Origin of the sequence: Jeotgalibacillus sp. R-1-5s-1, from assembly GCF_004405105.1 — a bacterium.
Lineage (GTDB): Bacteria > Bacillota > Bacilli > Bacillales > Jeotgalibacillaceae > Jeotgalibacillus.
In genome coordinates, this window is the sequence record NZ_SORW01000007.1 from 1 (window position 1) to 57,671 (window position 57,671).

The 57,671-nt window shown below is 44.1% G+C and carries 50 protein-coding genes and 3 riboswitches (1 of these 53 running past the window's edge); of the genes, 41 read left to right on the forward strand and 9 right to left on the reverse strand.

Annotated elements, in window-relative coordinates; genetic code table 11:
* The first annotated feature begins 364 nt into the window (after positions 1-364).
* Entirely contained in the window at positions 365-1,024 is a 660-nt protein-coding gene (locus tag E2491_RS03585) for a type 1 glutamine amidotransferase domain-containing protein (RefSeq protein WP_134372794.1), read from the forward strand.
* 42 nt (positions 1,025-1,066) lie between these two features.
* Here E2491_RS03585 and E2491_RS03590 read toward each other — a convergent pair whose 3' ends face one another.
* A complete protein-coding gene (locus E2491_RS03590) occupies positions 1,067-2,011 on the reverse strand; it encodes a Gfo/Idh/MocA family protein (RefSeq protein ID WP_134372797.1) in 945 nt (314 codons plus the stop codon).
* A 182-nt stretch (positions 2,012-2,193) separates the two neighbouring features.
* On the opposite strand from E2491_RS03590, the gene E2491_RS03595 reads away from it, so the two are divergent.
* The 15 genes from E2491_RS03595 to E2491_RS03665 all read left to right on the forward strand — a co-directional run bounded on the left by E2491_RS03595 (position 2,194) and on the right by E2491_RS03665 (position 17,281).
* Positions 2,194-2,727 (forward strand): DUF2179 domain-containing protein, encoded by a 534-nt coding sequence (locus tag E2491_RS03595; protein ID WP_371414452.1) that lies wholly within the window; start codon positions 2,194-2,196, stop codon positions 2,725-2,727.
* Positions 2,724-2,918 (forward strand): NETI motif-containing protein, encoded by a 195-nt coding sequence (locus E2491_RS03600; protein WP_134372803.1) that lies wholly within the window; start codon positions 2,724-2,726, stop codon positions 2,916-2,918. Before E2491_RS03595 ends, E2491_RS03600 begins: the two co-directional genes overlap by 4 nt.
* 70 nt (positions 2,919-2,988) lie before the next feature.
* Positions 2,989-3,089: riboswitch (purine riboswitch) on the forward strand.
* 110 nt (positions 3,090-3,199) lie between these two features.
* Entirely contained in the window at positions 3,200-3,688 is a 489-nt protein-coding gene (gene purE / locus E2491_RS03605) for a 5-(carboxyamino)imidazole ribonucleotide mutase (protein ID WP_134372806.1), read from the forward strand.
* Positions 3,685-4,833: a 5-(carboxyamino)imidazole ribonucleotide synthase gene (gene purK / locus E2491_RS03610; RefSeq protein WP_134372809.1), complete on the forward strand. Its 1,149-nt coding sequence runs from the start codon at positions 3,685-3,687 to the stop codon at positions 4,831-4,833. The genes purE and purK overlap by 4 nt, the downstream gene beginning before the upstream one ends.
* Entirely contained in the window at positions 4,830-6,125 is a 1,296-nt protein-coding gene (gene purB, locus E2491_RS03615) for an adenylosuccinate lyase (protein ID WP_134372812.1), read from the forward strand. The genes purK and purB overlap by 4 nt, the downstream gene beginning before the upstream one ends.
* Before the next feature lie 304 nt (positions 6,126-6,429).
* Positions 6,430-7,146, forward strand: coding sequence for a phosphoribosylaminoimidazolesuccinocarboxamide synthase (purC, locus tag E2491_RS03620; RefSeq protein WP_134372815.1), 717 nt, complete (start codon positions 6,430-6,432; stop codon positions 7,144-7,146).
* The gene (purS, locus tag E2491_RS03625; protein WP_134372818.1) at positions 7,143-7,397 is read left to right on the forward strand and encodes a phosphoribosylformylglycinamidine synthase subunit PurS; all 255 of its coding nucleotides are present in this window, start codon (positions 7,143-7,145) and stop codon (positions 7,395-7,397) included. The genes purC and purS overlap by 4 nt, the downstream gene beginning before the upstream one ends.
* Positions 7,394-8,080, forward strand: a complete 687-nt coding sequence (gene purQ / locus E2491_RS03630; RefSeq protein WP_134372821.1) for a phosphoribosylformylglycinamidine synthase subunit PurQ — start codon at positions 7,394-7,396, stop codon at positions 8,078-8,080. Before purS ends, purQ begins: the two co-directional genes overlap by 4 nt.
* The gene (purL, locus tag E2491_RS03635; protein ID WP_134372824.1) at positions 8,064-10,277 is read left to right on the forward strand and encodes a phosphoribosylformylglycinamidine synthase subunit PurL; all 2,214 of its coding nucleotides are present in this window, start codon (positions 8,064-8,066) and stop codon (positions 10,275-10,277) included. Before purQ ends, purL begins: the two co-directional genes overlap by 17 nt.
* Positions 10,262-11,683 (forward strand): amidophosphoribosyltransferase, encoded by a 1,422-nt coding sequence (purF, locus tag E2491_RS03640; RefSeq protein WP_134372827.1) that lies wholly within the window; start codon positions 10,262-10,264, stop codon positions 11,681-11,683. Before purL ends, purF begins: the two co-directional genes overlap by 16 nt.
* Positions 11,684-11,694: 11 nt before the next feature.
* On the forward strand, positions 11,695-12,732 hold the full coding sequence (gene purM, locus E2491_RS03645) for a phosphoribosylformylglycinamidine cyclo-ligase (RefSeq protein ID WP_134372830.1): 1,038 nt from the start codon (positions 11,695-11,697) through the stop codon (positions 12,730-12,732).
* Entirely contained in the window at positions 12,722-13,330 is a 609-nt protein-coding gene (purN, locus tag E2491_RS03650; protein ID WP_134372833.1) for a phosphoribosylglycinamide formyltransferase, read from the forward strand. The genes purM and purN overlap by 11 nt, the downstream gene beginning before the upstream one ends.
* Positions 13,312-14,847, forward strand: a complete 1,536-nt coding sequence (purH, locus tag E2491_RS03655) for a bifunctional phosphoribosylaminoimidazolecarboxamide formyltransferase/IMP cyclohydrolase (RefSeq protein WP_134372836.1) — start codon at positions 13,312-13,314, stop codon at positions 14,845-14,847. The genes purN and purH overlap by 19 nt, the downstream gene beginning before the upstream one ends.
* A gap of 222 nt (positions 14,848-15,069) precedes the next feature.
* Positions 15,070-16,329, forward strand: a complete 1,260-nt coding sequence (gene purD, locus E2491_RS03660; protein ID WP_134372839.1) for a phosphoribosylamine--glycine ligase — start codon at positions 15,070-15,072, stop codon at positions 16,327-16,329.
* Between the two features lie 673 nt (positions 16,330-17,002).
* Positions 17,003-17,099, forward strand: a riboswitch (cyclic di-GMP riboswitch).
* Positions 17,100-17,134: 35 nt separating this feature from the next.
* A complete protein-coding gene (locus E2491_RS03665) occupies positions 17,135-17,281 on the forward strand; it encodes an anti-repressor SinI family protein (protein WP_134372842.1) in 147 nt (48 codons plus the stop codon).
* A gap of 53 nt (positions 17,282-17,334) precedes the next feature.
* Here E2491_RS03665 and E2491_RS03670 read toward each other — a convergent pair whose 3' ends face one another.
* Positions 17,335-17,655 carry a helix-turn-helix domain-containing protein gene (locus E2491_RS03670; protein ID WP_134372845.1) on the reverse strand — a complete coding sequence of 107 codons (321 nt, stop codon included), beginning with the start codon at positions 17,653-17,655 and terminating at the stop codon, positions 17,335-17,337.
* Between the two features lie 366 nt (positions 17,656-18,021).
* On the opposite strand from E2491_RS03670, the gene E2491_RS03675 reads away from it, so the two are divergent.
* The 6 genes from E2491_RS03675 (at position 18,022) to E2491_RS03700 (ending at position 26,870) form a co-directional block, all read left to right on the forward strand.
* A complete protein-coding gene (locus E2491_RS03675; protein WP_134372848.1) occupies positions 18,022-19,755 on the forward strand; it encodes an adenine deaminase C-terminal domain-containing protein in 1,734 nt (577 codons plus the stop codon).
* Positions 19,756-19,817: 62 nt separating this feature from the next.
* Entirely contained in the window at positions 19,818-20,126 is a 309-nt protein-coding gene (locus tag E2491_RS03680; protein WP_134372851.1) for a YerC/YecD family TrpR-related protein, read from the forward strand.
* 453 nt (positions 20,127-20,579) lie between these two features.
* Entirely contained in the window at positions 20,580-21,257 is a 678-nt protein-coding gene (gene pcrB / locus E2491_RS03685) for a heptaprenylglyceryl phosphate synthase (protein ID WP_134372854.1), read from the forward strand.
* Positions 21,258-21,315: 58 nt separating this feature from the next.
* Complete coding sequence (gene pcrA, locus E2491_RS03690; RefSeq protein WP_134372857.1) at positions 21,316-23,544, forward strand: DNA helicase PcrA; 2,229 nt, start codon at positions 21,316-21,318, stop codon at positions 23,542-23,544.
* A gap of 92 nt (positions 23,545-23,636) precedes the next feature.
* On the forward strand, positions 23,637-25,649 hold the full coding sequence (gene ligA, locus E2491_RS03695) for an NAD-dependent DNA ligase LigA (RefSeq protein ID WP_134372860.1): 2,013 nt from the start codon (positions 23,637-23,639) through the stop codon (positions 25,647-25,649).
* A 6-nt stretch (positions 25,650-25,655) separates the two neighbouring features.
* Positions 25,656-26,870 carry a CamS family sex pheromone protein gene (locus E2491_RS03700; protein ID WP_134372863.1) on the forward strand — a complete coding sequence of 405 codons (1,215 nt, stop codon included), beginning with the start codon at positions 25,656-25,658 and terminating at the stop codon, positions 26,868-26,870.
* Positions 26,871-27,344: 474 nt separating this feature from the next.
* Here E2491_RS03700 and E2491_RS03705 read toward each other — a convergent pair whose 3' ends face one another.
* From E2491_RS03705 to putP, 6 genes are all read right to left on the reverse strand, one after another.
* Positions 27,345-29,732, reverse strand: a complete 2,388-nt coding sequence (locus E2491_RS03705) for a glycogen/starch/alpha-glucan phosphorylase (protein WP_134372866.1) — start codon at positions 29,730-29,732, stop codon at positions 27,345-27,347.
* A gap of 5 nt (positions 29,733-29,737) precedes the next feature.
* Positions 29,738-31,177, reverse strand: coding sequence for a glycogen synthase GlgA (gene glgA, locus E2491_RS03710; protein WP_134372869.1), 1,440 nt, complete (start codon positions 31,175-31,177; stop codon positions 29,738-29,740).
* The gene (locus E2491_RS03715) at positions 31,174-32,199 is read right to left on the reverse strand and encodes a GlgC family sugar phosphate nucleotidyltransferase (protein WP_134372872.1); all 1,026 of its coding nucleotides are present in this window, start codon (positions 32,197-32,199) and stop codon (positions 31,174-31,176) included. The genes glgA and E2491_RS03715 overlap by 4 nt, the downstream gene beginning before the upstream one ends.
* Positions 32,196-33,353 carry a glucose-1-phosphate adenylyltransferase gene (locus tag E2491_RS03720; protein WP_305778187.1) on the reverse strand — a complete coding sequence of 386 codons (1,158 nt, stop codon included), beginning with the start codon at positions 33,351-33,353 and terminating at the stop codon, positions 32,196-32,198. Before E2491_RS03720 ends, E2491_RS03715 begins: the two co-directional genes overlap by 4 nt.
* Before the next feature lie 22 nt (positions 33,354-33,375).
* Positions 33,376-35,244, reverse strand: coding sequence for a 1,4-alpha-glucan branching enzyme (gene glgB, locus E2491_RS03725; protein WP_371414451.1), 1,869 nt, complete (start codon positions 35,242-35,244; stop codon positions 33,376-33,378).
* 702 nt (positions 35,245-35,946) lie between these two features.
* Positions 35,947-37,431 (reverse strand): sodium/proline symporter PutP, encoded by a 1,485-nt coding sequence (gene putP, locus E2491_RS03730; protein ID WP_134373002.1) that lies wholly within the window; start codon positions 37,429-37,431, stop codon positions 35,947-35,949.
* A gap of 410 nt (positions 37,432-37,841) precedes the next feature.
* Here putP and E2491_RS03735 point away from each other — a divergent pair, with 410 nt between their 5' ends.
* The 6 genes from E2491_RS03735 (at position 37,842) to E2491_RS03760 (ending at position 43,732) form a co-directional block, all read left to right on the forward strand.
* Entirely contained in the window at positions 37,842-38,267 is a 426-nt protein-coding gene (locus tag E2491_RS03735; RefSeq protein ID WP_134372878.1) for a YueI family protein, read from the forward strand.
* A 223-nt stretch (positions 38,268-38,490) separates the two neighbouring features.
* The gene (gene gatC / locus E2491_RS03740; RefSeq protein WP_134372881.1) at positions 38,491-38,781 is read left to right on the forward strand and encodes an Asp-tRNA(Asn)/Glu-tRNA(Gln) amidotransferase subunit GatC; all 291 of its coding nucleotides are present in this window, start codon (positions 38,491-38,493) and stop codon (positions 38,779-38,781) included.
* A gap of 12 nt (positions 38,782-38,793) precedes the next feature.
* Positions 38,794-40,251, forward strand: coding sequence for an Asp-tRNA(Asn)/Glu-tRNA(Gln) amidotransferase subunit GatA (gene gatA, locus E2491_RS03745; RefSeq protein ID WP_134372884.1), 1,458 nt, complete (start codon positions 38,794-38,796; stop codon positions 40,249-40,251).
* A gap of 12 nt (positions 40,252-40,263) precedes the next feature.
* Positions 40,264-41,697 carry an Asp-tRNA(Asn)/Glu-tRNA(Gln) amidotransferase subunit GatB gene (gene gatB / locus E2491_RS03750; protein ID WP_134372887.1) on the forward strand — a complete coding sequence of 478 codons (1,434 nt, stop codon included), beginning with the start codon at positions 40,264-40,266 and terminating at the stop codon, positions 41,695-41,697.
* Positions 41,698-42,029: 332 nt separating this feature from the next.
* A complete protein-coding gene (locus tag E2491_RS03755) occupies positions 42,030-42,581 on the forward strand; it encodes a thioredoxin family protein (protein WP_134372890.1) in 552 nt (183 codons plus the stop codon).
* Between the two features lie 173 nt (positions 42,582-42,754).
* Positions 42,755-43,732 (forward strand): diacylglycerol kinase, encoded by a 978-nt coding sequence (locus E2491_RS03760; protein WP_134372893.1) that lies wholly within the window; start codon positions 42,755-42,757, stop codon positions 43,730-43,732.
* Positions 43,733-43,867: 135 nt separating this feature from the next.
* On the opposite strand, the gene E2491_RS03765 is transcribed toward E2491_RS03760, so the two are convergent.
* On the reverse strand, positions 43,868-44,311 hold the full coding sequence (locus E2491_RS03765) for an NUDIX hydrolase (protein ID WP_134372896.1): 444 nt from the start codon (positions 44,309-44,311) through the stop codon (positions 43,868-43,870).
* A gap of 196 nt (positions 44,312-44,507) precedes the next feature.
* Between E2491_RS03765 and rlmD the strand changes: the two genes are divergently transcribed.
* The 13 genes from rlmD to E2491_RS03830 form a co-directional block, all read left to right on the forward strand.
* Positions 44,508-45,887: a 23S rRNA (uracil(1939)-C(5))-methyltransferase RlmD gene (gene rlmD / locus E2491_RS03770; protein ID WP_134372899.1), complete on the forward strand. Its 1,380-nt coding sequence runs from the start codon at positions 44,508-44,510 to the stop codon at positions 45,885-45,887.
* A 412-nt stretch (positions 45,888-46,299) separates the two neighbouring features.
* Positions 46,300-46,401, forward strand: a riboswitch (purine riboswitch).
* Positions 46,402-46,590: 189 nt separating this feature from the next.
* On the forward strand, positions 46,591-47,739 hold the full coding sequence (locus E2491_RS03775; protein ID WP_244093873.1) for a NupC/NupG family nucleoside CNT transporter: 1,149 nt from the start codon (positions 46,591-46,593) through the stop codon (positions 47,737-47,739).
* A 532-nt stretch (positions 47,740-48,271) separates the two neighbouring features.
* Positions 48,272-48,472, forward strand: coding sequence for a hypothetical protein (locus E2491_RS03780; RefSeq protein WP_134372905.1), 201 nt, complete (start codon positions 48,272-48,274; stop codon positions 48,470-48,472).
* Between the two features lie 16 nt (positions 48,473-48,488).
* Positions 48,489-49,226: a tRNA pseudouridine(38-40) synthase TruA gene (truA, locus tag E2491_RS03785; RefSeq protein WP_134372908.1), complete on the forward strand. Its 738-nt coding sequence runs from the start codon at positions 48,489-48,491 to the stop codon at positions 49,224-49,226.
* A gap of 187 nt (positions 49,227-49,413) precedes the next feature.
* Positions 49,414-49,860 (forward strand): staygreen family protein, encoded by a 447-nt coding sequence (locus E2491_RS03790; protein ID WP_134372911.1) that lies wholly within the window; start codon positions 49,414-49,416, stop codon positions 49,858-49,860.
* A gap of 832 nt (positions 49,861-50,692) precedes the next feature.
* Positions 50,693-52,363: a methyl-accepting chemotaxis protein gene (locus E2491_RS03795; RefSeq protein ID WP_134372914.1), complete on the forward strand. Its 1,671-nt coding sequence runs from the start codon at positions 50,693-50,695 to the stop codon at positions 52,361-52,363.
* Positions 52,364-52,719: 356 nt separating this feature from the next.
* Complete coding sequence (locus E2491_RS03800) at positions 52,720-53,091, forward strand: Na-translocating system protein MpsC family protein (RefSeq protein ID WP_134373005.1); 372 nt, start codon at positions 52,720-52,722, stop codon at positions 53,089-53,091.
* A gap of 135 nt (positions 53,092-53,226) precedes the next feature.
* Positions 53,227-54,231, forward strand: coding sequence for a sodium-dependent bicarbonate transport family permease (locus E2491_RS03805; RefSeq protein ID WP_134372917.1), 1,005 nt, complete (start codon positions 53,227-53,229; stop codon positions 54,229-54,231).
* 13 nt (positions 54,232-54,244) lie between these two features.
* Positions 54,245-54,730 carry a carbonic anhydrase gene (locus tag E2491_RS03810; protein WP_134372920.1) on the forward strand — a complete coding sequence of 162 codons (486 nt, stop codon included), beginning with the start codon at positions 54,245-54,247 and terminating at the stop codon, positions 54,728-54,730.
* A 21-nt stretch (positions 54,731-54,751) separates the two neighbouring features.
* A complete protein-coding gene (locus E2491_RS03815) occupies positions 54,752-54,994 on the forward strand; it encodes a DUF6407 family protein (protein WP_134372923.1) in 243 nt (80 codons plus the stop codon).
* Between the two features lie 248 nt (positions 54,995-55,242).
* Positions 55,243-56,352, forward strand: a complete 1,110-nt coding sequence (locus E2491_RS03820) for a GGDEF domain-containing protein (RefSeq protein ID WP_134372926.1) — start codon at positions 55,243-55,245, stop codon at positions 56,350-56,352.
* Between the two features lie 135 nt (positions 56,353-56,487).
* Complete coding sequence (locus tag E2491_RS03825) at positions 56,488-56,997, forward strand: YehS family protein (protein WP_134372929.1); 510 nt, start codon at positions 56,488-56,490, stop codon at positions 56,995-56,997.
* Between the two features lie 103 nt (positions 56,998-57,100).
* Positions 57,101-57,671, forward strand: partial view of a transporter gene (locus E2491_RS03830; protein ID WP_244093874.1) — the 5' portion only. The gene runs 62 nt beyond the window's last position; only the first 571 of its 633 coding nucleotides appear in the window; the start codon lies at positions 57,101-57,103; its stop codon lies beyond the right edge, outside the window.

Genomic DNA, 57,671 nt, shown 5'->3' on the forward strand with positions numbered 1-57,671 from the left:
GCCGATGGTAGTTGGGGGTTTCCCCCTGTGAGAGTAGGACGTCGCTAGGCACTTAAAAAAGCCTGTAACTCAATTGATGAGTTACAGGTTTTTTTGTGTTGTTTTTGTAGAGGTATGCAGAATGAGGAATAAAGCATGTAGAATCAATGCAGAAGTATACAGAATAAGAACAAAAGTGTGATGAATAAAGAAAATAACGTGAAGAATCCGGCCCGATTTTTACAAAATGTTATGGTCCTGAATGACTAAATTTCCAGCCTACCTGATCTTTTAAAAATTGTCCGTTTACCTGCATGTCTAACGGGTAACATACTAAGGTGCAACAATTTAATCAAACCATATTAAAAAAGGTGGTATGCAGGATATGAGTAAACGAGTATTAATGGTATTAACGAATACGAGTGAGATTGATGCGGAACACCCAACTGGTTTGTGGCTTTCGGAGTTTGCTGAGCCATATGTTGAGTTTAAAAATCATGGCTACGATGTAACAGTGGTAAGTCCGAAGGGTGGAAGCATTCCTCTTGATCCGAACAGTCTGGATGATAATGAGAATCCGGCTGAGTGGAAGGAAGCTGAGGCTGAGCTTCAGAAAACTGAGAAGCTTTCGAGTGTTGTATTTGAGAACTTTGATGGCATTTTCCTGCCTGGCGGTCATGGAACGATGTTTGACCTTCCAAATGAACCCCAGCTGCAGGATGCGTTAGCTCATTTTGCTGAGAATGATAAGGTGATTGGGGCTGTTTGTCATGGTCCTGCCGGCTTTGTTGATGTTCAGCTAAAGGATGGGTCTTATCTTGTAAAAGGTAAAAAGATGACTGCTTTTACGAATGAAGAGGAAAAAGAGACGGGTCTTGATCCGTTGATGCCGTTTATGCTTCAGACAAAACTTGAAGAGCAGGGTGCTCATTTTGTGGCGAAAGGCAATTGGGCTGAGCATGTTCTGACTGATGGGAAGTTTATTACCGGACAGAATCCTCAGTCGAGCCAGAAGGCTGCTGAGGCGTTTGTGAAGGTATTATAAAATAGAAATGCGTCTGCTTCTTTTTAGGAGCAGACGCATTTTTTATAAGAGTTGTTCGAATATACGCTGTACACTGAGTCCTTCTTTAAAGGAGACGATCTTTCCATCCCCAGTGGTGACGGCCTGATAAAATTCATCTAAAATTGATTCAGATGCGGACTGAGCTCTTCTCTGAATTAAAGTCAAAGGTTGTTCAGGGGTCGCTTGTTTCAATTCTGCCCACTGATCAAGTGAAAGAACGCCTTTTGTTCCGTAGATTCTGTAAGTAAGGTTATCTTTTAATCCGATCCCGCTGTGTCCGTTCAGTAAGAATGGGATATTAGAGTCGACTGTTCCAAATGCGATGACGCTTGTTTCACTGTTTATATTATTTTCAGGGTAATCCGTTGTATAAGATTCGATGTTGATCTCCCCGAACAGTTCGTGTGTGAGCTGGATGAAGTGAGGAGTGATCTCACGGATGAATCCGCCTTGTTCGCGTTTATTGATCCATTCGTTTTGCTGCCAGAAGCGAGGCCATGTTTCAAATCGCATCGTTAATTCAATTCGGCTTATTTCACCGATTTCCTTCAGCTTTTCTGCAAGTAACGCTTTTTCCTGACTGTAGTGAAGTGGGAAATGGATGGCGTTGATCACGTTGTATGTTTCAACTGCCGCCACCATTTGTTCTGCTTCTTCTATTGAATTAGCCAGTGGCTTTTCGCATAAAAGAGCCAGGCCTTTTTCCGCTGCAGCCAGTGCATATTCAGCGTGCCACTTTGGCGGGACCGCGATATAGATAGCGTCGAGTCCTTCATGCTGAATACATTCTAAGCCGTCTGCATATTTTACAGCAGTCAGGGAATGCTGTTTTTCTGTTTGGTTCATCAGTTCAGGGTTCACATCGCTGATCGCTGTGATTTCATAATGGTCATGTTCGATAAATGCAGGAATTAAGCGCTGACCGATTGCACCGAGGCCGATAATGCCAATGGATAAAGTCTTCATGATGTCACTCCTTCAATATGTATAACCACAGTATAGCACTTCGTTAGGCGAAATAATAAATTGTTCATATTTTTAGGAATGAAAGATCTTTACAATTTGAACGGAGGCTAGTAGGATTGCATTTAGGCGTTAGAAATGCCGGTGATTGAGGAGGGTGTTCGTTGTTTGAAAGTGGCTTGATGATGGTTGCAATTATTTTTGTGATCAACATCTTTTATGTATCGTTTTTCACTGTCAGAATGATTCTGACGTTAAAAGGATACCGTTATTATGCCGCAGCGGTCAGTATGGTGGAAGTTGTGATATACGTTGTGGGACTTGGAATGGTACTTGATAATCTGAACGAAATTCAGAATCTGATTGCTTATGCAGTCGGTTACGGGATGGGCGTGATTATCGGGATGAAGATAGAAGAAAAGATGGCACTTGGTTATATTACGGTCAATGTCATTACGATGGATAATGGACTTGAGCTGCCGAATAAGCTCCGTTCTTTAGGATATGGAGTGACGGATTGGGAAGCAAATGGTCTTGAAGGCGGTCGCTGGGCGATGCAGATCCTGACGCCGCGTAAATATGAGTTAAAGCTGTATGAACGGATTAAGGAAATTGATCCGAAGGCATTTATTATATCTTACGAACCTAAAGCGATTCACGGCGGCTTCTGGGTAAAGAGTGTGAGAAGACGCATGACGCGGGAGGAACAGGCTTCATGAGTAAAAAATGGTTTGATGTAGAAGAGAATGAGACAATTTCTGACTGCCTGGACCGGATGGCAGCAGAGGGCTATACGCCGGTAAGAAGAATGGAAGAGCCGGTGTTTCAGGAAGTGAAAGAAGGTTCTTCCATCAAAAGGGAACCTGTCAGGCAGAAAATCCGGTTTCAGGGCCTTAAAAGCGAACAATGATATTTACAGAATTTTTAATGTTCGTTTATTGAGTTGACGTTCTTGTGTCAGCTTGTTATGATGAGTACGAGATTAATTGAATGAACGACCTCATATAAAGTCGGGAATATGGCCCGAAAGTTTCTACCCTGCACCGTAAATGACAGGACTATGAGGGAAAGCACCAGCAGAGGCAGCTTTTTCTGCCCGTCTATTCTGCAGGTACAGGTCAGCCACTTTCCTTCATGTAATAAAAGGAAAGTGGCTGATTTTTTTATATCAAATCCGGATGGAGTGAGACGATGTCAGCAGTGGTTAGTGTAATTATGGGCAGTACATCAGACTGGCCAACCATGAAAAAAGCATGTGAACGTCTTGAGGAACTCGAGATCCCGTTTGAAAAGCAAGTGGTTAGTGCACACCGCACGCCGGATCTGATGTTTTCATTTGCCGAGCAGGCGAGAGAGCGCGGAATTAAGGTCATTATTGCCGGGGCTGGAGGAGCCGCGCATCTTCCGGGAATGGTGGCAGCAAAAACGACCCTTCCTGTGATAGGTGTTCCAATTCAGTCTAAGGCATTGAAAGGACTCGACTCTCTGCTTTCCATTGTACAGATGCCTGCGGGTGTTCCGGTTGCAACAGTCGCGATTGGTGAAGCAGGTGCAGCGAATGCAGGACTTCTGGCTGCGCAGATCCTTTCGGCATTTGATACGGACATTGCCAATCGTCTTACAGACTTACGTAATAAAAGTGAAGAAAAAGTACTCGAAAGCAGTGGTGACCTCATATGACGATGATCAAGCCTCCAGCGGTGATTGGTATTATAGGTGGTGGACAGCTAGGGCGGATGATGGCGCTTGCTGCTAAAGAGGCAGGATTTAGCATTGCGGTTTTAGATCCTGCAGAGGACGGACCTTGTGCACAGGTGGCAGATTATCCGATTATTGCAGCATATGATGACCAGGCTGGTTTAGAGAAACTTGCTGAACTGAGTGATATCGTTACTTATGAATTTGAAAATATAGACGCTGATTCACTTGATGAACTGCAAAAGCATGTACCGGTTCCGCAGGGTTCTGAGCTGATTCGCATTACACAGAACCGCCAGCTTGAAAAGGAAAATCTCACAGCTGCAGGTGTACCGGTAGCGGACTATAAAATCATTGAACACGAACAAGCATTATATGATATCATAGGAACGTTCGGTTTTCCGTCGATTTTAAAAACGGCAACAGGAGGCTATGATGGCAAAGGACAGGTTAAGCTTATGAGCAATGATGACCTGGCAGAAGCTGCTGAGCTGATTCAAAAAAATGGGACTTGTGTGCTTGAATCATTTGTTGATTTTGACCTTGAAATCTCAGTCATTATTCAGCGCAATAAACGGGGACAGACGGTACATCAGCCTGTTGCTGAGAATGTACACGTGAATCAGATCCTTCATGCTTCGATCGTGCCGGCTCGTATTAATCCAGCTGTTCATGAAAATGCTGTAAAGCTCGCCAATCAGATTGCAGACCACCTTCAGCTTGTCGGAACGCTTGCAGTTGAAATGTTTGTCGGTAAAAACGGTGAGATTTATGTTAATGAACTGGCACCTAGACCGCATAATTCAGGTCACTATTCCATTGAAGCAAGCACATGTTCTCAGTTCCATCAGCATATCCGTACCGTGTTAAACTGGCCGCTTGCGCCAGCTGACCTCGTAAAGCCGGTTATCATGGTGAATGTTCTGGGTCAGCATATGGAAGGTACCCTTGAAGCCATGGAAAAGTATCCTCACTGGTCGTTTCATTTATACGGAAAACACGAAGCGAAAACAAACCGCAAAATGGGTCATGTCACGATCTTGACGGACGATCTTCAGAAAACACTTCAGGAGATTGATGAGTCCGGCATCTGGCAGACGCGTATAAAACAGGAGGCACAATCATGATTGAACGTTATACACGTCCTGAAATGGGCGCAATCTGGACTGAACAAAACCGCTTTGAAGCATGGCTTGAGGTAGAAATCCTCGCCTGTGAGGCTTGGGCAGAGCTTGGGGATATTCCAAAAGAAGACGTTAAAAAAATCCGTGAACATGCATCATTTGATGTAAACCGCATTTTAGAAATTGAACAGGAAACGAGACACGATGTTGTTGCCTTTACACGCGCGGTATCAGAAACACTTGGAGATGAAAAGAAGTGGGTGCACTATGGCTTAACGTCAACAGACGTTGTGGACACAGCTCTTTCCTACCTGCTGCGCCAGGCTAACGACATCCTGCTCGCAGACCTTGAGCGCTTCGTTGAGATCTTAGCTGAAAAAGCGAAAGAGCATAAGGATACGGTGATGATGGGACGTACACACGGTGTGCATGCAGAACCCACGACATTCGGTCTGAAACTTGCCCTCTGGTATGAAGAAATGAAGCGGAATCTTGAGCGTTTTAAGCAGTCTGCAGAAGGAATTGCATTCGGGAAAATGTCGGGCGCTGTTGGTACATATGCCAATATCGATCCATTTGTAGAATCGTATGTATGTGAAAAGCTTGGCCTGAAGCCTGCACCAGTTTCAACGCAGACGCTGCAGCGTGACCGTCACGCTGATTATATGGCAACACTAGCTTTAATCGCGACGTCTATTGAAAAATTCGCTGTAGAAATTCGTGGTCTGCAAAAAAGTGAAACGCGTGAAGTGGAAGAGTTTTTTGCTAAAGGTCAAAAAGGATCATCAGCGATGCCGCATAAACGCAATCCAATCGGCTCTGAAAATATGACGGGACTAGCCCGCCTGATCCGTGGTTATATGCAGACAGCCTATGAAAACGTGCCATTATGGCATGAGCGCGATATCTCACACTCATCTGCAGAGCGCGTGATCCTGCCGGATGCAACAATTGCCCTGAACTATATGCTTAACCGCTTCGGCAACATCGTTAAAAACCTGACAGTATTCCCTGAGAACATGAAGCGCAACATGGACCGCACACTCGGTCTGATCTACTCTCAGAGAGTCCTGCTTGCTCTTATTGACAAAGGACTGTCACGCGAAGAAGCGTATGACACTGTTCAGCCAAAAGCTATGGAGGCATGGGAAAAGCAGGTGCACTTCCGCGAGCTGGTGGAATCAGAAGAAAAGATCACATCCAAATTGTCACCGGCTGAAATCGAAGACTGCTTCGACTACCGCTACCACCTCCAGCACGTTGATACGATTTTTAAACGTATTGGACTACTTTAAGAACGAAAAAAGCCTTGATAAACTTCAAGAAACATATGGGACATTTTGAGTTGATTGGAGTGGAAGGCGGCGACTCCAGCGGGATAAAGCGGGACAGGTGAGACCGGCGGCGAAGCCGGGGGATCACCGGAGCAAAACCCGCTCTCCCCGCGGAAAGCGTCCGCCTGCAACGGAAATCAACGGTTACTGGGATTAATTATTGAATCGTCCGCGGAAAGCGAAGACATTCATTTTAATCGTTCTATAAACACACTTTAACCTGAATAGACCCAATATTCCGACATTCGAAAGAGGAGTGAACCTTGTGAACAAAGCGCAGCTGCTTTATGAAGGAAAAGCCAAAAAACTGTATCAGACCGATCAGGAGGATGTCCTGTGGATTGAGTATAAGGATTCTGCCACCGCCTTTAATGGGGAGAAGAAGCAAGAGATCGCCGGTAAAGGGGTGCTCAATAACCTGATCACGAGCCTGCTTTTTGACAAGCTGAGAGCAGAAGGGATCGAATCGCATTTCATTAAGAAGCTGTCTGATCATGAGCAGCTGGTAAAAGCAGTTGAGATCATTCCGATTGAAGTGGTGGTCAGAAGTACGGCAGCCGGTTCGCTTTCAAAGCGGCTTGGTCTTGCTGAAGGGGAAAAGCTCCCGAAAACGATTGTGGAATGGTATTACAAGGATGATGATCTGGGTGATCCGCTCATGAATGAAGATCACATTGACATACTCGGCCTTGCCACTCACAAAGAGCTTGCGCTTTTAAAGGAAAAAGCGCTTCAGGTCAATAAAGTGTTAACTGGATTTTTTGAAGAGATCGGACTTAATCTGATTGATTTTAAGCTGGAGTTTGGCCGTGACGGAAATGGAGATATTCTGTTAGCGGATGAAATTTCACCGGATACGTGCAGGCTTTGGGACAGTAAAACAGGTGAGAAAATGGATAAGGATGTATTCAGAAGAAATCTTGGCAGTCTGACAGAAGCATATGAAAAGGTATTAAACCGACTGGGAGGCGTTCAATCATGATGAAGGTAAAAGTGCATGTAACATTAAGGGAAAGTGTATTAGATCCACAGGGGACAGCGGTGAAGAATTCACTGCATGCGATGAATTATCAGGAAGTGCAGGATGTACGGATCGGTAAATATCTGGAGCTGTTGATTGAGCCTTCTGACCGTCCGGTTGAAGACGTTGTAAAAGAAATGTGCGAGAAGCTGCTCGCTAATACAGTTATTGAGAACTATGAGTTTGAAGTGGAGGAGGCCGTTACACAATGAAGTTTGCGGTCATTGTTTTTCCGGGATCAAACTGTGATATCGACATGTACCATGCGATTAAAGATGAGTTAAAGGAAGAAGTGGAGTACGTCTGGCATGATGCAGAGAATCTGGATCAGTTTGACGGGATCCTGCTGCCAGGTGGATTCTCGTATGGAGATTACCTGCGTTCAGGCTCGATTGCCCGTTTTTCGAAAGTGATGAATGAGGTTGTGAAGGCTGCTGAAGCAGGCAAGCCGGTGCTGGGAGTATGTAATGGATTCCAGATTCTTTTAGAGTCGGGCCTTTTACCAGGTGCGATGCTCAGAAACCAGGGGCTTAAATTTATCTGCCGTCCGGTCGAACTTGAAGTTGTCAATAACGAAACGATGTTTACAAAAGCCTATCAGCCAAACGAGCGGATTACCGTTCCAGTGGCACATGGTGAAGGCAATTATTTCTGCGATGAAAAGACACTGCAGCAGCTTGAGACAAATGGACAGATCGTGTTCCGCTATGCGGGTGAAAATCCAAATGGCAGTCTGTCAGACATTGCAGGTATTACAAATGAACGCGGCAACGTGCTCGGTATGATGCCACATCCAGAGCGTGCAGTGGATGAGCTGCTTGGAAGTGCAGATGGACTTAAATTATTTCAATCAATCGTAAAACACTGGAGGGACTCTCATGTCGTTACTGCTTGAACCGGCTGAACAGCAAATCAAGGATGAGAAAATCTACCGCGAAATGGGGCTGACAGATGATGAGTTTGCCCTGGTTGAGAAGATTTTAGGCAGATTGCCAAACTATACAGAGCTTGGATTGTTTTCAGTTATGTGGTCTGAGCACTGCAGCTATAAAAATTCAAAGCCTCTTTTAAAGAAATTTCCTGTGACTGGTGAGCAGGTGTTACAGGGACCGGGAGAAGGAGCTGGAATTGTTGATATTGGAGACGGCCAGGCAGTGGCATTTAAAATCGAGAGCCATAACCACCCATCTGCGATCGAGCCTTACCAGGGAGCGGCAACGGGCGTGGGCGGCATTATCCGTGATGTATTTTCAATGGGAGCTAGACCCATCGCGATCCTCAACTCCCTACGCTTTGGAGAACTGGATTCTCCTCGTGTTCGGTACTTATTTGAGCAGGTCGTAGCCGGGATTGCAGGCTACGGAAACTGTATCGGTATCCCGACAGTCGGCGGAGAGGTGCAGTTTGACCGTTCATATGATGGCAATCCGCTTGTCAACGCGATGTGTGTCGGGCTGATTAACCATGATGAGATTCAAAAAGGTCAGGCAAAGGGAGTCGGCAACACGGTAATGTACGTTGGGGCCAAAACGGGGCGTGACGGGATCCACGGCGCAACGTTTGCTTCTGAGGAATTAACAGAGGACTCGGATGAAAAACGTCCTGCGGTTCAGGTAGGCGATCCATTTATGGAGAAGCTGCTGCTTGAAGCGTGTCTGGAGCTGATTAAAAGTGACGCACTGATCGGGATTCAGGATATGGGTGCAGCAGGATTGACAAGCTCTTCAGCTGAGATGGCAAGTAAGGCGGGCTCAGGTATTGAGATGAACCTTGATTTAGTACCACAGCGTGAAACAGGCATGTCCGCTTACGAAATGATGCTCTCAGAATCTCAGGAGCGTATGCTGATTGTCATTGAAAAAGGCAGAGAAGAAGAAATCCAGGCTTTGTTCCATAAATATGATTTAGATGCAGTAGCTGTTGGTAAAGTAACCGATGATAAGCGTCTGCGCCTGCTTCATCAGGGAGAGGTTGTGGCAGACGTGCCGGTTGATGCCCTTGCTGAGGATGCGCCGGTTTATCATAAGCCATCACAGGAGCCTGCTTACTTCCGTGAGTTCCAGGCACTTGAGAACACAGAGCCAAAGGTTGAAAACCTGGAGGAAACACTGCACGCATTGTTAAAGCAACCTACGATTGCGAGTAAAGAGTGGGTGTATGACCAGTACGATTATCAGGTACGCACGAATACAGTTGTCACACCTGGATCTGATGCAGCGGTACTGCGTATTCGCGGCACGGAAAAAGCGCTGGCGATGAAGACGGATTGTAACTCACGCTATTTGTATCTTGATCCTGAAACAGGCGGAAAGATTGCTGTAGCAGAAGCAGCGCGTAACATTGTCTGCTCAGGTGGACAGCCGCTTGCGATTACAGACTGCCTGAACTTTGGCAGCCCGGACAAGCCGGAGATTTTCTGGCAGATGGAAAAAGCGGTGGACGGTATGAGTGAAGCCTGTCGCACACTGAATGCACCTGTTATCGGCGGAAACGTCTCTTTATACAATGAAACGAACGGAACAGCTGTCTATCCGACACCGGTTGTCGGCATGGTCGGACTGATTGAAAAGCTTGACTATATCACGACGCAGTCATTTAAACAGGCAGGGGATTTTGTTTATCTCATTGGTGAAACGAAAACAGAATTTGGCGGCAGTGAGCTTCAGAAGCTGACAGAAGGAAAAATCTCGGGCAAAGCGCCTGAGCTTGATTTAGCAGTAGAGCAGGAACGCCAGCAGGGATTACTGAAATCGATCCGTGAGGGGCTTGTACAGTCTGCACACGATCTTGCAGAAGGCGGCCTTGCGGTTGCACTCGCTGAATCTGCTTTTAAAACAAGTCTTGGTGTTACCGCTGAAACAACAGGCTCTGCTGTAACAGAACTGTTCAGTGAAACACAGTCCAGGTTCCTTATATCTGTAAAACCTGAACATGCTGAAGCGTTTGAACAATTAACAGGCGGCCGAAAAATCGGTGAAGTCACGGCACAACCGATCTTCCGCATTGTACACAACGGAGAAAAAGTCATCGACCAGCCAGTGGACAAATTCGAAGAGAGCTGGAGAGGAGCGATCCCATGCTTGCTGAGCTAAAGGGATTAAACGAAGAATGCGGTGTTTTTGGCATCTGGGGGCATGAACAGGCAGCACAGCTGACGTATTATGCCCTGCAGAGTCTGCAGCACCGTGGCCAGGAAGGAGCAGGAATCGCTGCTTCAGATGGTAAGGCCGTTACCTTCCATAAAGGAGAAGGTCTTGTAACGGAAGTATTTACCCAGGAAATGCTTGGTGAACTAACGGGTCACGGCGCGATTGGTCATGTCCGTTATGCAACGGCAGGAGGCGGCGGTTATGAAAATGTTCAGCCGCTCGTCTTCCGCTCACAGACAGGCACGCTGTCACTTGCTCATAATGGAAATCTGGTCAATGCAAATTCTTTGAAGCATCAGCTTGAGCGTCAGGGCAGTATTCTGCAGACGACTTCTGATACAGAGGTTCTGGCTCATTTAATTAAACGCAGTGGCTACGCAACGCTTGAAGAGCGGGTGAAAAATGCACTGACCATGCTGAAGGGTGCGTATGCATTTGTCATGATGACAGAAACTGAATTGATGGTGGCACTCGACCCACATGGTCTGCGTCCGCTGACACTGGCAAAAATCGGTGATGCGTATGCTGTTGCCTCTGAAACATGCGCCTTTGATATTATCGGGGCAGAAGTGATCCGGTCAGTTGAACCGGGTGAGCTGCTTATCATTAATGATGAAGGTATTCGTGCAGAGCGCTTTTCTTATTCAACAAACCGGGCGATCTGTGCGATGGAATATATTTATTTTTCAAGACCGGACAGTGATATTGACGGCATCAACATTCATTCTGCCAGAAAACGTCTCGGCAAACAGCTTGCACTTGAATTTCCGATTGAAGCAGACGTAGTAACGGGTGTACCTGACTCAAGTATTTCCGCTGCGATTGGTTATGCGGAGGAAGCCGGTATTCCGTATGAAATGGGTCTTATTAAAAACCGCTATATTGGCCGTACCTTTATCCAGCCGTCACAGGAATTGAGGGAGCAGGGTGTCAAAATGAAGCTTTCCCCTGTTCGCGGTGTGGTAGAAGGCAAGCGGGTTGTGATGGTTGATGACTCCATTGTCCGGGGAACAACGAGCCGTCGCATTGTGACGATGCTGAAGGAAGCGGGAGCGAAGGAAGTGCATGTTGTCATCAGCTCACCTCCGATTAAAAACCCGTGCTTCTACGGAATTGATACGAGTACACATGAAGAATTAATCGCATCCAGACTGTCAGTTGAAGAGATTCGAAAGCAGATTGGTGCGGATACTTTATCTTTCCTGAGTGTTGAAGGACTCGTTCATGCAATTGGACGTCAGGATGAAGGTGAAAACAAAGGACACTGTCTTGCGTGTTTCACAGGGAAATATCCGACTGAAATTTATCCGGATACGCTGCATCCATACGAAAAAGAACTGGCTCACTAGGAGGAAACAGCATGTCAGATGCATACAGGCAGGCCGGAGTGGATATTGAAGCCGGTTATGAAGCCGTTGAACGAATGAAAAAACACGTGAAGAGAACAGAACGCGCGGGGATCATGGGCGCATTTGGAAGCTTTGGTGGCATGTTTGATCTGTCTTCACTGAATTATAAAGAGCCGGTACTGATTTCCGGAACAGATGGCGTTGGCACAAAACTGAAGCTCGCTTTTGTACTTGATAAGCACGATACGATCGGCATTGACTGTGTGGCCATGTGCGTCAATGATATTGCCGCACAGGGAGCGGAGCCATTGTACTTCCTTGATTACCTGGCAGTCGGAAAAGCTGACCCTGAAAAGATCGAACAGCTCGTAAAAGGAATAGCAGATGCCTGTGTGGAATCCGGCTGTGCTTTAATCGGCGGAGAAACAGCAGAGATGCCCGGTATGTATGAGGAAGACGAATATGATATGGCCGGTTTTGCGGTTGGAGCTGCTGAAAAGTCAGCGATTATCACAGGTTCAGACATCAAGCCTGGTGATGTGCTCATTGGCCTTCCATCAAGCGGTATCCACAGTAACGGATTTTCGCTCGTTCGAAAAGTACTGCTTGAGCAGGCTGGTTATTCATTAACTGAAACAGCGGAAGGTTTTGAACAGCCGCTTGGTGAAATCCTGCTGACACCGACACGCTTGTATCCGAAAGCGGTCCTCGCTGCTTTAAAAGCAGGTGGCGTGACAGGAATGGCGCATGTGACGGGTGGCGGTTTTTACGAAAACCTGCCCCGCATGCTGCCAGATGGAACGTCAGTTGAGATTCATCTCGGGAGCTGGCCGGTGCTGCCGGTGTTTGATCTGATTCAGCGAACCGGAGGGCTGACACAGGACGAGCTGTTCCACGTCTTTAACATGGGCATCGGGTTTGTGTTTGCAGTTGACCAGGAGAAGGCTGCCGATGTTGTAAATGCTTTGCGTGAAGCCGGAGAAACGCCTTATCAGATTGGTGCAGTCACGGCTGAAGAAGGAAAGAAGGTCAGCTTTTATGAGCGCTAAGCCTGTGTTTGCGGTTTTCGCATCAGGGAGCGGTTCAAACTTTCAGGCGATTGCCGAAGCCGTGCAAAACGGGAAGCTGAATGGCAGTCTCGTTCTACTGGTGACAGATAAACCTGAAGCCTATGCAATTAAAAGGGCTGAATCGCTCGGTATTGAGGTTTGTGCACTTAAACCGAAAACATTCGATTCAAAAGCAGACTATGAATCAGCTATTCTTGAAAGACTGCATGAAAAAGAAGTAGAATGGCTAGTATTAGCAGGGTATATGAGACTCATCGGAGAGGTCCTTCTTAAAGCCTATCCAAATCGCATTGTGAACATTCATCCTTCACTGCTTCCGGCTTTTCCAGGTAAGGATGCAGTCGGTCAGGCGCTTGCCTACGGTGTGAAAGTAACGGGTGTCACGGTTCATTTCGTAGATGAAGGAATGGATACGGGACCGGTCATTTCACAGCAGGCATTTCATTTAGCAGAAGGAATGGACCGGGCGAAGGTTGAGCAGACGATTCACGACATTGAGCATCAGCTCTACCCTGAAACACTAAACCAGCTATTTGCTGAATCATTGGAGGAAATACGATGTCAAAACGCGCGTTAATCAGTGTCTCGGATAAAGCAGGCATTGTTGAATTTGCAGAAGAACTTCAAAAGCTTGGTTATGAAATTCTGTCTACTGGCGGAACCAAGAATTTACTTGCGGATAACGGTGTTAATGTAACCGGAGTAGAGGATGTAACAGGGTTTCCGGAAATTCTCGAAGGTCGTGTTAAAACGCTTCACCCATCTATTCACGGCGGTCTTCTTGCCAAGCAGGATCAGCCTGTGCATCAGCGTCAGCTTGAGGAGCAGGGGATTGAAACGATTGATCTCGTTGTGGTGAATCTGTATCCGTTCCAGCAGACGATCGCGAAACCGAATGTATCCTTTGATGATGCTGTTGAAAACATTGATATCGGCGGTCCAACGATGCTTCGTGCAGCCGCTAAAAATCATGCTTACGTTACGGTTGTCGTAGATGCGCTTGATTATGAACGTGTGATTGGTGAATTGAAGGATAATGGTCACGTATCGCAGGATCTGAGACGCCGCCTTGCTGCAAAGGTATTCCGTCACACTGCTGCCTATGATGCTTACATTTCACAATATTTAACGCAGGAATCAGGTGAAGAAAATCCTGAGCGTATCACCATTACGTATGAGCGTAAGCAGGATCTGCGCTACGGGGAAAATCCCCACCAGAAAGCAGCCTTCTACCGCAATCCGCTCGGCTCGGAATTCTCTATCGCCCATGCGCGTCAGCATCATGGTAAGGAGCTTTCCTACAACAATATCAAGGATGCGGATGCAGCACTTCAGATCGTCAAGGATTTTGATGAGGCCGCAGCAGTGGCTGTTAAGCATATGAATCCATGTGGAGTTGGAACAGGCGCAAGCCCTGAAGAAGCATTCCAAAAAGCTTATGAAGCCGATTCAACGTCTATTTTTGGCGGGATCGTTGCGTTTAACCGTGCAGTCAATAAAGCAACAGCTGAGCAGCTGGCTGAGATCTTTCTTGAAATCGTTATTGCACCTGCCTTTTCAGAGGATGCACTTGAGATTTTAACGAAGAAAAAGAACATTCGTCTGCTCACTGTACCATTTGATCGCCATGTGAAGCATGAATACCTTTATACATCTGTTGAAGGCGGTCTTCTTGTACAGGACCAGGATCGTTACACGCTTGACGATGCTGAGCTTCGCGTTGTAACGGACCGCCAGCCTACGGAAGAGGAATGGGCTGCTATGAAGACAGCCTGGAAGGTGGTGAAACACGTTAAGTCGAATGCAATTGTTGTCGCAGATGCACAGATGACACTCGGAATTGGTGCCGGACAAATGAACCGCGTCGGTGCAGCCAAAATCGCACTGGAGCAGGCAGGCGACCGCGCAAAAGGAGCAAGTCTAGCATCCGATGCCTTCTTCCCAATGGATGACACGGTGGAAGCAGCAGCCAAAGCAGGCATCACAGCGATTATTCAAACAGGCGGATCTATCCGCGATGAGGATTCCATTAAGAAAGCAAACGAACACGGCATCACTATGGTCTTGACTGGTGTCCGTCACTTCAAACACTAAGTCTTTCTTAAAAGAGCATCTTGAACATTTAACGTAGTCCATATTCAAGTTTATCATCCATGTTTACTCTCATTGTAAGAGGTCCATGTCAAAACCACTTACAGCATATTTTCATATCTTGGCTGGCTTCCGCGAAAGGAGTCAGCTCTTTTTATAGTGCAGGGACTGTAGATTTAGGGTCAGACCCTGATTCTACGCTGATCAAAAAGGAGGCGTTTTTGAATGAATGTTCTCGTTGTAGGACGCGGGGGAAGAGAGCACGCGATTTGTGATAAGTTCAGTAAGGATCCTTCTGTAGCACGTGTGTTTTGTGCGCCGGGAAATGCAGGGATTGCAGCTGTAGCCGAATGTGTGGATATTTCCGAGGGTGATCAGGAGTCACTTTTGAAGTTTGCAAAAGACAAGGGTATTCAGCTGACGGTCATTGGCCCTGAACAGCCCTTGTCTGAAGGATTGGCTGATGCATTTAGTCAGGAAGGGCTGCTCGTATTTGGTCCATCTCAGAAAGCTTCAGCAATCGAGGGAAGTAAGGCATTTGCCAAAGAGCTGATGAAAAAATACAGTATTCCAACCGCTGCTTATGAAACATTCACCGACTTCATGGAAGCGAAAAGCTACATAGAACAGCAGGGTGCCCCAATCGTCATTAAAGCAGACGGTCTGGCTGCCGGTAAAGGTGTAGTCGTGGCTATGACAGAGGAAGAAGCACTGCAAGCCGCTGAGGACATGCTGGCGGGTGCTAAATTTGGTGCCTCATCAGCTAAAATTGTAGTGGAAGAATTTCTTGAAGGAGAAGAATTCTCCTTTATGTGCCTCGTTCACCATGACCGCATCATTCCACTTGAGCTTGCCCAGGATCATAAAAGAGCCTACGATCGCGATGAAGGGCCGAATACAGGAGGAATGGGTGCATATTCACCGGTTGCCCACCTGCCGGAAGGAGTCTCAGAAACAGCGCTGGACTCTATCATTAAACCTGTCGTTCAGGCGATGATTGAGGAGGACAGAAGCTTCACAGGCGTTCTATATGCAGGACTTATTCTGACTGAAGACGGGCCTAAAGTAATCGAATTCAATGCGCGTTTCGGTGATCCGGAAACGCAGGTTGTCCTACCGAGACTGAAGTCTGATTTAGCAAAACTGCTTGTTAAACTTTTGACAGACCAGCCAGTAAATGCGGAATGGAGTGAAGAAACTGTACTCGGTGTAGTCGTAGCGGCAGACGGATACCCGGCCAGTTATCAAAAAGGGATTTCCCTTGAAAGTGTGTTAACTGCTGATGCGAATCTGTATCATGCAGGGACGAAAAAAGAAGACGGATCAATCGTATCTGACGGAGGTAGAGTCCTGCTAGCTGCAGCGTCCGGTATGACCGCGCAGCAGGCCGGGGAGAAAGTCTATGCAGCATTGGACAGCACTGACACAAAGGGTTTGTTTTATCGACGAGATATTGGCTGGAAAGCCGGATATAAAGCGAAATAGTTGTTGTATTTCGACGATAGGGGGCTCCAGGTGCAGGAGTCCTCTTTTTTGTTGCCTCAGAGAGAACGTCATGAAACTGAACGGGCTGGACCTCATTACTTCTGAAAGTTACATATATGTAAAACACACACCTTATTAAGTGATAGAAAATAGTGAGAATATGAAGAATAGTGAGTATAAGAGAGATAGAGAGAGTAAATGAATTGTTTTATACAACAGAACACCCTATTTGACTATTGTTGATTGTTCTTTATAGAGTATAATGAAAATATATTAATTCTTTATAAAGAACAAAAAAGAAAGAGGGGCTGGCTATGGTAAGAAAGGAATGCACTCGCTGTCAACGCTCATCGTTCAGTTGTATGGAAGAAGGGACGTGGCTGTGTCCTGTATGTGGTGAGGATCTGACCGACAATCCTTTCTATCGGGCTAAGTCGTTTCAGGAATTAAATCATCAGATTGTGAAAGCAGGAAGACAAGTTTATTTAAAAATCTACAAGAATAAGATTGTAACATAAATTTAATGTTGAAAAAGTCAGAATATTTAGGTCTATGGGACTATTTATCATTCTAAAGGGTAATGGTAATATAAGTTCATAAACTTTGAACTCTTGTACCATCAGAAGCATTATTGACACCTTTGGACACCAAGATGCTGTGATCATCTTTGCGATACAGAAAAAGGCAAACCTGCTGAAAAGCTGGGACGCAAAGCTAACGGGTCTAAGGCAAGTAGAGAGAGAAATTGCTACGACGGCTGAGCCGCCTGAAGTACTGTAATCAAGTATTTTAGGAGGGGAAGAGTATGGGTCAAAAACATGAGGTAGACATGGAATGGGTTGCTCTGATCAAGGAAGCAGTTGAAGCCGGAATCCCGAAGGAAGAAATCACGAAGTTTCTAAAAAGCCAGGAGTCAGTTGTATGGAGTCAGCAAAACTTATTCGCCGGCTGAATGGGAGCATTTTCTTTAAATAGCCTTAACAGATCAAAGGTGATCTGTTAAGGCTATTTTTGGTTAATGCGCCACTTATTAAATTCAATAAACTCTTTAAACTGTTCCTTCGATATGCCGGATTCCATCGCAGTTTTCGCAAGATCCACCCATTCATTATCAACAGGTGCACTATCACTATCCGGATCAAGCAATGAATTGACACTGACACCGAGTACCGGAGCAATCTTTTCAAGAAACTGAATAGAAGGGTTCTTTTGAAGATTCCGTTCAAGAGAACTGATATAGGATTTTGCAACGCCGGCCTGATCCGCAAGTTCTGTCAGCGACATTTTTTTTTCTTTTCGCAGCGCTTTTACACGATCACCTATCATTGTCCATCACTCACCTTGCTCGAAATTATTCCTTAAATTCAATAGTATCATACTATTTGAAAAAGACTACTATAACGCACGAATTTCGACAGGTTTTTTTCGGGAAATAGAGGGAATGCTTGGTATCAATGGTTTTGTCCGTTCTTCTCAATGAATTATTTGTTGAATTAATGCAGACATGGGTCAACTGAGTGTTATCTATAGTAAACTTATCCCTTTTAAATATTTTACAACTAAAATGTATTTTTTTACAATAAGGAAAGTATAATGTGTTGAAAATTTTATTTCTTTTATGCGGTGACGTGTAAAATATGGTACGATTAAACCACTATTTTTCAAATGGGAAATGATCTGGAGTGATTCATAATGGAACAGCGATTTCCGTGGAAAATCAATCATTTGCGTTCACATACATCTGTCCTTGAAGGTAAGAAAGCGCCGGCCATTCTGATCCGGGATGCGAATTATTTAAATTCTTCTTTGCATCAATGGGTGAAGGGAAACATTTGGATTGATCAGGACCGGATTATCTATACAGGCAGTGCTTTGCCTGAAAATACAGCAGGCACAGAAATGATTCATGCTGAAGGAAAATATGTGGTACCCGGCTACATTGAGCCACACGTTCATCCGTTTCAACTATATAATCCACATAGCTTTGCAGCGTATGCAGCACAAAGAGGAACGACCTCGTTTATCCAGGATAATTTGATGCTGCTTTTATTAACACGAAAAAAGAAAGCGCTTCCTTTTATGCAGCAGTTTAAAAAATCCCCTCTCTCTTTTTACTGGTGGAGCCGCCTTGATTCACAGACGGAACTGAACCGGGAAGAGGATTACTTCACTAATGGAGAAATCAGGGCATGGCTGGACGATCCAAGCGTGCTCCTTGCAGGTGAACTGACAGCATGGCCAAAGCTCGTGGAAGGGGATGACCTTCTGTTGAGCTGGGTGCAGGAGGCGAGACTTCGTTATAAGCGTGTGGAAGGTCATTTACCGGGCGCCTCAGAAAAGACCATTGCTAAAATGACGCTGCTTGGTATAACGGGTGATCATGAGGCGATGACTGGAGATGAAGCCTGGACGAGACTGGAACAGGGCCTTGCTGTTACGCTCAGACATTCCTCCATACGTCCGGATCTGCCTAAGCTGATTCGTGAACTGAAGGAAAAGGGACTGCGCTCTTTCGATTCACTCATGATGACGACCGACGGCTCAACACCTTCTTTTTATGCAGATGGCGTGATGGACAGGCTGGTTCACATCGCTATTGAAGAAGGAATAGATCCAATCGAAGCGTATCACATGGCCTCCTATTCGATTGCAAAATATTATCGTCTTGAATATATGCAGGGGATGATTGCAACGGGACGCCTTGCCACGCTGAATATATTGTCAGATCCGAGTGAGCCCAATCCGGAATCCGTACTGTCAAAAGGAAAGTGGATCAAGCGTGATGGTGTAAAGGTTGAGCAGTCGTTTACACCGGACTGGTCGGAAATCGCAGCACTGGAGCTGGACTGGACGTTAAGCGAGGATGATCTTCAGTTCTCCATGCCATGCGGAATTGATATGGTCAATAACGTGATTACAAAACCGTATTCCATCACCATGGATGCGAGCGGTGAAGAGCTGCCGAGATCAAAGGATGAGTCCTTTCTAATGCTGGTAGACCGTGATGGTAAATGGAAAATCTGTACTTTGATTAAAGGATTTGCGAAAAATCTTGGCGGACTGGCATCATCATTTTCAAGCTCAGGAGACATCCTGCTGATTGGTAAAAGTAAAAAAGATATGCTGCAAGCATTTGAAAGAATGAAGGCGTTAAAAGGCGGAATCGTTATCACAAACGGCGGGGAAGTACAGCTTGAAATCCCGTTGTCCTTAGGTGGAGTCATGTCTGAAAAGCCGATGGACGAATTGATTCCTGAGGAAAGAAAATTAAGGGAAGTGCTAAGGGACGCCGGATACCAATTCGATGATCCGGTTTATACGCTGCTATTCCTATGCTCGACCCATTTACCGTATTTAAGGATTACCCAGCGCGGGATCTATGATGTGAAAAAGAAAACGGTACTCTTTCCAACGATAATGCGTTAAAATGTAAAAGAGATCATGATATTTTGATTCTGCAATCTATAAAAAGGAGCTGTATCTGCCAGATGCAAATCGATAAATTAAGAGGAAAAGAACTGGATCAGCTTTGTGAAGCCGTTCTTTCACTAAAAGATATAGATGAAGCCTACCGTTTCTTTGATGACCTATGTACAATAAATGAAATTCAGTCATTGGCCCAGCGCCTCGAGGTAGCCCGTATGCTGCGCGAAGGCAATACGTATCATAAAATTGAAACACAGACAGGCGCAAGTACCGCAACCATCTCCCGCGTGAAACGCTGTCTTAATTATGGAAATGACACGTATGCTATGGTGCTTGAGCGTGTGCACAGCGATAAAAAAGAAGAAGAGTAAGACATGAGACCGGCTTAGAGCCGGTCTATTTTTATGGAGTTTTGGGGATTGGGGTAAACTAATTTTCCGACTCCGTTCCGGGCTAGGTCGAATGATATTGAACTTTCAAATTCTCCACGGACCTGACGAATTGTTGCCGGTAGCTGACGAACTCGTGCCATAACCTCACGAACTCTCCCCAGCTAATTTAACGTTCCACACATCATTCCGAAGTAGTTCAAATGACACAAACCTCACAAACTTTCCGCGGACCTCACGAATTGTTGTGGGCACCTGACGAACTCGTGTCATAACCTCACGAACTCTACGGCTAACCTCACAAACTCCGCCCGCAACCTCACGAACTCTCCTCCCCACATCTCTATCCCAACCACATTCCTTCCCGCACTTTAAGACATCCACATTCGGTGCTATAATAGTACGGATAATGAAGGCTCGAATGGAGGATTTGGCATGTACGATGTCCGGGAGTGGAAGCATGTATTCAAACTGGACCCTAATAAAGAAATATCAGATGAGGCATTGGAAGCGATTTGTGAATCCGGAACGGACGCTGTGATGGTGGGCGGTTCTGATGGTATCACACTCGACAATGTGCTAGATCTGATGGCAAGAGTTCGCAGATATACGGTTCCTTGTGTGCTGGAGGTTTCGACGCTTGAATCGATTACACCGGGATATGATTTATATTTTATTCCGACCGTCCTGAACACGCAGGATCCGAAGTGGATCACAGGGCTGCATCATGAGGCGATTAAGGAGCATGGTGACCTGATGAACTGGGAAGAACTTTTAGCTGAAGGATATGTGATTTTGAACCCGGATTGCAAAGCGGCAAGCCTGACAAATGCAGAGGTACCGAAATGTGACGAAGATGTCATTGCCTATGCACGTATGGCCGAGCGCTTGTTTTCGCTTCCGGTTTTTTATATGGAATACAGCGGGATGTACGGTGACCCGAAGCTTGTTGAAAAGGTCAGCCGTGAGCTTGAATCTGCAGTGTTATTTTACGGCGGGGGAATCCGTTCTGTAAAAGAGGCAAAGGAAATGGCTGAACATGCTGATGTCATTGTCGTCGGAAACATTATTTATGAGAATCTAAATGAGGCGTTAAAAACAGTTTTAAAATAAATGCCGCAAACAGACAAGTTACGATATAATAAGAACAAATGTTCGAGGTGGTGCGATTATGCAATTTTTAACTGACCGGCTTTTAAATGGAATGAACCCTGAGCAGGCGAGAGCAATTAAAGCAACGGAAGGCCCGCTTTTAATTATGGCAGGTGCCGGATCCGGGAAGACTAGAGTACTGACACACAGGATTGCGTATTTGATGATAGAAAAAGGGGTTGCTCCTTACAATATTCTGGCGATCACTTTTACCAACAAAGCCGCCCGTGAAATGAAAAACCGTGTCGGCAGCATCCTCGGAGGTGCTTCTGAGGATGTCTGGATTTCCACTTTTCACTCCATGTGTGTGAGGATTTTACGAAGAGACATTGACCGTATTGGCTATAACCGTAATTTTACGATTCTCGATTCTACGGATCAGCAGTCTGTTATTAAAGCGATTCTGAAAGATAAAAACCTGGATCCGAAAAAATTTGATCCAAGAGGTATTCTGGCAGCGATCAGTTCGGCAAAAAATGAACTGACGACGCCTGAGCAGTTTGCCAAAGATGCAGGAAGCTATTACGACCAGACAATCAGCGAGGTATTCACTGAATACCAGCGCCGTTTGAGAAAGAATTCTGCGCTTGATTTTGATGACCTGATTATGCAGACGATTCATTTATTTGAGCGTGTCCCTGAAGTGCTTGAGAATTATCAGCGAAAATTCCAGTATATTCACGTGGACGAGTATCAGGATACGAACCGCGCGCAGTATTTACTTGTAAAGTTGTTGGCGTCACGCTTTAAAAATCTATGTGTTGTAGGGGATTCTGACCAGTCGATTTATCGCTGGCGCGGGGCTGATATTACGAATATCCTGTCATTTGAAAAGGATTATCCGAACGCAACGGTTATCCTTCTGGAACAGAATTACCGCTCTACAGAAAACATTCTGGATGCTGCGAATGCTGTTATCAAAAACAATCCGAACCGGAAACCGAAAAACCTGTGGACGGATAAAAAGGGCGGTCAGAAAATCACCTATTACCGTGCCGACAGCGAGCAGGGAGAAGGTCAGTTTGTAGCGGGGAAAATCAATGAACTTGTGCGATCCGGAGCCCGCAAACCGTCTGATTTTGCGATTCTTTACCGTACAAACGCCCAGTCCCGTGTGATGGAGGAAGTACTCATGAAATCAAACATTGAGTACACGATCGTCGGCGGCACGAAGTTCTATGACAGAAAAGAAATCAAGGATTTGCTTGCCTACCTTCGCTTAATCGCGAATCCTGACGACGATATCAGTCTGACCCGTGTGATTAACGTACCGAAAAGAGGGGTAGGCTCAACGTCTGTCGATAAAATAGCGAATTATGCGCGTGATAACGATATGTCTATGTTTGAGGCGATTGGTCTGGCTGATTTCGTTGGTCTGAGCGGAAAAGCAGCAAAGGCGGTGCTTGAATTCAGGGAACTGATTCAGAATATGACGCAAATGCAGGAGTATTTGTCCGTCACTGAGCTGGTTGAGGATATTTTAGAGAAGTCAGGTTACCGCGAAGCGCTGCAGGCTGAAAAAACAATTGAAGCACAGAGCCGTCTCGAAAACATTGATGAATTTCTATCTGTTACAAAAGCGTTTGAGCAAGCCAATGATGACAAGAGTCTGATTGCTTTTCTGACGGATCTCGCGCTTGTGGCGGATATTGATCAGCTTGACAAAGATGATGCACCACTCGATGCTGTCACGCTTATGACGCTTCACTCAGCCAAGGGACTTGAGTTCCCTGTTGTCTTTTTAATGGGACTTGAGGAAGGGGTTTTCCCTCACAGCCGTTCTCTGATGGAGGAAGTGGAGATGGAAGAGGAGCGCCGCCTTGCCTATGTTGGGATTACGCGTGCTGAAGAGGAACTGTTTATTACGAATGCCCAGATGAGAACGCTGTTTGGACGCACGAATATGAACCCTGTTTCAAGGTTTATTGCTGAGATCCCATCTGAACTTCTTGAGGAACCGATGAAAAAGGAAGCCAACCCGTTTGGTCTTGGTGGATCACCGCGACCATCTGCACAACCGCGTAAAGCACCAGTGCGCCGTCCGGTTCAGCGGACAACAGGCGGCAGTGATATCGGCTGGAGCGTCGGAGATAAAGCGCAGCACGGTAAATGGGGAACAGGCACCGTAGTCAGTGTCAAAGGTGAAGGCGACTCCATGGAGCTTGATATCGCATTTCCAAGCCCGACCGGCATTAAACGTCTGCTTGCCAAGTTTGCACCGGTTACGAAGGTAAGCGGCTTTCAATAAAAACGCCCGTTTATAACGGGTGTTTTTATTGAAAGCCGGATCATCTTGTTAATACAATGTAAACCATCCAATGAAATGAGAGGAATGACAATATGGACTCATCCATTCAAAAACGCGTTCAGGAACTTCATGACAAGCTGAATCAGTTCAATTATGAATACCATGTCCTGGATCAGCCGTCGGTTCCTGATTCCGAATATGATCAGCTTTTAAACGAGCTGAAGGAGATTGAACAGAAATATCCTGAACTGATCACGGAGGACTCCCCGACCCAGCGTGTTGGTGGAGCCGTATTGGAGCAGTTCTCCAAGGTTGAACACCGCACACCAATGCTCAGTCTTGGAAATGCTTTTAACGAAGCGGATCTGCGGGACTTTGACCGTAAAGTCAGACAGGCTGTCGGTGACAAAATTGCCTACAGCTGTGAGTTGAAAATAGATGGTCTTGCGGTTTCACTACGCTATGAAAATGGTGTGTTTATGCAGGGTGCAACAAGAGGAGACGGGTCGGTTGGTGAGGATATTACGGCCAACCTGAAGACAATCAGGTCGATCCCTCTGCGCCTGAAGAACCCATTATCCATTGAAGTGCGTGGAGAAGCCTTCATGCCAAAATCCTCTTTTATTAAATTGAATGAGGAAAAAGAAAAACGTGAAGAAGCTGCCTTTGCCAATCCACGTAATGCTGCAGCAGGCTCACTGCGTCAGCTGGATCCGAGAATTGCCGCGTCCAGAAACCTGGATATTTTCCTTTACGGCATTGGTGATCCGGGCGAAACGGGGATCAATTCGCAAAGTGAAGGCATGAAGCTTTTGAATGAAAATGGCCTTAAAACGAATCCAGAACGCAAAACGTGCGGCACGATTGAAGAGGTTATTGATTACGTCAACAGTTGGGTCGAAAAGCGTGCTGAGCTTGAGTATGACATTGATGGTATCGTGATCAAGGTTGATTCCCTTTCACAGCAGGAGGAGCTCGGTTTCACAGCGAAAAGTCCACGCTGGGCCATTGCTTATAAATTCCCTGCTGAAGAAGTCATTACGATTCTTCATGATATTGAACTGAGCATAGGACGGACGGGAGTACTTACACCGACTGCCATTTTAGAGCCTGTTCGTGTAGCAGGCACAACGGTGCAAAGAGCTTCCCTTCATAACGAGGACTTAATCCGTGAAAAAGATATCCGGCTCGGTGATCATGTCATTGTGAAAAAAGCAGGCGATATTATTCCTGAGGTGGTCAGTGTGATCACGGATCGCAGAACAGGGGATGAAAAGGAATTTACGATGCCGACGCATTGTCCTGCCTGTGACAGCGAGCTTGAGCGGCTGGAAGGGGAAGTAGCACTCCGCTGCCTTAACCCGAAATGTCCGGCACAGATTCAGGAGGGTCTGACTCATTTTGTATCCCGCAATGCTATGAACATAGATGGATTAGGGGAAAAGGTCATTGCCCAGCTATTTAAGGAAAATCTGATTGAAGATGTAGCAGACCTGTATCGTTTAACGAAGGAGCAGCTCATTCAACTAGAACGAATGGGTGAGAAATCCGTGGAGAATCTACTGAATGCCATTGAGGCATCCAAGAAAAACTCTATGGAGAAGCTGCTGTTTGGACTTGGGATCCGCCATGTAGGAGCAAAAGCAGCCAAAACGATTGCAGAGCATTTCCGCTCTTTTGACAAGCTGCGTGAAGCAACTGTGGACGATTTGTTACAAATCGATGAAATAGGAAACAAAATGGCTGATGCAATCGTCACATATTTTGAGAACGAAGAAGTACAGGAATTAATAGAAGAACTCCGCGAAAATGGCGTGAACCTGACTTATACCGGTCCTAAAAAAGAGCGGATGGAATCTGTTGAGTCTGCATTCACAGGAAAAACGGTTGTATTAACTGGGAAGTTAGCTCAATTGACACGTGATGAAGCGAAAGAGAAAATAGAACTGTTAGGTGGAAAAGTGACCGGCAGTGTTAGTAAAAAGACAGATCTCCTTGTTGCAGGAGAAGATGCCGGCTCTAAACTGACGAAAGCACAGGATTTAAATATTACGATCTGGGATGAGCAGCAGCTCATTGACGAAATAACCAAACAAGAGGTGTAGCATTTCATGAAAAAGTGGATAGCCGCAGTAACGGGTGCTTCCTTGCTGCTGGGAGGGTGTATGCCATCTTTTCAGCAGGAAGATGAGGTTATCCAGGAGAACGCGCCGGAGGAATCGGAAGAACAGACTGTCATCATTCCAAACTTCCAGATATCTGACGAATATTACCGGACCTTATTACCATACGAACCATCCCCTTCACGCGGAATGGTCGTGAATAATCTGCAGACGAATTACGATATTGCAGAATTTGAAAGTGGACTGATGCGTGTTGCGCAGCAGAACTTTGATCCTGAAACGCACTTCTTTCAGGCGGGACAGTTTCTAGACAGTGATACGATTACAAGCTGGTTAAACCGTGAGTTTACCGATGCTCAGCTTCAGGAGTACGAGATGGAGCCTGAAGAAAATGTCGGGTTGAACCCGGTTGATGCCGGTGGAGAAAATCGAGAGCAGCGGGCGAAGGAAAGTCCGATCTATTTAGCGCACATTCTTGAGCATAACTACTTTGTGAAATCTGAAGAAGATGAGTCAAAGGTAAGGCTCGGTGGTGTTGTGCTTGGGCTTGCGATGAATTCTGTTTACTACTATCAGAACGATAATGATCCATTCGGTCCAACATTTGAGGAGCCGATTCCTGATGCTGAGATTGAAGAGCAGGGAAGACAAATGGCGCAGGAAGTACTTCAGCGCATCCGTCAAATGGCTGCAGATGATCCGGAAAAAGCAGCGCTGGCTGATGTACCGGTCACGATTGCATTATTTAAGCAGGAGCCGAGAACGACTGTGATTCCTGGTAACTTCATTGGTTACGCGTCAGCAGACGGTGGCAGCAATGAGCTTGGCAGCTGGAATGAAATGAATGAAAACTATGTGTTATTCCCTTCATCAGAAGCGCAGGAAAACTACCGGGATGACGAAACAGCATTCCTGAATTTCAAGCAGGATGTGGAAACGTATTTCCCTAATTTCAATAGTGTTATTGGAACAGGATTATACCGGGGAGATCAGCTGGAGAATCTGAAAATTGACATTCCAATTCAATTTTACGGAAAATCAGAGATTATCGGATTTACACAGTATGTAGCCGGACGTCTTGTTGATTTGTTCCCTGAGTATTTTGATATTGAGGTGAGCATTACGTCAATTAATGGTCCTGAGGCACTGATTATTAAGGAACCGAATGAGACAGAGCCGTTTGTTCATATTTATGAGCAGTGATGGTTAGTTGGTTTTTGCAAAACCGGGCCGGTGGACATCCTCCGCTTTCCGTGGCCGGGCGGTGAACCCCTTGTGCTTCGCACAATGGTTTCACCTGACCCTTTCCGCCACAGGAGTCTGCGGATGTCCCCCGGCCCTTTTAGTTGTTTTGAAATAAGTCAGTGTGTGAAAATGATTCTGTTGTTTGCCTTGAATTTTCTGTTGTTAGCTTAGTCACTTCTGTTGCTAGGAAGTCACATTTTGTCGCTAGGCTGTTGAAGATGACATGATATGTTGATAGCAGGGGAATTTCTGTTGAAAGGCACTTGATATTTGTCGATAGAACGATTTGTTTTGTTAATAGGGGAACAACTTCTGTTGATAGCTTTCATAAAAGAATCTCCAGGATTCCGAAAGTATGCTCCTCCAAAACTAATATTGTTCCGGTTCAATATAAAAGGCTGAGACAGCAACGCTGTCTCAGCCTTTTTCCATTTACAGCTTCCAAATATCCTCTGCATACTGCTTAATCGTCCGGTCGCTTGAGAAGAAGCCGGAGCGGGCGATGTTGTGAATGCTTGAGGTTAGCCATTCTTTTCGCTTTTGATAGGCAGCGGTGATATCCTGCTGAGCGGTGACGTACGCATCAAAATCCTTTAAGAGGAAATATTGATCGTTTTCCATCAACAGTGAGTCTGAGATCATATCAAAGTCATAGTAGGAATCAGGGAAGAATCCTGATGTCAGCTGGTCAATGACTTTTTTGATGCGCGGATCCCCGTGATAATAGTCATAGGAGTGATAACCGCCGTGCTTTTCGTAGCGCATGACTTCCTGAGCAGTCAGTCCGAAGATAAAGATATGTTCAGGACCTGTCAGTTCGCCAATTTCGACGTTGGCACCATCAAGCGTACCGAGTGTGAGGGCACCATTCATCATGAATTTCATGTTACCTGTTCCGGAAGCCTCTTTACTAGCTGTTGAAATCTGTTCGCTGATATTCGTTGCAGGAATGATTTTTTCAGCAAGTGATACACGGTAGTTTTCAAGGAAGACGACAGTCAGGTAATCCTTTGAAAGCGGATCGTTGTTCACCAGGTTTGCAACGGAATGAATCAGCTTGATGACCTTCTTGGCATATTCGTATCCCGGTGCTGCCTTTGCTCCGAAAATAAACGTTTGCGGATAAGGCTTGAAGGAGGAATCCTCTTTCATCCGGTTATACAGGTGCATCACATGCAGAATGTTTAAAAGCTGGCGTTTGTATGCATGCAGTCGTTTAATCTGAACATCAAAGATTGAATCAGGATTAACTGAAATGCCATTCCGATCCTTAATAATGTCAGCGAGTGCCACTTTTTTATCATATTTTATTTGCTCGACTTTCTCCTGAAAAGAAGCATCCTCGGCAAACGGAAGAAGGGCATCAAGTTTTTGAGTATCCTTGATCCAATCCGTGCCGATCGCTTCATTAATCGCGGAAGTCAGCTCAGGGTTTGCCTGAAGCAGCCATCTGCGGTGTGTAATGCCATTTGTTTTGTTATTAAAACGGTGAGGATAAAACTCATGAAAGTTTTTCATCTCACGCATTTTAAGAATTTCTGTGTGCAGTCTTGCTACTCCGTTGACACTGTGACTTCCTACAATCGACAGATGTGCCATTTTGACGAAGCCGTGTGCAATGACAGCCATTGACTCGATGCGGTCCCAGTCACCCGGATAGGCTTCCCACAGCTCTTCACAAAAGCGGCGGTTGATTTCCTCGATAATCTGAAATATTCTAGGGAATAGTGGACGGAAAAGGTCAACAGACCATTTCTCGAGTGCTTCTGACAGAATCGTATGGTTGGTGTACGAAATGGTTTCCGTAACAATGCTCCATGCTTCTTCCCAGCGCATCCCTTCATCATCCATCAGAATCCTCATCAGCTCAGGAATAGCAAGAGCAGGATGGGTATCGTTAATATGAATCGCAATGTGTTCATGCAGTTCATACAGGTCGCAATGATTTTCCTTGTAATCACGCAGGATACTCGCAAGGCTTGCCCGGACAAGAAAATACTGCTGTTTCAGTCGGAGAATCTTCCCTTCATCTGACATGTCATTTGGATAAAGGAATTCAGAAACCTGCTCCGTATCCCGTTTGTATTGCATAAAATCCTTATGAGGCGGGAAGTTTTTTGCAGGTTCTGCTCCCCAAAGACGCAGTGTGTTAACCCGGTCAGTATCATAACCGATAACTGGCATATCGAACGGAACAGCCAGAATGGTCTCGGCATTTTCGTGCTTAAAGATCATACGGCCTTTTTCCTCTGTCCATGAAACGTTGCCCCAATAAGGAACTTCTACTGCAAGGTCAGGCTTTCGGACTTCCCAGACGTTACCGTTACGTAACCATTGTTCAGGAAGCTCGACCTGATATCCGTCAATAATTTTTTGTTCAAACAGACCGTGCTTATACCGGATCCCGTGACCGTGTCCAGCCATGGAAAGAGAAGCCATTGAATCTAAAAAGCAGGCGGCGAGACGGCCAAGGCCACCGTTTCCCAGTCCTGCATCTGCCTCTGCTTCCTCAAGGTCACTCAGGTTGATATCAAGGTCTGCGAGGCCTTCTTCCACAATTTCTTTTACACCCAGGTTAACGAGTGAGCTCACCAGCAGTCTGCCAAGAAGAAACTCAATGGATAAATAATACACCTCTTTATGGTCCCCTTTGCGGGTATGTTCATTAGAGGCGATCCAGTTGGTACTGACGTATTCACGTACCATCATACCAAGCGCCTGGTATTGGTGCTGCTTGGTTGATTGTTCAAATGACAGGCCGGATGATTGCTCCAGCCGCTGCAAGAAGGCGGTTTTGAACGCATTTTTATCACGGAACATTCGTGTTAGTTCCTCCCTTGAAGTCGCTCATATAGAGTCTGATATTCGCCTGCTGAACGTGCCCAGCTGTAATCACCGGACATGGCATTTTCCTGCAGCTTCGGCCAGACGTTCTGATCCTTATAGTAGGAGAGCGCCCGTTTAATCGTGTGCTTCATATCATGTGCATTGTAATTTGAAAACGTGAACCCGTTACCAGACTTGTCTGCTTCATTCCAGGAATGAACGGTATCATTCAATCCACCCGTTTCACGGACAATCGGAATGGTCCCGTACTGCAGGGAAATAAGCTGACTCAGTCCACACGGTTCAAACAGCGACGGCATTAAGAAGTAATCAGCACCGGCATAAATCCGGTGGGCAAGCGCTTCTGAGAATCCGATATAAACACCGGTTTTCTCAGGAAATGCAGTGGCAAGATAATTAAAATAGCCTTCAAATTCAGGATCACCGCTTCCTAACACAACAAGCTGGAAAGCCTCCTCATTAATCAGTTCATGCATGACGCGCTTAACGAGAGACAGCCCTTTTTGTTCGGTCAGCCTGGTGACCATCGCGATCACAGGGACAGAGTCTGTCACAGGCAGGTTGAATTCTTTCTGCAGTGCTTCTTTATTTTTCTTCTTATTCTTCACCGTTTTCCACGTGTACGGTTTTGCGATATATGAATCATGCTCAGGGTGATAGCTTTCTGTATCAATCCCGTTTAAAATACCTGACAGCTTAAAGGACTGATCACGTAAAAGTCCATCCAGCTTTTCACCGAAGAAATGGGTCTGAATTTCGTCTTTATATGTCGGGCTCACCGTTGTAAGTGCATTAGAACTTAAAATTGCCCCCTTCATAAAGCTTACCGCACCGTTAAACTCAAGCTCACCGGAATGGAAATAGTGATCTTCAAGGTTTAACAGATCGCCAAGAATATTTTGAGGGAAGAGACCCTGAAATTGCAGATTGTGAATCGTAAAGACTGTTTTCATGGATTTATAAAATGAGTCCTGTTTATATTTACGGTCCAGCAGAAACGGAACCATGCCTGTATGCCAGTCGTGACAGTGAATCACATCCGGTTTAAATGGAATGACAGGAAGTGTATCAAGAACGGCACGGCTGAAAAAGGCAAAACGTTCGCCGTCATCATAATGTCCGTAAAGAGAATCACGCTTAAAATAGTATTCATTATCAATCAGATAATAGGTAATCCCTCCGTGCTCAAGTGTTTCGATGCCGCAATACTGATTGCGCCAGCCGACCTGAACAGTAATCGTCTTGATTTTCTTAGCTTTTGAAAGCAGCTCGTCTGAGGTCAGGGAGTACTTGGGTAACATGACTCTGACATCAGTACCGAGTTTTTTTAATTCCTTAGGAAGAGCCCCGGCGACGTCACCGAGGCCTCCTGATTTTACGAATGGTGCACATTCTGAAACGGCGAAGAGGACTTTCATTTAGCCACCGCCGCTTCACGGATGCTTCCTTTACGCAGAACGAGCGGCTTTTCAGCAGTTCCTCTAAGTGTCGTTCCGTCAAGTACCTTTACGTCTTTATCTAAAATTACGTATTCGAGGGTACAGCCTTTTCCAATCTGGCTTTTTTGCATCACGATGCAATTTTTCACAACAGATTCTTTGCCAATTTTAACGGCACGTGACACAATACTGCTTTCAACTGTTCCTTCAATGCTTGCGCCATTTGCAATCATGGAATCAGATACTTGTGCATTTGTTGCATATTTTGTTGGCGGCTCATCCTTTACCTTCGTGTAGATCGGGCGGTCTAACGAGAATAGCTGGCTCCATGCAGCATGTCCGAGGAGATCCATCGAATGTTTAAAATAGGCAGGAATGGAATCAATAATCGCAGTGTAGCTTTTATGTTCATACGAGCCAATGTTGAAGCTGTGCAGAGGCTGTTTCACAACGTCTGACACACTGATAAATTGTGAAGTGCGTCGGTTTTCAATTAGCTCTACTAATAAAGACTTGCTTAAAACATACATTTCAAGAGACTCGCCTTCATGCTGAATCTCTGTAATATCATAGTCATGGATCAGATGTTCAGCCAGCGCCTCCTCAAAATCTACGTTCGTAATGACATAGCTGTTTGCAATGACCACGTAGTCCTGGTGGCTGCGCTTGAAAAATTCAATATGCTGCTCCAGGCGGGCAAATGAACCAATGCTGGTCGTTTCATTCGGCTCAAAGTAAGGAGGGAAGAAGAACAGACCGTCACGTTTACGGTCAAGGTCCCAGTTCTTCCCTGAGCCGATATGGTCCATTAATGAGCGGTACTGGTGTTTTGGAAAAATAGCCACACTGCTCACGCCTGAATTCACCATATTGGATAAAACAAAATCAATAAACCGGTAGCGCCCGGCGAAGGGGATGGAGGCAACAGAACGGTTTAACGTTAAATCCTGAAGTCCCCCCATAACAGTAGCTGCATCAATGACTCCTAATAAACGGCTCATGCTGTCACATCCTTTCGAAGTTTTTCAACCATTTCCTGAGTCACCAGGATAATCTCACCTGATCCATCTTCGGGTTCAATCGTTACATCGTTTGGAACGGTAATATGCTCCGGTACAATAGCACGTCGGATGATCGCACCTTTCCCAATCACGGCATCCGGCATGATCACGGATTCTTCAATGATTGCATCTTCTTTAATCTGAACGCCCTGGAAAATAACAGAATGGCGAACCGTTCCTTCGATGATGCACCCTTCATTGATGAGTGAATCCTTTACGTCAGATGTCTGTGATAAGTATTGAGGCGGCTGATTCGGGTTACGGGAATAGATTCTCCAGGAATGATCAAACAGATTCAGCCCCGGATTTTCTTCCAGCAGGTCCATATTGGCCTCCCACAAGCTCTTAACCGTACCAACATCCTTCCAATAACCTTCAAACGGATAAGCCATCAGGCGCTTACCTTCATTCAGGAATAAAGGAATCAGATCTTTACCAAAGTCATGCGAGGATTCTTCATTCGTATTATCAAGTTCAAGATAATTCTTTAATGATTTCCAGTTAAAAATATAGATACCCATTGAAGCGAGGTTGCTTTTCGGCTCATCCGGCTTCTCATCAAATTCTTCGATTTCAAAGTCGGCATTTGTATTCATGATGCCAAATCTGCTCGCTTCTTCCCAAGGCACTTCAATGACTGAAATTGTTGCTTCCGCGTCATTCTGGATATGGTAATCAAGCATCTTTGAATAATCCATTTTATAAATGTGGTCACCGGACAGAATCAGGACGTATTCAGGATTATACTGCTCAATATAGTTCAGGTTCTGATAAATCGCATTTGCTGTACCGCTGTACCATTTCACACCGGATGCCTCTGTATAAGGAGGGAGGACGGTTACGCCGCCATTACGGCGGTCAAGATCCCAGGCGCTGCCGATTCCAATATAGGAGTTCAGAACAAGCGGCTGATACTGTGTTAACACACCAACCGTGTCAATACCTGAGTTTGTGCAGTTACTTAACGTAAAATCAATGATCCGGTACTTACCGCCGAAAGGCACGGCAGGTTTTGCGATATTTGTTGTAAGAGAGTGAAGACGGCTTCCCTGACCACCTGCTAACAACATAGCAACACACTTCTTTTTAACCATTATGTCACGCTCCTTGATTCTATTATTTTTTTGCCGGTTTCCAAATTGTGATACCAAGTGGAGGTACCTTCATTGTTAAAGACTGCTTCCGGTGATGCATTGGCGTTTCTTCTGTTTCAATGGAATCAGTATTAAGATGATCCGTTCCACCAGCGTCTTTTTTGTCACTTGAGAAAACCTCTTCCCATTTCCCCTCAAAAGGCGCACCCAGCTGAAAAGCATCGTAACTGACATTTGTGAAGTTACAAACGACGATGAGCGTATCACTTTTTCTTTTTCCTCTGCGGATAAATGAATAAATACTCTGCTCTGCATTGTCAGCATCAATCCATTCAAACCCTTGAGGGTCGTGATCAAACTCATGCAGTGCTTTGTGAGACAGATAAAAATCCATCAATTCTTTTGAAAAGTTGTCTGCCTGACGGTGAGATTCGTATTCCTTTAAAAACCAATCTAATCCTTGTATATATTTCCATTCATCGAACTGAGCAAACTCAGAACCCATAAAAAGGAGCTTTTTACCCGGATGTACCATCATAAAACTGAGCAATAGGCGCCACTGCGCAAACTTTTCCCAGTACTCACCTGGCATCTTATGAAGCAGAGAGCGCTTACCATGCACGACTTCATCATGAGAAAACGGTAAAATATAATTTTCGGAATAAGCATAGACCATAGAAAACGTCAGCTTGTGATGATGATGTCTCCGTTCAAATGGATGATAGGACATATAATCCAGTACATCGTTCATCCAGCCCATGTTCCACTTATAATTGAATCCAAGTCCGCCTTCATGAACCGGACCGGTGACATTTGGCCAGTCTGTTGAATCCTCCGCCATCATAAGAAAGCGCGGATTTTCCTGAAACACAGCTTTATTTAACTCCTGTAAAAACTCGACAGCATATGGATTCGATGTAAGAGGCTCGCTGTTAGCCCAGTGAAGAATATTGGCAACTGCATCTACTCTCAGCCCATCAATGCGGAAGGTTTTCATCCAGTACAACGCATTTGAAATAAGGAAGCTTCGCACCTCACCTTTGGCAAGATTAAAGTTAGCCGTTCCCCATTCAAGATTTTCACGGTCGCTAAAGGACTCGTATTCATATAGAGGCTGCCCATCAAACAGATACAGCCCATGAGAATCCTTACAGAAATGTCCTGGAACCCAGTCAAGCAGGACGCCGAGATCTTCCTGATGACAGCGGTCAATGAAATACATTAAATCGTGTGGCGTGCCAAAGCGGCTCGTTGGAGAATAATAGCCTGTTCCCTGATAGCCCCATGACGCGTCTAACGGGTGCTCGGTCAATGGAAGCAGCTCAATATGTGTGAAACCGCGTTCCTTTACATATGGAATCAGCTCATCAGCGTATTCACGATATGTATAGAAAGAACCGTCTTCTTTTTGCTTCCATGAATTTAAGTGAAGCTCATAAATGGCAAGCGGACGCTCATAAATCGGACGCCTGCGACGAATACGCTGGCGGTATAGCTGATCCCCCCATTTATAGCCTGACAGGTCATATACAATAGAAGCCGTGTTTGGTCTCAGCTCTGAATAAACAGCGTAGGGGTCAGCTTTCATCAACACGTCTCCAGATTGTGTCGTGATGGCGTATTTATAAATTTCCCCTTCAAGATTGTCCCCAACCTCTGCCGTCCATATGCCTTCACGGTTTACCCGTTCCATTTCCAAATTCCCAGGCTGCCAGCCATTGAAGTCTCCAACGACTGAAACAGAACGGGCGTGAGGAGCCCAAACGGTAAAACGCGTTCCAGTTATTTTCTGTTTTTCTTTAATCAGGTGGGCGCCAAATACAGATTGTGCATTCTGCAAGGTTCCCTCGTGGAAAAGGTGGATATCATAATCACTAAGAAGCTGTTCCAAGGGAGCACTCATCCTTTCATACAATTGGTCTATACAATTTCTACAAAGTATAACAATAATCCTCGTCTTTTTTTCGTTTTTTCTGAAATATTTAACGATTTTTTATGTAAGCGTTTCCTGATATGCTTATAATGTGTGATAATATGCAGAAAATGTCAGTGCGGTTTGAATGTTTTTGGGAGAATAATATTTATTCGTAAAGTCGGGCAGGAGCCATCCTTCGCTTTCCGCGGCCGCGCGGTGAGCCAGCTAGTGCTACGCACTACGCTGTCTCACCTGTCGCTTCTCTGCCGCAGGAGTCTCCGGATGGCTCCTGCCCTTTGGAATGTGTATCCTGTATTATTTCAATCGTAAGTAATGAATTCCACAACGGATAAGTAAACCTGTCCCTTACCGCCACAGGAGTCTGCGGGGGAATCTGACCCTGTGTGGGATATAATCAACTCTTCTTGTGAAGAAAAGAAATCGGGCAGGAGCCATCTTTTCTAAGGAAGAGGAGGGGGTTCGTAAAATTAATGGGGAGGTTCGTAAGGTTTGGCTGGTGTTTCGCATTATTTTGAGTCTGGTTCGGAGAATGTTGAGCTTGTTTCGAAAGATATTGCACTTCTTTCATAAAATCATGAGTTTTGACTCAGGCTGAATGGTTTTCTGTAGCATGAAAAAACCTGCCCGGCTGATGCCGGACAGGTTGAGTGATAAAAATTATTTGTTTGATTCAACCTCGTGAACTTTTTCGAATTCATCGAATCCGTCACGTACAGGCTGACGAGAGTTTCCAGTTGTTAAGCTTACTACGATGATGGCAAGTAAACTTAGGAAGAATCCTGGAATCATTTCGTATAGGAATCCGCTCAGGTCGAATACGTATACCCACAGGATAACGGTAATCGCACCAACGAGCATACCTGCAAGGGCACCCCAGCGGTTCATACGTTTCCAGTAAAGACTTAACAGGATAGCAGGCCCAAATGCAGAACCGAATCCTGCCCATGCGTTACTTACGATATCAAGAATCGTGCTGTCAGAGTCAAGTGACAGCAGGATGGCTACGATCGCAACAAGAAGAACTGAAATACGTCCAACAAGTACAAGCTCTTTATCAGATGCACTGCGCTTCAGGAACGTGTTGTAAAAGTCTTCTGTCAGCGCACTTGATGTAACAAGCAGCTGGGAAGAAACTGTACTCATAATTGCTGCAAGAATCGCAGCAAGTAAGAAACCTGAAATTAATGGGTGGAACAATACCTGAGAATAGAAAACAAAGATTGTTTCCGGATCTGCAAGCTCTGCTCCAGTGTTTGCAATATAAGCAATACCTGTTAGACCGGTGAATAATGCACCGATAATAGCGACGATCATCCAAGTCATACCGATACGGCGTGCAGATTTTAAAGATTTAACATCTCTGATCGCCATAAAACGTACAATGATGTGAGGCTGTCCAAAGTAACCAAGCCCCCATGCCATTAACCCGATAAATCCAAGGAAAGTCGTACCCTGGAAGAATGATGTCAATGTTGGATCAATCGCATTAATCGTATCGAATGTCGGGCCTACCCCGCCAAGTTCCATGAATGCCACAATTGGTACAAGAATAAGTGCCACGAACATAATACAACCCTGAACAAAGTCAGTGATACTAACAGCAAGGAATCCGCCAAATAGCGTATAAGCAAGTACGACACCTGCTGTTACAAAAAGTCCAAGCGTGTAATCCATTCCAAATGCACTTTCAAAAAGTACTCCACCTGAAACCATACCTGAAGATGTGTAGACAGTGAAGAAAATAATGATGACAATTGCGGAAACGAAGCGCAAAATTTTTGTGTTATCTACAAAACGATTCTCAAAATAATCAGGAATTGTGATTGAATCATTTGCTACTTCTGTGTAAGTTCTTAAACGAGGTGCAACGAATAAATAGTTTAGATATGCCCCAATGGATAAACCAACCGCAATCCACATGCCCGAGATACCGGATACATAGATCGAGCCTGGTAGACCAAGCAGCATCCATCCACTCATGTCGGATGCGCCGGCAGAAAGTGCGGTTACACCCGGTCCAAGTTTCCTGCCTCCAAGCATATATTCTGATAAGTCGCCGGTTGATTTTTTATAAGCATAATAACCAATACCCAGCATGGCGATGAAATAAATCGCGAGTGAAATATAGACTTCAATTCCAATCTCAACGGCTTCCACCAAATCTCCTCCTTGTAAAATGAATTTTTTGTGTCAATTGTTGCGTGACACTTACAGTTGCTAAACCTAACAAATAAATAACCAGGATTCAAGCAATCTAAACTGGATACAAATTGGTAAAATAGCCTCAGACCCTATAAAACATAAGGGATACAGCGATTTTTCAAAAAATAAAAGTAAAACTATTCTGAATATTTATAATACCTTTATTTTACTAGGCTTCCGGCGTTTTCTGCAAGCGATTTGTCATCTTTGTCACGGGTTTGTAAGGTGGACGGAGCGCCCGTTCTTTTTCACCGAAAAGAACGGGCGCTCCGTCCACCTGGGTCTTCAAGCATGCAAAAAAGCGCAATTTTTTATACAATAGAAAAAGGTTAAAAGGAAAGGGTGACAGCATGGCGCAAGGTAAACGCAATGTAGATGATTATCTTCAGGAAGGAATCTATGGTGCCAGAGAGACGCTGCCTGATGAAAGAAGAATGTACCTGACCTCGATTCGTGAACGGATTGAATACGCATTGTATCAAAATCAGATTAGAGAATCTGAAGTCTACCCGGAAATTGAAGAAGCGATGAAAAACCATAAAGAATTAAAGCTGTTTTTAAATGGCAATATGAGCTACCGTTTTATCTCGAAATATATTCAGCTTGCTGACAGGCATGGCGTTTCGTATCAGGTAGTGACCAACAAAGAACACAACTCTGAGTACGGGCTTGTCCTGTCACATCCTGATGCCGTGGATAAAGAAACCATCACACTGCCAAAACGTAATGCAGACAATGGAGCAGCACCGTCCTTTTGGGAGCGATTATTCAAATAATCCTGTTTCTTCTATTTAAAATAGCAACAGGTGACAAAAAGCAGGCTGCCTGAGAGAAGTACCCGGGATGATTTTCCGGGTGCTTTTCTTTTTGGGGGACGGAGCGGCTGTTCTTTTTTCTGAAAAGGAACAGCCGCTCCGTCCCCCGGTTGCCTCTCTGTCACACTTTTTGGTATGATAAACAGTATTGTGAGTGTTCGAACATACACGGAGGTGAGTCACAATGACGAAAATTACGACAGATGAAGTGAAACACGTTGCCCATTTGGCGCGCTTGAACATCACTGAAGAGGAAGCAGCGAAGTTTGCTTACCAGCTTGGTGCGATTATTACATTTGCTGAGCAGCTGAATGAGCTTGATACAGATCACGTTGAACCGACAACGCATGTTCTTGAAATGAAGAATATTATGCGTGAAGATAAGTCAGTCGATGGACTGCCGCGCGAAAATGTACTAAAGAATGCACCGGATCACCAGGATGGCCAGGTGAAGGTGCCGACTATTTTGGAATAGGGAGGGCCACTCATGTCTTTATTTGATCACAAGCTTGCTGATCTTCAGGATCTGTTACATAAGAAAGAGATTACCGTTACGGATCTTGTTCGTGAATCGTATAAACGGATTGCGGATGTAGATGGTCAGGTTCAGGCTTTTCTAACACTTGATGAAGAGCGTGCCCTTGCGCGTGCAGAGGAGCTTCAGAAAAAGCTTTCTTCTGATTCAGAAGGATTATTATTCGGAATGCCGATTGGTGTGAAGGATAATATCGTGACGAAAGAGCTTCGCACAACGGCTGCGAGTAAAATTCTTGGAAACTTTGATCCGATCTATAATGCAACAGTGGCTGATAAGCTTCACGCTGCTGATGCGATTACAATTGGAAAATTAAATATGGATGAATTTGCGATGGGATCTTCAACAGAGAACTCGCATTTTGCTAAAACGCGCAACCCGTGGAACCTGGATGCAGTTCCTGGTGGTTCTTCAGGTGGTTCCGCTGCATCTGTTGCAGCCGGGGAAGTACCATTCTCATTAGGGTCAGATACAGGCGGATCCATCCGTCAACCGGCTTCTTTCTGCGGTGTCGTTGGGTTAAAGCCGACATACGGACGGGTATCCCGTTTCGGTCTGATCGCATTTGCTTCATCACTTGACCAGATCGGTCCAATTACACGTAATGTAGAAGACAATGCTTATCTTTTAGAGGCGATTGCGGGTCTGGATCCAAATGATTCAACTTCTGCAAATGTAGATGTTCCAAAGTATCGCAGTGCCTTAACCGGTGATATTAAAGGTTTGAAGGTAGCGGTACCGAAAGAATATCTTGGTGAAGGTGTCAGCGAGGAAGTACGTCAGAATGTCCGCGAAGCGCTTAAGGTGCTTGAAGGACTTGGCGCAACGATTGATGAAGTGTCACTGCCTCACTCTAAATATGGTGTTGCAACGTACTACCTGCTGTCTTCATCAGAAGCATCCGCAAACCTTGCCCGTTTTGACGGGATCCGTTACGGCTACCGTGCGGACAATGCTGAAAATCTGATCGATCTTTATAAAAAGACGCGCGCAGAAGGCTTCGGTGACGAAGTAAAACGCCGTATCATGCTTGGAACGTATGCGTTAAGCTCAGGCTATTATGATGCTTACTATAAGAAAGCCCAAAAAGTCCGTACATTAATTAAGCAGGACTTTGAAAATATTTTTGAAAATTATGATGTAGTTGTTGGTCCGACAACTCCTACACCGGCCTTTAAGATCGGCGAGCAAATCAATGATCCGCTGACGATGTATGCGAATGATATCCTGACGATTCCTGTAAACCTTGCAGGCGTACCGGGTATTTCTGTTCCGGCTGGTCTTTCTTCTGAGGGACTTCCGCTTGGACTTCAAATCATCGGAAAGCATTTTGATGAGAGCACGGTATATCGTGTGGCACATGCCTTTGAACAGGCAACAGAGCATCATAAATTAAAGCCGGAGCTGTAGGAGGGAGAAACCATGACAAACTTTGAAACCATTATTGGACTAGAAGTTCACGTTGAATTAAAAACAGATTCTAAAATGTTCTCTCCTGCACCTGCTCATTTTGGTGCGGAGCCGAACACAAATACAAATGTGATTGACCTTGGGTACCCGGGTGTTTTACCGGTGATCAACCGCCGTGCAGTCGACTGGGGAATGAAAGCAGCGATGGCGCTGAACTGCCAGATTGCTGATCACACGAAGTTTGACCGCAAAAACTATTTCTATCCGGATAATCCGAAGGCCTATCAGATTTCTCAATTTGACCAGCCAATCGGTGAACATGGCTGGATTGAAATTGAAGTAGACGGTTACACGAAAAAAATCGGCATTACCCGTCTTCACCTAGAAGAAGACGCTGGTAAACTGACACACACAGACAAGGGTTATTCTCTTGTAGACTACAACCGTCAGGGAACGCCGCTGATTGAGATCGTTTCAGAGCCGGATTTAAGAACGCCGGCTGAAGCTTACGCTTACCTTGAAAAAATCAAATCCATCATCCAGTACACAGGCGTTTCAGACTGTAAAATGGAAGAAGGATCACTGCGCTGTGATGCGAATATTTCCCTTCGTCCAGTCGGACAGGAAGAATTCGGTACAAAAACAGAGCTTAAAAACCTGAACTCCTTTAACTTTGTTAAAAAGGGTCTTGAGTTTGAAGAAAAACGTCAGGAAGAAGTGCTTCTATCAGGCGGAGAAATCCGTCAGGAATCACGCCGTTTTGACGAATCAACAGGCAAAACACTGCTGATGCGTGTCAAAGAAGGATCGGACGATTACCGTTACTTCCCGGAACCGGACCTTGTCTCTCTTTACATTGATGAAGAGTGGAAGGAAAGCGTCCGTCAGACGATTCCTGAGCTTCCGGATGCACGTAAAAAACGTTATGTGGAAGAGCTTGGTCTCCCTGCGTATGACGCAATGGTACTGACACTGACAAAAGAAATGTCCGATTTCTTTGAAGCAACACTTCAGCAGGGAGCAGACGCAAAGCTTTCATCCAACTGGCTGATGGGTGAAGTGTCCGCCTACCTGAACGCCGAGCAGAAAGAGCTTAACGATACTGCTCTAACACCACAGGGCTTAGCCGGCATGATCAAACTTATTGAAGATGGCACGATTTCATCTAAAATTGCCAAAAAAGTCTTCAAAGAACTGATCGAAAACGGCGGCGATCCAAACAAAATCGTCAAAGACAAAGGCCTTGTACAAATTTCGGATGAGGGACAGCTGCTGGCATTCGTAACAGAAGCGCTCGACAACAACCCTCAGTCCATCGAAGACTTCAAAAACGGTAAAGATCGTGCCATCGGTTTCCTTGTGGGTCAAATCATGAAAGCATCAAAAGGCCAGGCCAACCCGCCAATGGTCAACAAAATCCTGATGCAGGAAATCAAAAAGCGCTAATTTCCAAGCTATATGTGAATACTTCAAAACGACCTGGAGAGTGGGCTCCAGGTCGTTTTTTTTGAGTGTGAAATGGGGATGGGGGGGTGGGTTATTGTTTATTTAACAACTTTTATGGATTATTAGACAACTTTTTGAGGGTATTTAACAACATATAAGATTATTTAACAACTCTCTGAGAATTTAGCGGGCTTATTGCGCGGCCGCGGAAAGGGAAGGATCGCTCCCACCCGGCTTTTTAATCCATAGCTATTTCTCGTACCCACATCCATCAAACCAATCATTCGACCTCCGATTCAAAATATGCGATTCTTAAAAAAGAGGTGATTAACATGACAAAATTAAACGAATGGTTCGAAAAAGGGCTGACTTCTGAGCAATACATCGATCAGATGGAATCCCACAAAGAAAATATGCAAAAAGTGTACGATGAATTTAAGCTACCTGAAGATCAGACTTTTTTTGATCAACTGAAAGAAAAAAATCTTAAAGCGATTGTCCTGACAGAAGACTGGTGCGGCGATGCGATGATGAATAATCCTGTTTTGCTTAAGCTAGCTGAACAGTCTGGAATGGAGGTCCGCTTTCTGCTCCGTGACAGCAACCTTGAACTGATGGATCAATATTTAACAAACGGAACATCGCGTGCGATTCCGATTTTTATCTTTATAGATGAAAACGGAGAGGAAGTGGCTAAATGGGGGCCGCGGGCTGAAAAAGTTCAATCATTTGTCGATGAGGCAAGATCCAACCTTCCTGCGCAGGAAGATCCGGCATTTAAAGACGGACAAAGCCTGATGATTAAGCAGTTAACGGCTGCTTACACTGAGCGGGAGGATTTCTGGAATGAAGTATATGAAGAGCTTAAACAGACATTAAGCTAATTGTGGTAAATAACGTCATTTAGCGGTATGATAAGAATAAGTCAGGGAGCTGGCTTATTCTTTTTTGTTTACATATTGATAAAAGAGACTATAATTTTATAAGTATGCTTACAGCTGATCAGAAGAAAACATGCTTGTAACTGATCGATTATGAAAAAGGCAGGCTGAATATCATGAAACGAGCACGAATTATTTATAATCCGACTTCAGGCAGAGAGCTTTTCAGAAAGCATCTGCCGGAGGTATTAATGAAACTTGAACAGGCTGGATACGAGACGTCCTGTCACGCCACAACGGGTGCAGGTGATGCGACGAACGCGGCCGCCATTGCGGTGGAACGCGGCTACGATCTTGTGATTGCAGCCGGTGGTGACGGCACGCTGAATGAAGTGATCAATGGCATTGCAGAAAAGCCAAACCGTCCGAAAATTGGTCTGATTCCAATGGGAACAACCAATGATTTTGCACGCGCTCTTCACATCCCTCGGGATATTGAAAAAGCGCTTGATATCATCATAAAGGGTGACACGATTCCGGTTGATGTTGGACGGATGAATGAAAAATACTTTATCAATATTGCCGGTGGTGGCCGGATGACAGAGCTCACTTATGAGGTGCCAAGTAAGCTGAAAACCGTTTTGGGACAGCTGGCTTATTACCTAAAAGGGATTGAAATGCTGCCATCCTTCAAGCCGACACACGTTCGTATTGAATATGACGGGAAAGTATTTGAAGGGGAAGTAATGCTGTTTTTAATCGGTCTGACAAACTCGGTCGGCGGCTTTGAGAAGCTTGCGCCGGATTCCTCCATTAACGATGGACTTTTTACACTGATGTTTTTAAAGAAAACAAATCTCGCAGAAACGATCCGGATCATTTCACTTGCCCTTCGCGGAGAGCATCTGAACGATCCGCATCTGGAGTATATTAAAGCAAACCATATTAAGGTCATGTCACCTGAAATGGTTCAGCTGAATCTCGACGGGGAGTTTGGCGGGCTGCTGCCGGCTGAATTCCAGAATTTGTACCGCCACATTAACGTGTTTGCGCCACTTGATCAGCTTCGTAAAGAGGATCGTGTGGATGAGGATAAGAATGTAGTGCTGAAGAATAGTATTATTGATGATGAAGACCAGGAAAACCCGGCGTGATGGCCGGGTTTTTATACGTTTATTGAGGTGTGAAATGTCCAATCGATGCAAGTACACGCCTTTAGAAAAAACTTATCCGATATAGAAATTAAACAAACTAAAACCCCCGCCTGATCAATCAGGCAGGGGTTTGTTTTACTGATAAATCCACTCAACGGCATTATCCATATCGGCTGCGAGCTTGGAGGCTTCGTGAAGAGGACGCCATTCAAAGTGGAATTTCATGCCGCCATCCTCGCCGTCACCGTCCACAACGTAGTCCCACTCATCATCTGCCGGACGGGTGAGAGATAGATGAAAGAAGTTGCGCTCATAGTATTTAGAGCGGTCTTCTGAATAGTACATCTGCTTATGCAGCTTTCCCTGCAGCTGAAGCTCATCACGCTTCAGTCCGCTTTCTTCTTCAACCTCGCGATACAGTGCATCAATCAGCAGTTCGTCATCCTCAACGCCTCCGCCTGGCACCTGGAGGCCAGCTGATGGATCCTGTTGTGAAAAGACCAGCAGTTCCGTCTGTCCGTTCCGTTCGCGTGTAATGTAAGCAAGTACCTTTCTTGTTACGATAGGTGATTGTCCCATACTGCTTCCTCCTTTTTTTAGAATTATTTGAATAAAAAGAATAGTTTCTCCATTCTACAGTCCATGCAATAAAAAATCAAGGTTAAAATGGTAAATATGTTATTCCCTATTTCCGACAGGTTGAAACTAAATCCCTTATCGTCCGAAAGTATGCTACAATAATGGGCAGCGATTCTAACATAAAGGACGATGAATCATGACGAAAAAACAGGCTTTACCTGTTCAAAAAAACGAAGAATATATCGTAACAATAGAAGACTTAACCCATGAAGGACATGGTGTTGGAAAAGTGGAAGGGTATCCGCTCTTTATCCCGCTCGCTCTTCCTGGTGAAAAGGTGAAAACTAAGGTTGTTAAAACAACAAAAAATTTCGGGTTTGGCCGTCTGATGGAAAATCTTGAACCGAGTGAAGACCGTGTTGAACCGCCATGTCCAGTGTATTACAAATGTGGAGGCTGTCAGTTGCAGCACCTGAGCTATGAAGGTCAGCTGAAGGCGAAGCAAAAGCAGGTTGAAGATGTACTTGAGCGGATTGGCAAGTTAAACGGTGTAACTGTTCATCCAACGCTCGGAATGGAAGATCCGTGGCGCTACCGCAATAAAAGTCAGGTTCCTGTCGGGATTGAAAATGGCCGTGTGATCGCAGGCTTTTATGCACAGAGAAGTCACGACATTATTGATGTAAATGAATGTATCATTCAGGAGCAGGTCAGCGATCAGGTGATGAACCTGGTGAAAAAAGAGGCGGAGAAATTTGGTATCACTCCATACGATGAAGCCCGTCATAAAGGCATTTTAAGACATGTCGTGATCCGTTATGGCCGCACATCCGGCGAAGTGATGGTTGTCCTTGTTACGAGAACAAAAAATCTGCCTCACGCTGATGAACTGGTGGAAGTGCTTCGCGATCAAATTGAAGGACTCACTTCAGTTGTGCACAATATTAACGATCAGAAAACAAACGTCATTTTAGGAAATAAAAATAGAACGCTTTGGGGAAGAGACGTGATTTACGATTCAATCGGGGATGTCCGTTTCGCCATTTCCGCCCGCAGCTTTTATCAGATTAATCCTATTCAAACTGAGGTTCTTTATAAAAAAGCACTTGAATACGCCCAGCTTAATGGTGAGGAATCTGTCATTGATGCTTATTGCGGAATAGGCACGATCTCACTCTTTCTCGCACAAAAAGCGAAGCATGTTTTTGGCGTGGAGATTGTTGAACAGGCGATTGAGGATGCAAAAGCCAATGCTGAACTGAACGGATTTACGAATACGTCATTTAAAGCGGGCCCGGCAGAGGAAGTGATTCCTGCGTGGCATGAAGAAGGCAATAAAGCAGTCGTCATCGTCGTCGATCCGCCACGCAAAGGCTGTGACCAGGCACTGCTTGACACGATTCTTGCCATGCAGCCAAAGCGGGTCGTCTATGTCTCCTGTAACCCCGCCACCCTTGCCCGCGATCTGAGAATTCTGGAAGACGGCGGGTACGAGACGAAGGAAGTGCAGCCTGTTGATATGTTTCCGCAGACGAGCCATGTTGAGTGTGTGGCGCAACTCGTTTTAAAAGGATAGCTAATTAATATGTATGCAATAAACACTTCCAGGTTTCAATTTGATAAAAAGAGCTAAGCAGGGAATTTTAGTGATATTTCAAAAAGGCAACTAACCTTTATGGTGTTGCCTTTTTAGATTGTCCAAAAAGTGTATTGAGCGAATATAAAATACACTCTTATTGTCCTGAGTAATCTTTTTCAACCAACTTGTGCAAAAGAAGGAATGTTGTCTTTGTTTAAGGAATTTTTTTGCTGTTTCTCTTAAACATACAGAGGTTTTTTGTGGGTTTAGAAACTTGCCTGACTGTTAATTGGCTTGCTATTACAGAACCACAGTCATTTCTACTCTATTGATCGTGTGAACTTTCGCAATATATAATCTTTAAGATTTCATATTGTGCAAAAGTTATTGTTCATGTTAAAGTCTCAAAATAAACTTCATATGAATTCCTTATATATCTATGGTGATATGGACCATAAGTCTCTACCTGGCAACCTTAAATTGCCGGACTATAAGGAAAGTCATTCTATGCATGTAAAAAGTGTATGGGGCTTTCTTTATATTGGGAGAAGGTCACATACGCTTTTTTCTTTTTTGTAAGTGGTCAGACATCATACGACGAAGTAGATGTATAAGTAATTATTGGAGTGAACATATCACCTGGAGGTATCTTGCTTTGAGTATTATTTATGGCGTTTTTTCATTGATAGGAGTCTTGTTTTTGGCATGGCTTTGGAGCAGCAAGCGTTCTGCTATTAATTGGCGCATTGTTATTATAGGGATTGTTCTTGAATTTCTGCTTGTTTTGTTCGTTTTGAAGGTTCCCTTTGGACAAACCATTCTGAATAAGGCCGCGCTTGGTGTTCAGGAGGTCATTGATTACAGCACCGAAGGAATTATGTTCGTCTTCGGAGGCTTTTTCGAGGAAGGGACGAACATTACTTTCGTCTTTGCGATTAATGTTTTAGGCGCGATCGTTTTTATTTCTGCAGTCATTTCTGCTCTCTATTATTTGCGTATCATTCCCCTCTTTGTGAGATATATTGGGATTGGGCTCGGCAAAATTTTAGGTACAACAAAGGTGGAATCGTTCAATGCGATCGGCAACTCCTTTTTAGGCTTAGTGGAAGCTCCATTATTGATCAAGCCATATTTAAGCAAGTTAACCCGCTCAGAGGTTTTTGCTGTGATGGTTGGAGGAACTGCATCGGCAAGCGGGGCAATATTAATAGGGTATTCATTAATGGGAATTGATATGAAACTGCTGCTTCTTTCTGTTTTCAGCGTGCCTATTGTTTCCCTTGTCATTGCCAAAATAATGGAGCCTGAAACAGAGGAATCGCAGACAAATGGCAACATCTCTCTAGGTAAAACCACGCATACCAATGTTTTCGAAGCCATTTCAGATGGTGCATTAAACGGAACCAGGCTAGCCATCAATATTGGAGGGCTCCTGATTGCTTTTATGGGAATTCTCGCGCTGATTAACGGTCTGCTTGGTCTGCTTAATACAGATCTTTCCACTGTCTTTGGCTATATCTTCTTTCCTTTGGCGCTGTTGATTGGCATTCCGATGGATGAAGCATTTAAGGCAGCCTCTATTATAGGCACCAAGCTTTCTGTTAACGAATTTGTCGCGTTCAACGAGCTGTCTTCACTCATGAATGATCTAACACCAAAGACAGTGGCCATTCTAACAGTTGCACTTTGTAATTTCGCCAACCTGTCATCCATTGGGCAATTAATTGTTGGATTAGGTTCCCTTGAGCCCAGCCAACAAAAAACTGTATCCAAATTAAGCCTCAAAGCCATTGTGGCAGGAACCCTGGCAAGCTTTATTACAGCCATTATGGTCAGTATCTTAATTTAAAATGATAACGATAGTGAAGATCTTGCAGAGTAGTCCAAGATAAGCTGAAAAGTATACAATCAAATATTTGAAAGGAACCAATCTGAGATATCTGCTGATTGGTTCTTTTTAAACAGGGTGATCTAATCTTGAACTCTAAATAGTGATTGTATAAATAATTGAATTACCGCAATTATATGACCGCATTCTAAATCATATTTGAAGATAAAATCCGGATTGATCATGCTATAGACAAGTTTATTCGGAAAGAGTGATGACATTTCCAGCTGAAGTATTTATTTAAAAGACTATTTACAGCCGTTATTATATCTGAAACAATGTGAGAGGCAGACAATGTTAAAGTAGCTAATAATGAATACAGTTGCCTCGAATGCAAAATTAGCATTAGCATCAGGAATGAGCTATAGAACTTTATTACAAAAGACAGTGCTGGGATTTCCTGCATCTGTGTTTTTAAATACTATGTTCATAAACAGGTGATATTGAATCCGTAACCTGGCTTGCAAAGAAATAAATTTCCCGGGAGGACACCATGGAAGCAAATAGAAAATGGCTATCAATACCCGAACAAACGAGAAAAATGCTGATCGGAAATGTATTCTGCTCTCAATGTCTGGATGCGGTGACGATAAAAGATTTTATCATAACCGGTGATCCGGCTGGGGTTGTCCTAGAAGGCAAGTGTGCAGCGTGTGGGCATCCTGTAGCAAGAGTAGTTGAAATGGATAATTAAAGAACAAGGAGAGTTTATGAACAATTACAAATTAACGATTCAGTATGACGGCGGCCGATACAAGGGCTGGCAGCGGCTCGGAAATAGTGATAATACAATTCAGGGTAAAATTGAAAATGTGTTAACTGAGCTTGCTGGGGAAAAGATTGAAATCATCGGTTCCGGAAGAACAGATGCCGGGGTACATGCGCTCGCTCAAATCGCGAATTTTAAGATGCGTAAACACGCAACTGAAAACGAGGTTATGCAGTACCTGAACAGGTACCTTCCACATGATATCAGTGTGATTGATGTGACCTTGGAGCACGACCGTTTTCATTCCCGGTACAATGCTAAGGATAAAACGTATTTATATAAGATCTGGAATAAGCCGTATACACATCCCTTTATGAGAAAGTACAGTATGCATATAGAAGGTAAGCTTGATATCAATAAAATGAGAAAAGCATCTCAGCATTTCCTTGGGGAGCATGACTTTACATCGTATTCCAACGCAAAGTCGAAGAAAAAGTCTATGGTGCGTGAAATATATTCAATTGAGATCCATGAACAAGACGGCTTTATCGAAATCAAAATAAACGGAAACGGCTTCCTTTATAATATGGTTAGAAAAATCGTCGGGACGTTAATTGAGGTTGGATTAGGAGAAATAGATGCTGCCGCAATACCTGGCATTCTTGAATCAAAAGAAAGAATTCAAACAGGCCGTATGGCTGATGCAGAGGGATTGTATTTGGAGAAGGTCGGTTTTTAAGTCCAGGCTTCTTCAAAATGACCTCAACAGTCTGATGCGTTAGAGATAAATATCATCACATGCTTAAGCATTCACTAAAATGTAGTGGATGCTTTTTTATATATGCTCATGCAATTGAACATACATGATTGGGGAATCACATAAATTTGTGAGTGTGAACTGGTGTATAGAGTAGGAGGTTGATCGATTGAAAAAGCTCAATCCAGAACAGTTATACGCTAAATTCGGAAATGGTTTAACCATGATGGGACCAGTCATAGGACGTAAATATACGTTAACGCACTCCGATATCACTGCAGATCTTTTTCTCACGATTAATCAGCAGTTTGATTATGAGAAGGTTAATGCTATGAGGGATGAAGTGCTTGCGGAATGGAAAATGGCTAATGGATGTCCATTTCTATACGTATCTGTGTATGTAGACGGAGCGTTTGATCCTGAAGTCACTGCTTTACGGGATGCCATTTTCAGACGTGAGCTGCCATTAGCTTTAGAGGCAATCAGATATGGGGACAGAAGGTTCTTTGCAGCTCATTCAGCACTCGACTTTGCGCCAATCTGGATTCATTTTAGTTCAACAAATCCACTGTACAACAAGTTTGAGTACTGGGGCACTCCGGGTGATTATCAGTGATAGGTGTTTGTCTGTCTAGGTAAAATAAATTGAAGCAAACAAGAAAAAGGGCTTCTAGAAGATAGGAATGCACCTTCAATTATCACCCTGGTTGCATCATGCTGAGGAAAGTGGAGTAGTGTGCCAGTAAGGTGGGTTTGTAGCAGATACTTAGAGAAGCTGACTTGGTAACATTGTTTTATTTGATAGATTTTTTGAAATAAACCCCTGAATCCTTCTTTATATAAACGATTCAGGGGTTTTGGTTTATCTTTTGGAGTTTTGAGGAATAAAATAAAAGTCATTTGCATATTTAAAGTTGTCCTTCTGACAAATTTCTACTTTCGAATTTATCAAATATAAGGTTTTTACACGATGGATAATCATAAAAAATAACATTTACATAAATTTAGTTATCCACTATAATTAGTCGCAGAGTTGTATTTTTCATTATTCACCATTTTTCGACATTTTGTTTATTACCCATTCATTATCATACCTCTAAGAGTCTTCACCCCTACAAGCAATATACCTTCACCATGACCCGACATTTAAATATTCCATACAAAAATTCTTAAAAAAACCTACTCTTCAATCATGTTGTTACTTATTTGGCGCCCTGTTGACACGATTAGATTGCCTGGTGTCTGTAACTCCGCCTGCAATTGAAGCAGTAGGTTTTGTTGTTCTTAAAAATAGTCTGACGACCCATGATTCAAATTTTTGCGGAACGAAGCACTATTTCCCTGTTACATCTGACAAATATCTGCACAAATAGTTTTAAGCAATAGTTTTCATAGATCAGTTTCAGAAGCTTATGGTGCATATTTTACTTAAAGGGAGAGTGTTTTAGATGTCGATTGGAAGAAAGATTTTGTTTAGTTTTCTCGCTATTTTTCTGTGTATTGCCGGGATTGTAATTTTCAGTGTTGCCGGGTTGTTTAATATTAAAAACGAGAGCAGCAGTATTGTGAATGATGCGATTCCTTTATCAAATGCAGCAAATAATATATTGACTGCGCTTGTGAATCAGGAAACGGGTATACGTGGATACCTCGTCACCGGGGATGAAGCATTTTTAGAACCTTATTATGCCGGACAGGAGCAAATTAATAGTAACCTTGAAACAATCAATTCGCTTTCTGCAAACCATCCAATCATGGCGGGTTTAATCAATGAAGCTGAGCCGAAAATTGAAGCTATACAAACATTTTTTGAATCAGAAATTGCCCTTGTGCAGGCTGGGGAGATAGAGGAAGCCCGTGCCAATATTGGTGATGGGAAAGCCGCTTTTGACTCTTACCGGGAAACGCATCAGTTAATCTATGAAGATACGTTGAAACTGACAAATGATGCATGGGAGAGAACCGAAAATCAGGTCAGCCAAAGTCTGTTAATTATTGTTGCGATTACAGTATTTGCTCTGCTGATCACGATTGCCATCTATGTTTATTTAACAAGAGCGATTACAAATCCTGTTAAGAGATTTATTCAAACGCTTCAGGAAACGTCACAGGAGAATTTTACGATGAATTCAAAAGACGAGGTTAAGGTGCTGGAGGCTTCAGTTACCAACTTAATTTCGAACGTCAAATCCACGATCGAAACGACAAAGGATTCCATTATTCAGGTTGCTTCATCTGCTGAGCAGTTAACAGCAAGCGCGGAGCAGACAGCCAGTGCTACAGAACATTTAGCCCAGCTTGCGCAGCATAATTCGGAAGGCGCAGAGGTTCAGCTTAACAAAATAAATGATGTATCAGCTTCTCTGGAAAAAATGGTGCAGGTTGTTGAAGTCATCAATTCAGACAGCATCAAAATGAGTGATTCTACAAAAATGACGAATGAACAGGCTGATAAAGGAATACAGTCGATTCAGCAGGTTGTCAATCGCATGAATGATGTGAAAACAGCGTTTAGTGATATGAGCATGTCTATAAATTCATTAAGCAATCGTTCAAACGAAATAGGGAATATACTTGGACTCATTACAGATATCGCTGATCAAACAAACCTGCTGGCTTTAAATGCAGCAATAGAAGCGGCAAGAGCAGGCGTGCAGGGTCAGGGGTTTGCAGTTGTGGCAGATGAGGTGCGGAAACTGGCAGAGGAATCAAGAAAATCAGTCGATCAAATCTCTCAAATGATTCATGATATCCAGATGGATACGAAAAAGACCGTTTCTCTTATCGATGAAGGGAATGTTAAAGTTAATGAAGGTGTAGAAGCAACTGAAGTGGCTGAACAATCCTTTGGTCAGATCAGTCAGTCGATTAAAGATGTATCGAGCAAAGTAGAAAATGTTACGTTGTCCATACAGGATGTAGAGCAATTAAGCATTCAGGTTTCAATACTTATAGAGAGTATCCAGGATGTTGCAGTGAGAAATGTAGGTGCAAATCAGGATAGCTCTGCTGCTACTGAGGAACAGCTCGCAACAATGGAGGAAATATCTTCTTCCGCTCAGTCATTAACACATTTGTCTGAAGGGTTACAGGAAGCAGTTTCGCAGTTTAAATTATAAAAGTTTTTTAGAACATTTTAGCCTTAGCAGCTCTAATGGAGAGGGCTGAATGAGTGAATGCCCTCTGTTTAATTGTAAACTGAAGATATTGTGGGAATAAAATACATCAAGTGATGTCTATTGACACGAAAAAAAAATTAACGTATTTTATTATTAATCAAATATCCGAGAGATTACATTTGTCTTTGATGATGGAGTGGATTTAAGCAGGTCGTTAACCATGTGTTGGCGGGATGAGGAAATCCGTAAAGGTTATCAAAGCTGGAATTAGAATATATCGGTTTATTTTCTGACTAAGGGATTAGTCTGGGGATAGGCCGGTTTTTTGTTTGGAGGGAGCAGAAATGGTGATGAAAGTGACAAAGACAAAGGGCTCGATTGAAGCGGAGATCAGCAAGGCGATCACCCAGTGGGAGAAGGATTTTCTCGGGAGAGGTTCAGTGTCAGTGAAGGCAGATATTTTAAGAAATATGATCATTGTCTGTCTGAATGGCATTTTGACACCTGCAGAATACCGTGTGTGTGAAACATTAGACGGTATGCTCTCTGTTAAAAGGACACGCACGGGCCTTGTAGAGTCAGGTGTTGATACGCTGAAACAGATCATTCTTGATATCGCTTCAGTTGAAGTGACAAGCTTTTATACCGACATCAGCTCCGTCACGGGTGAGCGGGTTATGGTGTTTAAGCTCTCAGAAAATCTTGAGAAAAAGCTTAGTGAAAAATAATGAGGGAGTTCTTTAAAAGACAGTTTGTCTGTTAAAGAAAAACCGGCCTTTCCATGTATACAGCATTGTCTGTATGCCTGTTGAGAGTGCCGGTTTTTTTATTGGGTTCCTTTTATGTGTCCAGGAGGTAGGACGATGAATGAGATTGTGATGCAAAATTTGCTGTCACCGGTTGTTTTATTTTTTGTGCTGGGAATCATCGCAGCGCTGGTGAAGTCTGATCTGGCTTTTCCAAAAGCACTGAGTGATGCATTAAGTATATATCTGCTCATTGCGATTGGATTGAAAGGTGGAATAGAGCTTGCGAACTATTCGATCGAATCCGTTTTCGCACCGATTTTAGGAGCATTATTTCTGGGAGGAATCATCCCGCTACTGACTCTAGGTGCGATGAGAATGATAGGGATGGACTTGAAAAACGCAATAGGTCTGGCAGCTACCTATGGGTCCATCAGTATTGTCACTTACGGGGCTGCTGTTGCTTTTATGGATCAGACAGGCACTTCCTATGAAGGATTTATGAATGCACTTGTTGTGCTGATGGAAAGTCCGGCCATTCTTGTTTCTTTACTGCTGCTTAAGGTGCTGGAGAATAAAAAGGAGCTCACCGGATATGCCCAGCGCGCAGGCTTTGTTGCCTTCCCGACCGGATTGATTGATAAAGAAGTGATCAGAGAGAGTCTGTTTGGTAAAAGTGTACTTTTGCTGATGGGCAGTCTCTTCATCGGGTTGGTTCTTGGAGAAAGTGCGATCCCGACTGTTAAGCCACTGTTTATTGATTTATATAGCAGTATACTTATTTTGTTTTTATTAAATATGGGACTCATTGCCGGTAAGAGATTGCCTGAGATTAAGCAGTATGGTTTCAAACTTCTCGCCTTTGGTATGGTTGCGCCGCTTGTGTTTGGCACGATTGGTGTTGTGGTTGGAAGCCTGGTTGGTTTGTCACTTGGAGGCACTGCTCTGATGGGGGTTTTAGCAGGAAGTGCTTCTTACATTGCTGCTCCTGCTGCATTAAAAACATCTGTGCCGGAGGCGAACCCATCGATTTATCTCGGGCTGTCTCTTGGTATCACATTTCCGTTTAATTTGATCATTGGAATACCTGTTTATTTTGAAATCGCAAAATGGATTCAATAAGGAGGAAAAACAGATGAGAATGATGGATCGTATTGATACAAAAAAAGCAATGGTGATTACGGATTTCGATCAGGAATTGGCATCTTCTTTTAAAGAAATTACAAATCGCGATGCAGAGGAGCTGCTTGTCTTTAACAGCTATGGAGCCCTGATTTCACAGCCATATGGATGTTTGATGAGAAACGTGATTCTAGCCCTTTATTATGAAGGTGTTCAGGACATTTATATTTTGGCAGAGAATGCGCAGCAGCATGACCAGGATGATCTGCTTGAGAAAATGAAGGAAGCGGGCATCACGGAACACACATTAAAAACCTTGAATTATCTGGATGCCGTCCAGCATAATGTACTTAATTGGCTTGCTGGACCGTCTGATGTCCACGAAGCGATGAGAAAAAATAAAGAGTTGATCACAAAGCATCCGCTTATTCCGAAAACAGTGACGGTCCGTACCTTTATAGTCGACCGTGAAACAGGTGGATATGAGGAGGTTTATTGACAGCTCAAGAAGGAGAATTCGATGAACTTTGAGGATTTTGCGAAGGATTATTGGAAAGAGGATTTGTATTCTTTCGTCATAGAAGCGCTGACGTTTTACCGTATGGATTCAACGGTTGAAACGGAAGAGACGAAAAGTCCCTTACCATTTCTATATCTCAGCTCCATTGCGGAAGAAAATATGCTGTCAAGACTGATCAGCATTGCCACGGAATTTCCTGATATTGAAGCGGCTTTTGGTGGAAGAGTGATCAGGGATTATTAAGAATGGCAGTTAGTTGGTAAAAAGATCTGATATCATTCAGGTCTTTTTTTATTCAATCAGATAGATCTCACCGCGCATTTCGCTGGCTGTTACTCTGAAAATAAGAGGTGCTGATACATAATAATGTATTAATTTGTGAAATTTCTGAAAAAATTATCTTTAATTCGAAAGAAAATAGTAGGATAATAGAATTATTCTTACCGCAGGGTCAGGTCATTTCATCATAGCAGCATTGGAGGAGACAGAGAGTGGAATATGCTGTTCAGTTTCAGATTAACATTTTTGCGCTTGCGATTTTGTTTGTGCTTTATGCGATCATGAGGATGAGATCAAGGGTGGAGAGCTACAGTAAATCGCTGTTGTTGATGATCATGCTGACCGGTGCCATTGCCATTGTGATGGAACCGTTAACCTGGATCTTTGACAGTAAGCAATTTCCCGGCGCTTATTTTCTGGAGTATTCAACGAATTTTCTCTTATTTTTATTAGGTCCGATACTCGGTGGATTTATGCTATCGTATGTGGATTATCATCTGTTTAAAAATCCCGGACGGATTAAAAAGAGGTGGTATTACCAGGGAGCCAGTGTACTCACCTTTCTCGTATTAATTATGAACGTGTTTTATCCGGTTTATTTTCACATCGATCCGGTTCGAAACAGCTTCAGCAGTGGTGATTTTAAGGACTTACACTATGTTGTGCTCGGCAGTTTTTATTTATATATGCTGTTTTTTGTTTTGAAAAACAGAAGAAGGACACATCCTTATGTTGTTTTACTTTTTATCGGTTTTTTCCTGCTTCCGATTATTGGGATGGTGGTTCAGCTATTTGATTCCAAGCTTTATTTTTCATGGACGACTATTGTGCTGAGTGTTCTGGCTTCGTACACGTTTCTGGAATCAACCACAACGGAAGAGGATTTCTTAACAAAGCTTTACAATCGTCAGAGCTATGAATCCTACTTAAAATACTTAATAGAAGGAAACCGAGGTTTTTCTATCATGCTGATGGATTTGAATCACTTTAAAGAAATTAATGATCAGTTTGGACATCAGCGTGGTGATGAAGTGTTAGTGGCATTTGGCCAGGTGCTGAAGAAAACGTGTCAAAAGAATGCTTTTGTGTGCCGGCTTGGTGGTGATGAGTTTGTAATCGTGATCGAGAAGGATCAAGTGCACGCTGAAAAAATTATAAGTGATATCAGGCAGGCACTCAGCCGGAGTGAGGATCCACTTTTACAGCAGCTAAGCTTCAGTTATGGCTATCATCATTATCAGGACTCAATGACGATGGATGAGCTCTATGCGACAGTTGATCAGAAGATGTATCAATATAAACGTGCTATGAAAACGGTCTAATAAGTTGCCTCATTTCCTCATACAAAGATGAGGAAAGGGGGCAATTTTGATTTCACTCGGGAAATGCACTGCAATCATGTTATAATTCTTAAAGGGTCAACGAGACCTTTTAAATGAAAGGTAAGGAGTTTTCACATGACTAATAACGATATTCTCGTTCGTTTACGATATGCACTGGATTTGAAAAATCAGGAAGTGGTAGAGATTTTTGCGCTTGGCGGCTATGAAGTCACGATGGATGACGCGCTGAAGATCCTGACTAAAACGGTTTACGATGACTGGGGTGAGCCGATCGAAACGGATGACCACATGAAGTGTACAAATGCGATGCTGGAGTCATTTTTAAATGGTCTGATTGTATTTAAACGTGGACCTCAGGAACCAAGACCCGGGCAGTCGGCGCAGCCGGAGCGGTTAATTAAAAATCAGTCGAGCGTCAATAATGCACTTCTAAAAAAAGTGAAGATTGCGCTTGCTTTAAAAAGTGAGGATATGCTAGAAATTTTCAAGTCAGCGGGTGTGAACGTAACAAAAGGTGAACTAAGTGCCCTGTTGCGTAAAGAGGGACACAAGAATTATCAGGAATGCGGGGACAAATACGCGCGTAATTTCCTGAAAGGGTTAGCACTTAAATACCGCTCCTGACAAAGGGCTCAATGAGATACTCATTGGGCTTTTTAAATTGGCTTGAAACTTTTGCCGGATGAATGGCGTAAAAAAGTAAATGATTTTAGAGAAGAAGCTGATCATGATGCCTATGCTATTAACAAAACTTTATGAAGCGTTTATGATTGCGCTCGTTATCTTTACGATCACGACACTGTGGAGTGATCAGCCATACAATTCTATTCTGAATTGGCTTGTCTGGCTGGTTTTCTTTGTGGATTTTATGGTCCGCTTTTTGCGATCTGATGGAAAGTGGGATTATATTAAAAAGCATCCATTTATGGTCATTGCGATTATTCCATTTGATCAGTTTTTTCAGACAGCGCGTATTGTCAGGGTTATTTATTTGTTCCGGACCAAAACAATTACGAAGCACTATGTAAAGCCAGTCATTGATAGGCTTAGTGATGCGTCAAAGCTGATGATTCTCCTTGTTATTTTTGGCGTTTTTATGGTTGAATCCATCGTCATCTGGCAGCTGAATAATGTCATTGCGACTTATGAAGACGCGCTGATCTTTATTTTCAGCCAGCTGCTGTTTTTTGGACGAAGGCTTTTTGAGATTGAGTCGGGCTATATGTACGCTTTTGTGATCTTCAACTCTATTATTGGGGTCATTCTTCACGGTCTCGCCATTCAGTGGATCTTTTCGC

What these genes read in the sequence shown, in the direction of transcription:
- E2491_RS03795 (WP_134372914.1), top strand. Translation starts at nt 50,693, where the DNA reads ATGTCGATTGGAAGAAAGATTTTGTTTAGTTTTCTCGCTATTTTTCTG.
- purL (WP_134372824.1), top strand. Translation starts at nt 8,064, where the DNA reads ATGTCGTTACTGCTTGAACCGGCTGAACAGCAAATCAAGGATGAGAAA.
- E2491_RS03670 (WP_134372845.1), bottom strand. Translation starts at nt 17,655, where the DNA reads ATGATAGGTGATCGTGTAAAAGCGCTGCGAAAAGAAAAAAAAATGTCG.
- E2491_RS03760 (WP_134372893.1), top strand. Translation starts at nt 42,755, where the DNA reads ATGAAACGAGCACGAATTATTTATAATCCGACTTCAGGCAGAGAGCTT.
- E2491_RS03780 (WP_134372905.1), top strand. Translation starts at nt 48,272, where the DNA reads ATGGAAGCAAATAGAAAATGGCTATCAATACCCGAACAAACGAGAAAA.
- E2491_RS03735 (WP_134372878.1), top strand. Translation starts at nt 37,842, where the DNA reads ATGGCGCAAGGTAAACGCAATGTAGATGATTATCTTCAGGAAGGAATC.
- E2491_RS03825 (WP_134372929.1), top strand. Translation starts at nt 56,488, where the DNA reads ATGACTAATAACGATATTCTCGTTCGTTTACGATATGCACTGGATTTG.
- purB (WP_134372812.1), top strand. Translation starts at nt 4,830, where the DNA reads ATGATTGAACGTTATACACGTCCTGAAATGGGCGCAATCTGGACTGAA.
- E2491_RS03675 (WP_134372848.1), top strand. Translation starts at nt 18,022, where the DNA reads ATGGAACAGCGATTTCCGTGGAAAATCAATCATTTGCGTTCACATACA.
- gatC (WP_134372881.1), top strand. Translation starts at nt 38,491, where the DNA reads ATGACGAAAATTACGACAGATGAAGTGAAACACGTTGCCCATTTGGCG.
- E2491_RS03720 (WP_305778187.1), bottom strand. Translation starts at nt 33,353, where the DNA reads ATGGTTAAAAAGAAGTGTGTTGCTATGTTGTTAGCAGGTGGTCAGGGA.
- E2491_RS03595 (WP_371414452.1), top strand. Translation starts at nt 2,194, where the DNA reads ATGGTTGCAATTATTTTTGTGATCAACATCTTTTATGTATCGTTTTTC.
- purE (WP_134372806.1), top strand. Translation starts at nt 3,200, where the DNA reads ATGTCAGCAGTGGTTAGTGTAATTATGGGCAGTACATCAGACTGGCCA.
- E2491_RS03600 (WP_134372803.1), top strand. Translation starts at nt 2,724, where the DNA reads ATGAGTAAAAAATGGTTTGATGTAGAAGAGAATGAGACAATTTCTGAC.
- E2491_RS03810 (WP_134372920.1), top strand. Translation starts at nt 54,245, where the DNA reads ATGAGAATGATGGATCGTATTGATACAAAAAAAGCAATGGTGATTACG.
- purK (WP_134372809.1), top strand. Translation starts at nt 3,685, where the DNA reads ATGACGATGATCAAGCCTCCAGCGGTGATTGGTATTATAGGTGGTGGA.
- E2491_RS03715 (WP_134372872.1), bottom strand. Translation starts at nt 32,199, where the DNA reads ATGAGCCGTTTATTAGGAGTCATTGATGCAGCTACTGTTATGGGGGGA.
- rlmD (WP_134372899.1), top strand. Translation starts at nt 44,508, where the DNA reads ATGACGAAAAAACAGGCTTTACCTGTTCAAAAAAACGAAGAATATATC.
- E2491_RS03755 (WP_134372890.1), top strand. Translation starts at nt 42,030, where the DNA reads ATGACAAAATTAAACGAATGGTTCGAAAAAGGGCTGACTTCTGAGCAA.
- E2491_RS03705 (WP_134372866.1), bottom strand. Translation starts at nt 29,732, where the DNA reads ATGTTCCGTGATAAAAATGCGTTCAAAACCGCCTTCTTGCAGCGGCTG.
- purQ (WP_134372821.1), top strand. Translation starts at nt 7,394, where the DNA reads ATGAAGTTTGCGGTCATTGTTTTTCCGGGATCAAACTGTGATATCGAC.
- E2491_RS03590 (WP_134372797.1), bottom strand. Translation starts at nt 2,011, where the DNA reads ATGAAGACTTTATCCATTGGCATTATCGGCCTCGGTGCAATCGGTCAG.
- pcrB (WP_134372854.1), top strand. Translation starts at nt 20,580, where the DNA reads ATGTACGATGTCCGGGAGTGGAAGCATGTATTCAAACTGGACCCTAAT.
- ligA (WP_134372860.1), top strand. Translation starts at nt 23,637, where the DNA reads ATGGACTCATCCATTCAAAAACGCGTTCAGGAACTTCATGACAAGCTG.
- purM (WP_134372830.1), top strand. Translation starts at nt 11,695, where the DNA reads ATGTCAGATGCATACAGGCAGGCCGGAGTGGATATTGAAGCCGGTTAT.
- E2491_RS03585 (WP_134372794.1), top strand. Translation starts at nt 365, where the DNA reads ATGAGTAAACGAGTATTAATGGTATTAACGAATACGAGTGAGATTGAT.
- E2491_RS03765 (WP_134372896.1), bottom strand. Translation starts at nt 44,311, where the DNA reads ATGGGACAATCACCTATCGTAACAAGAAAGGTACTTGCTTACATTACA.
- purD (WP_134372839.1), top strand. Translation starts at nt 15,070, where the DNA reads ATGAATGTTCTCGTTGTAGGACGCGGGGGAAGAGAGCACGCGATTTGT.
- E2491_RS03700 (WP_134372863.1), top strand. Translation starts at nt 25,656, where the DNA reads ATGAAAAAGTGGATAGCCGCAGTAACGGGTGCTTCCTTGCTGCTGGGA.
- E2491_RS03815 (WP_134372923.1), top strand. Translation starts at nt 54,752, where the DNA reads ATGAACTTTGAGGATTTTGCGAAGGATTATTGGAAAGAGGATTTGTAT.
- glgA (WP_134372869.1), bottom strand. Translation starts at nt 31,177, where the DNA reads ATGAAAGTCCTCTTCGCCGTTTCAGAATGTGCACCATTCGTAAAATCA.
- gatB (WP_134372887.1), top strand. Translation starts at nt 40,264, where the DNA reads ATGACAAACTTTGAAACCATTATTGGACTAGAAGTTCACGTTGAATTA.
- purH (WP_134372836.1), top strand. Translation starts at nt 13,312, where the DNA reads ATGTCAAAACGCGCGTTAATCAGTGTCTCGGATAAAGCAGGCATTGTT.
- truA (WP_134372908.1), top strand. Translation starts at nt 48,489, where the DNA reads ATGAACAATTACAAATTAACGATTCAGTATGACGGCGGCCGATACAAG.
- gatA (WP_134372884.1), top strand. Translation starts at nt 38,794, where the DNA reads ATGTCTTTATTTGATCACAAGCTTGCTGATCTTCAGGATCTGTTACAT.
- E2491_RS03665 (WP_134372842.1), top strand. Translation starts at nt 17,135, where the DNA reads ATGGGTCAAAAACATGAGGTAGACATGGAATGGGTTGCTCTGATCAAG.
- purF (WP_134372827.1), top strand. Translation starts at nt 10,262, where the DNA reads ATGCTTGCTGAGCTAAAGGGATTAAACGAAGAATGCGGTGTTTTTGGC.
- purN (WP_134372833.1), top strand. Translation starts at nt 12,722, where the DNA reads ATGAGCGCTAAGCCTGTGTTTGCGGTTTTCGCATCAGGGAGCGGTTCA.
- E2491_RS03680 (WP_134372851.1), top strand. Translation starts at nt 19,818, where the DNA reads ATGCAAATCGATAAATTAAGAGGAAAAGAACTGGATCAGCTTTGTGAA.
- E2491_RS03805 (WP_134372917.1), top strand. Translation starts at nt 53,227, where the DNA reads ATGAATGAGATTGTGATGCAAAATTTGCTGTCACCGGTTGTTTTATTT.
- purS (WP_134372818.1), top strand. Translation starts at nt 7,143, where the DNA reads ATGATGAAGGTAAAAGTGCATGTAACATTAAGGGAAAGTGTATTAGAT.
- pcrA (WP_134372857.1), top strand. Translation starts at nt 21,316, where the DNA reads ATGCAATTTTTAACTGACCGGCTTTTAAATGGAATGAACCCTGAGCAG.